Origin of the sequence: Umezawaea tangerina (genome assembly GCF_003002815.1) — a bacterium.
In the GTDB taxonomy this organism is placed as follows: Bacteria; Actinomycetota; Actinomycetes; order Mycobacteriales; family Pseudonocardiaceae; genus Umezawaea; species Umezawaea tangerina.
The window spans coordinates 566,677-624,347 of sequence record NZ_PVTF01000001.1; the positions used below are offsets into that span (position 1 = coordinate 566,677).

General features: G+C 70.8%; 52 protein-coding genes and 1 tRNA gene (2 of these 53 only partly in view). 20 read left to right on the plus strand and 33 right to left on the minus strand.

From position 1 onward, the window contains the following. On the minus strand, positions 1-1,298 hold the 5' portion of the coding sequence (locus CLV43_RS02720; RefSeq protein WP_106185327.1) for a M1 family metallopeptidase. 187 nt of this gene lie to the left of the window's left edge; 1,298 of the gene's 1,485 nt are visible here — the first part of the coding sequence; the start codon lies at positions 1,296-1,298; its stop codon lies off the left edge, out of view. Positions 1,299-1,315: 17 nt separating this feature from the next. Here CLV43_RS02720 and CLV43_RS02725 point away from each other — a divergent pair, with 17 nt between their 5' ends. Then, positions 1,316-2,059 carry an alpha/beta fold hydrolase gene (locus CLV43_RS02725; RefSeq protein ID WP_106185328.1) on the plus strand — a complete coding sequence of 248 codons (744 nt, stop codon included), beginning with the start codon at positions 1,316-1,318 and terminating at the stop codon, positions 2,057-2,059. On the opposite strand, the gene CLV43_RS02730 is transcribed toward CLV43_RS02725, so the two are convergent. The 4 genes from CLV43_RS02730 to CLV43_RS02745 all read right to left on the minus strand — a co-directional run bounded on the left by CLV43_RS02730 (position 2,052) and on the right by CLV43_RS02745 (position 4,695). Then, complete coding sequence (locus CLV43_RS02730) at positions 2,052-2,558, minus strand: 2'-5' RNA ligase family protein (protein ID WP_106185329.1); 507 nt, start codon at positions 2,556-2,558, stop codon at positions 2,052-2,054. The two genes, CLV43_RS02725 and CLV43_RS02730, sit on opposite strands and share 8 nt — an antisense overlap. Continuing rightward, positions 2,558-3,427 carry an HhH-GPD family protein gene (locus tag CLV43_RS02735; protein ID WP_106185330.1) on the minus strand — a complete coding sequence of 290 codons (870 nt, stop codon included), beginning with the start codon at positions 3,425-3,427 and terminating at the stop codon, positions 2,558-2,560. The genes CLV43_RS02730 and CLV43_RS02735 overlap by 1 nt, the downstream gene beginning before the upstream one ends. Then, positions 3,417-4,079, minus strand: coding sequence for a DUF998 domain-containing protein (locus tag CLV43_RS02740; protein ID WP_106185331.1), 663 nt, complete (start codon positions 4,077-4,079; stop codon positions 3,417-3,419). The genes CLV43_RS02735 and CLV43_RS02740 overlap by 11 nt, the downstream gene beginning before the upstream one ends. Positions 4,080-4,203: 124 nt before the next feature. After that, a complete protein-coding gene (locus tag CLV43_RS02745; RefSeq protein ID WP_106185332.1) occupies positions 4,204-4,695 on the minus strand; it encodes a beta-class carbonic anhydrase in 492 nt (163 codons plus the stop codon). A gap of 148 nt (positions 4,696-4,843) precedes the next feature. Between CLV43_RS02745 and CLV43_RS02750 the strand changes: the two genes are divergently transcribed. Further along, on the plus strand, positions 4,844-5,506 hold the full coding sequence (locus CLV43_RS02750) for a hypothetical protein (RefSeq protein WP_211304203.1): 663 nt from the start codon (positions 4,844-4,846) through the stop codon (positions 5,504-5,506). Positions 5,507-5,523: 17 nt separating this feature from the next. Here CLV43_RS02750 and CLV43_RS02755 read toward each other — a convergent pair whose 3' ends face one another. Continuing rightward, positions 5,524-6,627, minus strand: a complete 1,104-nt coding sequence (locus tag CLV43_RS02755; protein ID WP_106185333.1) for a LacI family DNA-binding transcriptional regulator — start codon at positions 6,625-6,627, stop codon at positions 5,524-5,526. Positions 6,628-6,745: 118 nt separating this feature from the next. Then, positions 6,746-7,795, minus strand: a complete 1,050-nt coding sequence (locus tag CLV43_RS02760; RefSeq protein WP_106185334.1) for a LacI family DNA-binding transcriptional regulator — start codon at positions 7,793-7,795, stop codon at positions 6,746-6,748. A 249-nt stretch (positions 7,796-8,044) separates the two neighbouring features. Between CLV43_RS02760 and CLV43_RS02765 the strand changes: the two genes are divergently transcribed. The 7 genes from CLV43_RS02765 (at position 8,045) to CLV43_RS02800 (ending at position 16,216) form a co-directional block, all read left to right on the plus strand. Continuing rightward, positions 8,045-9,307 carry an extracellular solute-binding protein gene (locus CLV43_RS02765; protein ID WP_106185335.1) on the plus strand — a complete coding sequence of 421 codons (1,263 nt, stop codon included), beginning with the start codon at positions 8,045-8,047 and terminating at the stop codon, positions 9,305-9,307. Between the two features lie 56 nt (positions 9,308-9,363). Beyond that, a complete protein-coding gene (locus CLV43_RS02770; RefSeq protein WP_425445716.1) occupies positions 9,364-10,284 on the plus strand; it encodes a carbohydrate ABC transporter permease in 921 nt (306 codons plus the stop codon). Further along, positions 10,284-11,180: a sugar ABC transporter permease gene (locus CLV43_RS02775; protein ID WP_106185336.1), complete on the plus strand. Its 897-nt coding sequence runs from the start codon at positions 10,284-10,286 to the stop codon at positions 11,178-11,180. Before CLV43_RS02770 ends, CLV43_RS02775 begins: the two co-directional genes overlap by 1 nt. Before the next feature lie 1,129 nt (positions 11,181-12,309). Continuing rightward, a complete protein-coding gene (locus CLV43_RS02785) occupies positions 12,310-13,416 on the plus strand; it encodes an ABC transporter ATP-binding protein (RefSeq protein WP_106185338.1) in 1,107 nt (368 codons plus the stop codon). Positions 13,417-13,567: 151 nt separating this feature from the next. Then, a complete protein-coding gene (locus CLV43_RS02790) occupies positions 13,568-14,473 on the plus strand; it encodes a metal ABC transporter solute-binding protein, Zn/Mn family (protein WP_106185339.1) in 906 nt (301 codons plus the stop codon). 43 nt (positions 14,474-14,516) lie between these two features. Further along, positions 14,517-15,353, plus strand: coding sequence for a metal ABC transporter ATP-binding protein (locus CLV43_RS02795; protein WP_211304240.1), 837 nt, complete (start codon positions 14,517-14,519; stop codon positions 15,351-15,353). Beyond that, on the plus strand, positions 15,353-16,216 hold the full coding sequence (locus CLV43_RS02800; protein ID WP_106185341.1) for a metal ABC transporter permease: 864 nt from the start codon (positions 15,353-15,355) through the stop codon (positions 16,214-16,216). The genes CLV43_RS02795 and CLV43_RS02800 overlap by 1 nt, the downstream gene beginning before the upstream one ends. Positions 16,217-16,228: 12 nt before the next feature. On the opposite strand, the gene CLV43_RS02805 is transcribed toward CLV43_RS02800, so the two are convergent. From CLV43_RS02805 to CLV43_RS02855, 11 genes are all read right to left on the minus strand, one after another. Then, entirely contained in the window at positions 16,229-17,563 is a 1,335-nt protein-coding gene (locus tag CLV43_RS02805; RefSeq protein WP_245886085.1) for a GGDEF domain-containing protein, read from the minus strand. A 408-nt stretch (positions 17,564-17,971) separates the two neighbouring features. Beyond that, positions 17,972-19,207, minus strand: coding sequence for an MFS transporter (locus CLV43_RS02810; protein WP_106185342.1), 1,236 nt, complete (start codon positions 19,205-19,207; stop codon positions 17,972-17,974). Positions 19,208-19,544: 337 nt separating this feature from the next. Continuing rightward, the gene (locus CLV43_RS02815) at positions 19,545-20,978 is read right to left on the minus strand and encodes an MBOAT family O-acyltransferase (RefSeq protein WP_106185343.1); all 1,434 of its coding nucleotides are present in this window, start codon (positions 20,976-20,978) and stop codon (positions 19,545-19,547) included. Positions 20,979-21,646: 668 nt separating this feature from the next. Beyond that, positions 21,647-22,618: a 23S rRNA (guanosine(2251)-2'-O)-methyltransferase RlmB gene (gene rlmB, locus CLV43_RS02820; protein WP_106185344.1), complete on the minus strand. Its 972-nt coding sequence runs from the start codon at positions 22,616-22,618 to the stop codon at positions 21,647-21,649. 4 nt (positions 22,619-22,622) lie between these two features. Continuing rightward, positions 22,623-24,017, minus strand: coding sequence for a cysteine--tRNA ligase (cysS, locus tag CLV43_RS02825; protein WP_106185345.1), 1,395 nt, complete (start codon positions 24,015-24,017; stop codon positions 22,623-22,625). 46 nt (positions 24,018-24,063) lie between these two features. Beyond that, positions 24,064-24,711, minus strand: coding sequence for an HAD family hydrolase (locus tag CLV43_RS02830; protein ID WP_106185346.1), 648 nt, complete (start codon positions 24,709-24,711; stop codon positions 24,064-24,066). Positions 24,712-24,832: 121 nt separating this feature from the next. Then, positions 24,833-25,228, minus strand: coding sequence for a PPOX class F420-dependent oxidoreductase (locus tag CLV43_RS02835; RefSeq protein WP_106185347.1), 396 nt, complete (start codon positions 25,226-25,228; stop codon positions 24,833-24,835). 42 nt (positions 25,229-25,270) lie between these two features. Continuing rightward, positions 25,271-25,660 carry a PPOX class F420-dependent oxidoreductase gene (locus CLV43_RS02840; protein ID WP_425445717.1) on the minus strand — a complete coding sequence of 130 codons (390 nt, stop codon included), beginning with the start codon at positions 25,658-25,660 and terminating at the stop codon, positions 25,271-25,273. Further along, complete coding sequence (gene ispF, locus CLV43_RS02845; RefSeq protein WP_106185348.1) at positions 25,657-26,121, minus strand: 2-C-methyl-D-erythritol 2,4-cyclodiphosphate synthase; 465 nt, start codon at positions 26,119-26,121, stop codon at positions 25,657-25,659. Before ispF ends, CLV43_RS02840 begins: the two co-directional genes overlap by 4 nt. Continuing rightward, on the minus strand, positions 26,118-26,810 hold the full coding sequence (ispD, locus tag CLV43_RS02850) for a 2-C-methyl-D-erythritol 4-phosphate cytidylyltransferase (protein WP_106185349.1): 693 nt from the start codon (positions 26,808-26,810) through the stop codon (positions 26,118-26,120). Before ispD ends, ispF begins: the two co-directional genes overlap by 4 nt. A 28-nt stretch (positions 26,811-26,838) precedes the next feature. Continuing rightward, positions 26,839-27,327 (minus strand): CarD family transcriptional regulator, encoded by a 489-nt coding sequence (locus CLV43_RS02855; RefSeq protein ID WP_015097852.1) that lies wholly within the window; start codon positions 27,325-27,327, stop codon positions 26,839-26,841. Between the two features lie 294 nt (positions 27,328-27,621). Between CLV43_RS02855 and CLV43_RS02860 the strand changes: the two genes are divergently transcribed. Continuing rightward, positions 27,622-28,392 carry a copper chaperone PCu(A)C domain-containing protein gene (locus tag CLV43_RS02860; RefSeq protein ID WP_106185350.1) on the plus strand — a complete coding sequence of 257 codons (771 nt, stop codon included), beginning with the start codon at positions 27,622-27,624 and terminating at the stop codon, positions 28,390-28,392. Positions 28,393-28,479: 87 nt separating this feature from the next. Continuing rightward, complete coding sequence (radA, locus tag CLV43_RS02865; RefSeq protein WP_106185351.1) at positions 28,480-29,853, plus strand: DNA repair protein RadA; 1,374 nt, start codon at positions 28,480-28,482, stop codon at positions 29,851-29,853. Positions 29,854-29,857: 4 nt separating this feature from the next. Here radA and CLV43_RS49955 read toward each other — a convergent pair whose 3' ends face one another. The 4 genes from CLV43_RS49955 to CLV43_RS02880 form a co-directional block, all read right to left on the minus strand. After that, the gene (locus CLV43_RS49955; protein WP_281262138.1) at positions 29,858-29,986 is read right to left on the minus strand and encodes a hypothetical protein; all 129 of its coding nucleotides are present in this window, start codon (positions 29,984-29,986) and stop codon (positions 29,858-29,860) included. A 147-nt stretch (positions 29,987-30,133) separates the two neighbouring features. Continuing rightward, positions 30,134-32,668 carry a trehalose-phosphatase gene (gene otsB / locus CLV43_RS02870; RefSeq protein ID WP_106185352.1) on the minus strand — a complete coding sequence of 845 codons (2,535 nt, stop codon included), beginning with the start codon at positions 32,666-32,668 and terminating at the stop codon, positions 30,134-30,136. A 48-nt stretch (positions 32,669-32,716) separates the two neighbouring features. Next, entirely contained in the window at positions 32,717-34,153 is a 1,437-nt protein-coding gene (locus tag CLV43_RS02875; protein WP_106185353.1) for an alpha,alpha-trehalose-phosphate synthase (UDP-forming), read from the minus strand. Positions 34,154-34,236: 83 nt separating this feature from the next. Further along, positions 34,237-35,640, minus strand: a complete 1,404-nt coding sequence (locus CLV43_RS02880) for a threonine/serine exporter family protein (RefSeq protein ID WP_245886086.1) — start codon at positions 35,638-35,640, stop codon at positions 34,237-34,239. Between the two features lie 304 nt (positions 35,641-35,944). Here CLV43_RS02880 and CLV43_RS02885 point away from each other — a divergent pair. After that, positions 35,945-36,020, plus strand: a tRNA-Thr gene (locus CLV43_RS02885). Between the two features lie 109 nt (positions 36,021-36,129). Here the strand turns inward: CLV43_RS02885 and CLV43_RS02890 are convergent. Then, positions 36,130-36,927, minus strand: a complete 798-nt coding sequence (locus CLV43_RS02890) for a hypothetical protein (RefSeq protein WP_106185354.1) — start codon at positions 36,925-36,927, stop codon at positions 36,130-36,132. Next, entirely contained in the window at positions 36,924-37,415 is a 492-nt protein-coding gene (locus tag CLV43_RS02895; RefSeq protein WP_106185355.1) for a SigE family RNA polymerase sigma factor, read from the minus strand. The genes CLV43_RS02890 and CLV43_RS02895 overlap by 4 nt, the downstream gene beginning before the upstream one ends. Positions 37,416-37,932: 517 nt before the next feature. Between CLV43_RS02895 and CLV43_RS02900 the strand changes: the two genes are divergently transcribed. The 3 genes from CLV43_RS02900 (at position 37,933) to mgrA (ending at position 40,541) form a co-directional block, all read left to right on the plus strand. Next, entirely contained in the window at positions 37,933-38,982 is a 1,050-nt protein-coding gene (locus tag CLV43_RS02900; protein ID WP_106185356.1) for a helix-turn-helix domain-containing protein, read from the plus strand. A 47-nt stretch (positions 38,983-39,029) separates the two neighbouring features. After that, on the plus strand, positions 39,030-39,269 hold the full coding sequence (locus CLV43_RS02905) for a helix-turn-helix domain-containing protein (RefSeq protein ID WP_245886087.1): 240 nt from the start codon (positions 39,030-39,032) through the stop codon (positions 39,267-39,269). Positions 39,270-39,515: 246 nt separating this feature from the next. Beyond that, on the plus strand, positions 39,516-40,541 hold the full coding sequence (gene mgrA, locus CLV43_RS02910) for an L-glyceraldehyde 3-phosphate reductase (RefSeq protein ID WP_106185358.1): 1,026 nt from the start codon (positions 39,516-39,518) through the stop codon (positions 40,539-40,541). A gap of 19 nt (positions 40,542-40,560) precedes the next feature. Here mgrA and CLV43_RS02915 read toward each other — a convergent pair whose 3' ends face one another. Continuing rightward, positions 40,561-41,952 carry a sensor histidine kinase gene (locus CLV43_RS02915; RefSeq protein WP_245886088.1) on the minus strand — a complete coding sequence of 464 codons (1,392 nt, stop codon included), beginning with the start codon at positions 41,950-41,952 and terminating at the stop codon, positions 40,561-40,563. Beyond that, the gene (locus CLV43_RS02920; RefSeq protein WP_106185944.1) at positions 41,949-42,647 is read right to left on the minus strand and encodes a response regulator transcription factor; all 699 of its coding nucleotides are present in this window, start codon (positions 42,645-42,647) and stop codon (positions 41,949-41,951) included. The genes CLV43_RS02915 and CLV43_RS02920 overlap by 4 nt, the downstream gene beginning before the upstream one ends. A 150-nt stretch (positions 42,648-42,797) precedes the next feature. On the opposite strand from CLV43_RS02920, the gene CLV43_RS02925 reads away from it, so the two are divergent. The 3 genes from CLV43_RS02925 to CLV43_RS02935 are packed head-to-tail and all read left to right on the plus strand — an operon-like array spanning position 42,798 to position 45,435. Further along, positions 42,798-44,162 carry a ferredoxin reductase family protein gene (locus tag CLV43_RS02925; protein WP_245886089.1) on the plus strand — a complete coding sequence of 455 codons (1,365 nt, stop codon included), beginning with the start codon at positions 42,798-42,800 and terminating at the stop codon, positions 44,160-44,162. Between the two features lie 11 nt (positions 44,163-44,173). Beyond that, a complete protein-coding gene (locus CLV43_RS02930; RefSeq protein WP_245886090.1) occupies positions 44,174-44,680 on the plus strand; it encodes an FMN-binding protein in 507 nt (168 codons plus the stop codon). Positions 44,681-44,682: 2 nt separating this feature from the next. Next, positions 44,683-45,435 (plus strand): FAD:protein FMN transferase, encoded by a 753-nt coding sequence (locus CLV43_RS02935; protein ID WP_245886091.1) that lies wholly within the window; start codon positions 44,683-44,685, stop codon positions 45,433-45,435. Positions 45,436-46,113: 678 nt separating this feature from the next. Here CLV43_RS02935 and CLV43_RS02940 read toward each other — a convergent pair. Then, positions 46,114-47,133 (minus strand): ADP-ribosylglycohydrolase family protein, encoded by a 1,020-nt coding sequence (locus CLV43_RS02940; RefSeq protein ID WP_245886092.1) that lies wholly within the window; start codon positions 47,131-47,133, stop codon positions 46,114-46,116. Between the two features lie 187 nt (positions 47,134-47,320). Between CLV43_RS02940 and CLV43_RS02945 the strand changes: the two genes are divergently transcribed. After that, entirely contained in the window at positions 47,321-50,140 is a 2,820-nt protein-coding gene (locus tag CLV43_RS02945; RefSeq protein ID WP_106185360.1) for an AfsR/SARP family transcriptional regulator, read from the plus strand. A gap of 901 nt (positions 50,141-51,041) precedes the next feature. Here the strand turns inward: CLV43_RS02945 and CLV43_RS02950 are convergent. Further along, a complete protein-coding gene (locus tag CLV43_RS02950) occupies positions 51,042-51,809 on the minus strand; it encodes an SGNH/GDSL hydrolase family protein (RefSeq protein WP_106185361.1) in 768 nt (255 codons plus the stop codon). A gap of 294 nt (positions 51,810-52,103) precedes the next feature. Between CLV43_RS02950 and CLV43_RS02955 the strand changes: the two genes are divergently transcribed. Beyond that, positions 52,104-52,538, plus strand: a complete 435-nt coding sequence (locus CLV43_RS02955) for a hypothetical protein (protein WP_146174625.1) — start codon at positions 52,104-52,106, stop codon at positions 52,536-52,538. Between the two features lie 365 nt (positions 52,539-52,903). Here CLV43_RS02955 and CLV43_RS02960 read toward each other — a convergent pair whose 3' ends face one another. The 5 genes in view from CLV43_RS02960 to CLV43_RS02980 are tightly spaced (at most 52 nt apart) and all read right to left on the minus strand, a layout consistent with a single transcriptional unit that may run on beyond the window. Next, positions 52,904-53,917, minus strand: coding sequence for an N-acetylglucosamine kinase (locus tag CLV43_RS02960; RefSeq protein WP_106185363.1), 1,014 nt, complete (start codon positions 53,915-53,917; stop codon positions 52,904-52,906). 52 nt (positions 53,918-53,969) lie between these two features. Next, on the minus strand, positions 53,970-55,238 hold the full coding sequence (locus CLV43_RS02965; protein WP_106185364.1) for a 6-phospho-beta-glucosidase: 1,269 nt from the start codon (positions 55,236-55,238) through the stop codon (positions 53,970-53,972). Beyond that, on the minus strand, positions 55,235-56,128 hold the full coding sequence (locus CLV43_RS02970) for a carbohydrate ABC transporter permease (protein ID WP_106185365.1): 894 nt from the start codon (positions 56,126-56,128) through the stop codon (positions 55,235-55,237). Before CLV43_RS02970 ends, CLV43_RS02965 begins: the two co-directional genes overlap by 4 nt. Next, on the minus strand, positions 56,128-57,126 hold the full coding sequence (locus CLV43_RS02975) for a carbohydrate ABC transporter permease (protein WP_211304204.1): 999 nt from the start codon (positions 57,124-57,126) through the stop codon (positions 56,128-56,130). Before CLV43_RS02975 ends, CLV43_RS02970 begins: the two co-directional genes overlap by 1 nt. 10 nt (positions 57,127-57,136) lie before the next feature. After that, positions 57,137-57,671, minus strand: the end of a protein-coding gene (locus CLV43_RS02980) for an ABC transporter substrate-binding protein (RefSeq protein WP_106185366.1). The gene runs 806 nt beyond the window's last position; only the last 535 of its 1,341 coding nucleotides appear in the window; its start codon lies beyond the right edge, outside the window; the stop codon is at positions 57,137-57,139.

Sequence of the window (57,671 nt, forward strand, 5' to 3'; positions counted from 1 at the left end):
TGGTCGCCGACCTGCCTGCGCAGCGCGTGCAACGCCAGGATGCCCTTGTCGTAGACGCCGCGGAACTCGTTGCCGCGCCCCATGTCGTAGAGCTTGCGCCCCCAGTACTGGGCGCTGTCCTTGCGCTTCTCGACCTCCGACCGGTAGCGGTCGTCGAGGTTCGCGCCCTCCTTGGCCTCCGCCCACAGCCACTGGGCGTAGCTGGCGAAGCACTCGTTCAGGCAGATGTCGGCCCAGTCCCGCACGGACACCGAGTCGCCGAACCACTGGTGGGCGTTCTCGTGCACCACGGTCTCCAGGTCGGCCCACTGCGCGTAGATCGGCCTGGTCTGCGTCTCCAGCGAGAACCCGATGTCGTCGGACAGGTAGATGCCGCCCGCCTCGTCGAACGGGTAGGGGCCGAACTTCTCCGACAGGAACGCCAGGATCTCCGGCAGCCGCTTCTGCTCGTTCTTCTTGCCTTCGGCGCCGGGCGCGTAGGCGTCCACGACCTTCGTGCCGTCGGGCAGCTGCGACCGCTCGAACTTCCACTTGTCGATGGCCACGGTCGCCAGGTACGTCGCCAGCGGGGTGTCCTCGGTCCACTTGAACGTGGTCCACCCGTCCGCGGTCGACGAGCCGTCCTCACGGCCGTTGGAGATCACCGACCAGCCGTTGGGCACCCGCGCGGCGACCTTGAACTTGGCCTTGTCGCGCGGGGTGTCGTTGGCCGGGAACCACGCCGTCGCCGAGTGCGGCTCGCCCGCGGCGAACGCCCCGCCGGACGCGGAGATCTGCCAGCCGCTGGTGCCCAGCGCCTTGTCCTCGAACGCCTGCGGCTCGCCCCCGTAGGTCACCACCACGGTGAACGACCGGTCCTTCGGCAGGGTCGAGGCAGGGGTGATGACCAGCTCGTGGTCACCTTCCTGGGAGAACTTCGCCGTCTGGTCGCCGACCCGCACCTCGCTCACGGTCAGCTTGTGCAGGTCCAGGTTGAACCGGCTGAGGTCCTCGGTGGCCTTCGCGGTGATCGTGGCCTTGCCGTCCAGGACCTTCTTCGCCGGGTCGTAGCTGATCGCCACGTCGTACTGGTCGACGTCGTACCCGGTGTTGCCGTCCTGCGGGTAGTAGGCGTCACCGGCCCCGTCGCCGCCGACACCCGGCACACCGGCCGGGGTGGTCGTGGCGCTCGCCTCCGGGGCCGCCTCCCCGGTGGTCCGGGCCGTTCCGCCTGGCAGCCGGGCCACCACCACGCCCGCGATCACGAGCGCGATGACGACGATCAGCAGGTACGGGCGTGCCTTTGGGCTGATTGCCATGCCGCAATGATGCACGCATGGGCACCATCGAGTTCGGGGGATCCGGTCAGGGCATCCTCCTCATGCACGGGTTGATGAGCCGCGCCACGACGTGGTGGACGGTCGCGCAGTGGCTCACCCGCTACGGCCGGGTGGTCGCGGTGGACGCCCGCGGCCACGGCCGCGAGGCCCGCGGCGGGCCGTGGCGGACCGAGGACTTCATCGCCGACGCCGCCGAGTCCGTGACCGCCCTGGGCCTCGGCCCGGCCGTCCTGGTCGGCCACTCCATGGGCGGCCTGCACGCCATGGGCCTGGCCGCCACCCACCCCGACCTGGTGCGCGCCGTCGTGGTCGAGGACGTCGTGCCGGACAACACCGGCAAGTCCGTCGACGACTGGAAGTGGTACTTCGACGCCTGGCCCGTGCCGTTCCGCTCGCTCGCCCACGTCCGGTCGGTGGTCGACGTGCCGCGGGTGGAGGAGCTCTTCGAGGAACGCGCCGACGGCTACCACCTGCTGGCCCGCCTGGAGGACCTCTACGAGATCGCGGGCGAGTGGGGCGTCCGCGACTACTGGCACCTCGTCGACGCCGTCCGCTGCCCACTGCTGGCCATCGAGGCGGGCCGCGGGGGCATGCGCCCCGGCCAGATGGCCGAGCTCGCCCGCCGCACCGGCGGCACCCACCTGCTCGTCCCCGAGTCCGGCCACGTCGTCCACGACGAGGCACCCTGGGTGTTCCGCGGCGCCGTGGAGGCGTTCCTCTCCGACGTCCTGGCTAGGTGAGGTCCTCGACCTCACCGGTCAGCGAGTCGACCACGCACACCCGCCCCACCTTCGCGCGGATCGGGCTCACGGGGTGCAGGGCGGCGAAGCCGGTGACCATCTGCTCGTCGGTCAGCCCGAGGGCGAGCGTGCAGTGGGGGACCCAGTGGCCGGGCAGGAAGTAGGCGTTGGGGTTCTTCACCTTGCGGGCCAGCACGTCGTGGATGGCGGAGTGCACCGCCAGCAGCTCGCTGTCCACGACGGCGGCCAGCACCAGGGCGTTCTCGCTCGTGGCGAACGACGACAGGTTCTCCAACGCCATGCCCGGCAACCACAGCTGCCGCAGCTCGTCCCGCAGCGCCGTCCGCGCGCCGCGCGGGATCGACCCGGCGGAGGCGTAGGACAGGTGCGGCGGGTACCCGTCCGCGGGTGGCACGCCCGCGTCGCGCAGCCGCGCCCACGACCGGCGCACGGCGGCGTCGGCCTCGTCGTCGAAGAACACCACCACGGCCTGCGCCATCAGTGCTCTCCCGGCAGCGCGAACAGCCCGCTCGCGGTCTGCTCGACCAGCCCGTCCTCCAGCAGCGAGTGCAGGCAGCGGTCGCGCTGCCCGGCGTCCGACCACACCACGTCGAGCTTCGCCTTCGGCACGGCGTCGCTGGTGCCGCGCAACACGTCCAGCAGCAGCCCGCGCACCTGCCGGTCCGTGCCCGCGAACTTCTGCGCCACCTTCACCGGCCCCGCGTACTCCGGCCGTCCGGCCAGCTGCCACGCGCACTCGCCGTAGACCGGGCAGTCCGCGCACCGCGGCGCGCGTGCCGTGCAGACCAGCGCGCCGAGCTCCATCAGCGCCGCGGAGTAGATGGCAGCGTTCTCCTCGGGCAGCAGCGCCTGGACGTCCGCCATGTCGCGGGTCGTCGACGGCGCCCCGGCGTCGGCGGCACCGTGCACCGCCCGCGCGACCACCCGCCGCACGTTCGTGTCGACCACCGGAACCCGTTGCCCGTAGGCGAAAGCCGCCACGGCCCGCGCGGTGTACGCGCCGATCCCCGGCAGACCCAGCAGGGTGTCCACATCGGACGGGACGACGTCGTCGTGCTCGGCCGCGATCACGGCGGCGGCCGCGTGCAGCCGCAGCGCCCGCCGCGGGTACCCGAGCTTCCCCCACGCCCGCACGACCTCGCCCTGCGTGGCGGCGGCCATGTCGGACGGTTTCGGCCACCGGGCCAACCACTCCCGCCAGATCGGCTCCACCCGCGCCACCGGCGTCTGCTGCAGCATGATCTCGCTGACCAGCACACCCCACGCCGTGCAGTCCGCGTGCCGCCACGGCAGGTCGCGGGCCTTCTCGTCGAACCACTCGAGGACCAGCTCGGTATCAAGGCTCATAACGGGTCGGATTCTCCCAGGCGCCCAACCGCTCCACACAACGGCTGCCCTGCCACAGCAGGAGAACCCCGCACACCAGCTCCCACGCGGTGATCGAGTACACGCTGCCCCGCTCCCACAGCCCGTCCACCACGCCCGCGCCGACCCGCCCGATCAGCAGTGCGCTCACCAGCCCCAGCACCGGCAGCACGACCAGCCACCTCCGCGTGCTCGCGGTGAGCGCCAGGAGGTTGCCGCCCACGATCGCCAGCACCGCGCCGACCACGTGGTAGGCGCCGGGCGTGGTGCTGTGGAAGAGGGCCACCAGCACGTTGCCGAGGAAGTGGCAGACCGCGAACACCACGACCAGGTACCGCCGCAGGCCGTGCAGGTGCGCGGCGAGCACCAGCGCCACCACCAGCAACCCGATGCCCTGCACCACGAACGCCGTGTTCATCACCGCGGCCAGCGGCGAGTCCAGCACCCGCCCGCCGGAGTCCGACCTCGGTCCGGGCACGCCGAGGTCGCTGATGTAGTTGAAGACGTAGTCGTAGGGCGGATCCCGCCACGCCGAGGCGGCCACCGCCTCCAGCACGAGGTACTGGACCCCGGTCACCACCGCCACGAGCCCAGCCCACCAGAGGTACCCACGACGGGATCCGACGACGTCCATGCCCCCAGGATGGCCCGTCGCCGCCCGTGCCCCGGCCCGCGACGCGGCAGGACAGGGGTCCCCGATCAGGTCGGAACCCCGGCGACGGCCTCGGCACAACGCCGAGGCCGACACCGGGACACGGTCACACGACCTCGGTCAGGACCCCCGACCGGACGTCGTAGACGAACCCGCGCACCTGCTCCTTGTACGGCAGGAAAGCGCTGTGCCGCAGCCGGTTCATCGACCCCCGCACGCTGTCCTTCACCTCTTTGAACGCCTCCACGGCCCAGGTCGGCCGCATCCCCGACTCCTGCTCAAGCTCGTCCTTGAAGCCGTCCTCGGTCACCAGCTCCAACCCGCAGTTGGTGTGGTGCACCAGCAGGACCTCCCGCGTCCCCAGCTTCCGCTGCGACAGCGCGAGCGACCTGATCATGTCGTCGGTGACGACACCGCCCGCGTTGCGCAGCACGTGCGCCTCCCCCTGCTTGAGACCGAAGATCTCGAACACCCGGATGCGCGAGTCCATGCAGGTCAGGATCGCCACGCGCAAGGACGGCTTCGGTGTGGAGCGGTCACCCGGCACCACGTTGCCGAGCTCGTCGTTGCGGCGCAGCAGCTCGTCGATAGCGGTCACGGCACACCTCCGGTCCTGGACTGTCCACACCCATAACAACCGGTGTCGGCCCAGGTGCCAAGGGGTTTCGGGCGAACGTCACCTTTCACCGCATCGGGTTACTCCAGCGTCCCGTCGATGTGGCGCCCACCCGGTTACCGTCGGTGTCGTGATCGAGCCCACAGGGCCGCGGCCGGCCTCGGTGTACTGGCGTCGTCGTGCGGTAGCGCTCGGCGTGTCGATCCTCGCCCTGCTCCTGGCGATCTGGCTGATCGGCAGCCTGATCGGCCGCACGGACCCGCAGCCGCAGCTCCAAGCCGTCACGTCGACCCCGCCGTCGACCCCGCCGAGCACCGCACCGGCCAGCTCCAGCACCTCGCCGCCGCCACCCCCACCCGCCCCGCCCGCGCCGCCGAGCCCCACGGCCCCGCCCGGCCCGCCCGCGGCGTGCGAGGACGCCCAGGTCAACGTCGTCGCCGAGGTGCCGAAGCCGAGCTACGAGATCGGCCAGCAGCCCGAGTTCAAGATCCACGTCTCGAACGTCGGCCAGCTCCCGTGCACCAAGGACATCGGCCGCGCGGTCCGCGAACTGGTCGTGACCAGCGCGGACGGCGCCACCCAGCTGTGGTCGAGCAACCACTGCTTCGCCACCGAGGGCACCGAGGTGCGCGTGATGCAGCCGCGCGAGGTCTTCACCTACGGCCTGAGCTGGGCGGGCAGCACCTCCGACGAGGGCTGCCGCACCCACACCAGGGTCGGCCCCGGCGACTACCTGCTCATCGCCAAGGTCGCGGGCAAGGCCAGCAACCCCGTCGTCTTCCGGCTCACCTGATCACGGCCGACCCGGCCTCACGGCCCGAACCAGCGCTCCTCGGTGATCGTGCGGGGAGCCGACGCGGTCCGACCGGTGATCAGCTCCGTGCTCAGGTTCACCGACCGCGGCCGGGTCCGCTCACCGACGTCGAGCAGCAGCTTGCCCGCCGCCCGCCCCTTCTCCAGCACCGGCTGCCGCACCGTGGTGAGACCCGCCCGCTCGGCCTCGTGGATGCCGTCGAACCCGGTGACCGTCAGGTCCTCCGGGACGCGCAGACCGCGCCGCTTGGCCTCGTTCATCGCGCCGAGGGCCAGTATGTCCGAGGTGCAGATCAGGGCCGTGATGGTCGGGTCGCGGTCGAGGACCTGCGCCGCCGCGGACTCGCCGGACGCCGTGTTGTGGTCGAACCGCTCGACCACGGGCACCCGCGACCAGTCCACCCCGGCCTCGCTGAACGCCATCGCCAACCCCGCCAGCCGCGACCGCTGCACGTGGAAGTGCGCGGCGTGCTGCCGGTCGACGGACACGTACCCGTCGTTGCGGTCGCGTGCCAGGCGCATGCAGACCACGCCGATGCGCCGGTGGCCCATCGCGATCAGGTGCCGGGCCAGCTCGTTCATCGCGGACCGGTCGTCGATGCCGACCCGGTCGACGTTGGTGAGGTCCGGCTGGTCGCACACGACCGTCGGCACCGGCCGTTCGAGGACCGCGGCGAGGTGCGGGTCGTCGTCCGGCACGGAGTAGACGACGAAGCCGTCGACCCCCGCGCGGTGCACCGCCGCCACGTCCTCGCGCTCCGGGCTCGCCGGGATCAGCATCAGCCCGGTGCCCGCGTCCTCGCACGCCAGCGCGAGGCCCTCCAGGAACCCGAGCGCCGCCGGGTCGCGGAACGCGTACGAGAGGTTCTCGGTCAGCAGCAGCCCGACCGCGCCCGCTTTGCGGGTCCGCAGTGACCGGGCCACCGGGTCCGGGCCCGGATAACCGAGCCGCCTTGCCGTCTCCAACACCCGTCGACGCAGCTCTGGCGAGAGCTGGTCGGGCCGGTTGTACGCGTTGGACACCGTTGTCCGGGAAACGCCCAGCTCAGCGGCCAAGGAGGCCAGCGTCGCAGGACGTCGCACATGCATAGACCGCGCCATGGAGTGACCGTAACGGTTCAGAACCAATTACAGAAGCAAGTCGGGACGCGCGTCACCAGGTTGCTGTGTTTGCGCAGGTAGTACCGTCTTGCATGACGAGAATTTGGTCCAGACCAATCTAGGGACGTCGAGGGGGCGCCGTGGACTCGCGAACCACCAGTCTCGGCCGGAACACCCTGGTGTAGTTGCCCGATCCACGCCTTTTCCTGTCCGGATCGAGTCTGTTCACGAGCTCGTCGACCGCCGCGGCCGCCATCTCCTCGATCGGCTGCGCCAACGTCGTCAACGCGGGCGAGCAGAACGACGCCAACGGGATGTCGTCGAACCCGACGATCGACAGGTCCTCCGGCACCGAAAGCCCACGCAGACGGGCCTCCCGCAACACCCCGAACGCCATGTGGTCCGACGAGCAGATCACCGCCGTCGGCCGCACGGAGTCCAGCAGCACCCCCGCCGCGGCCGCCCCGCCCTGCGGCCCGAACGGGCCGTGCGCCACGAACTCCGACTCCGCGGGCAACGACGCCTCCTCCAACGCGGCCGCCCACCCGGCCCGCTTCAACCGCGACGGCAACGACCGCGACGGCCCCGACACGAACCCCACCCGCCGATGCCCCAGCTCGACCAGGTGCCTGGTCGCGGTGTACCCGGCCAACTGCTCGTCCACGGTCACGTCCGGCACGTCCAACGCGGGCGTCGCACCGTTGAGGAACACCATGTGCACACCATCGGCGAGCAGCTTCGCGTAGTAGCTCGGCCGCGGCGCCTGCCCCAACGGCACCTCCACGTTGGTGATCTCCGGCGACACGAACACCATGCCCTCGACACCCCTGGCGAGCAGCATCCGCACGTACTCCTCCTCACCCATCGCCGCCGTGCCGATCGCACGGGTGTTGCACAGCAACGACGAGTACCCGAGCCGCGCCGCCCGCGTCTCCAACGCCTCGGCGAACGCCGGGAACACCGGGTTCGACAACTCCGGCACGAGCAGACCGATCACACCGGTCCGTTGCAGCGCACCGAGCCCGCGCGGGGTGTAGGGCATCTCGGTGAGCACCGCCAGCACGCGCTGCCGGGTCTCCTCGTTGACGCCCGCCCGGCGGTTCAGCACCCTGCTGACCGTCGAGATGCTCACCCCCGCCGCCCTGGCGATCTCGGACAGACCTGACAACGTTCTCCTCCTCGCACCGGCGCCGCGCCCCCGAAGCGTGCGCTTCGTCGGCAAGTTTTTGCAACGGCAACACCCCATCGAGCCGGGCTTAACACTCATGGCGGCGTCCGTTAAGGCGTGACTACGGGATAAGTCTTGACCTCCCCCCGTTCACGGGTATGAAATCCGCGTCAACCTTGATGCAAAAACTTGCAACAACCTCCGCCGGAACACGTCGGCCGAGGCAAGCAGGAGGGAACGACAGCAACGATGCGACGTACAACCCTCGTGACCGCCACGGCGGCCTGTCTATCCGGCGCGCTGGTGCTCACCGCGTGCGGCGGAGGCGGCTCGACCGGTGCGGCCTCGGACTCCGGAGAGGTCACCTTCTGGGACACCAGCGGCCCCAACGAGAGCCCGGTGTTCACCAAGATCGCCCAGGACTGCGCCACCAAGGGCGGCTACAAGGTCAAGACCGAGACGGTCGCCTTCGACGCCGCCCTCAACAACTACAAGACCGCCGCCCAAGGCGGACAGGGCCCGGACGTGTTCCGCGCCGAAGTCGCCTGGGTCCCCCAGCTCGCCAAGAACGGCCTGGTCGTCGACATCAGCGACACCGACCTCGCCAAGGACACCGGCGACTTCCTGGACACCCCGCTCGGCTCCACCAAGTTCGAGGGCAAGTCCTACGGCGTCCCCCAGGTCACCGACTCCCTCGCCCTGTTCTACAACAAGAAGCTGCTCGCCGACGCGGGCGTGCAACCCCCGAAGACCTGGGCCGAGCTCAAGGACGCCGCCGCCAAGCTCGGCGGCGAGAAGTCGTTCTTCCTCAACAACGACGCCTACTACGCCCTCCCGTTCATCTACGGCGCGGGCGGCGACCTGGTCGACGCCGACGCCAAGAAGATCGTGGTCAACTCCGCCGCCAACGTGAAGGCGCTGGAAACCGCGAAGGGCCTGCTGGACGCGAAGACGGCGTCGACCGCGCTCGACCCGACCAACTCCTACAGCAACATGCAGGCCGCCTTCTCCTCCGGCGAGGTCGCCATGGTCGTCAACGGACCCTGGTCCGTCGCCGACTACCTCAAGGGCGCCGCCTTCACCGACAAGGCCAACCTCGGCATCGCCCCCGTCCCCGGCGACACCGCGGGCAAGGGCAGCGCACCGGTCGGCGGCCACGACTACACGATCCGCCAGGGCACCAAGGCCAAGGCGTCGGCCATCAAGTTCATCCAGTGCATGAGCGGCACCGACGCCCAGGTCCAGGTCGCCAAGGAACTCGGCCTCCTGCCCACCCGCAAGTCCGCCTACGACAACGCCGACGTGAAGGCCCAACCCGTCGTCGCCGCCTTCGAACCCGTCGCGAAAGCCGCCCACGCCCGCCCGTGGATCCCCGAAGGCGGCCAGCTCTTCGACCCCCTGAAGATCGCCTACGCGGACTTCCTCGCGGGCAAGAAGGACGCCAAGACCGCGCTCGACGAGGTCGCCAAGGCCTACAAGGACCAGGTCGTCACCGAGTACTCGATCGGCTGACGGGACGGCCGCGGGCGACCACGCCCGCGGCCCTCCCTCGCAGGAAGGGGTTTTCGGTGCGCAAGTTCCTCGACCGCCACTGGTACGCCTACGCGATGGTGCTGCCGGTCGTCGTGGTCATCGCCGTGCTGGTGCTCTACCCGTTGGCACAAGGCGTCTTCTTCACCTTCACCGACATCAACGAGGCCAACATCGCCAACCCGGTCCTCGACCGGGCGGCCACCTACGTCGGCGTCGGCCTCCGCAACTACCTCAACGTGCTCTCCGGCGACAGCAGCTACGGCTCGTTCTGGTCCACGCTCGTCCGCACCCTCATCTGGACGTTCTCCTGCGTGTTCTTCCACTACACGATCGGCCTCGGCCTGGCGCTGCTGCTCAACCGCGAGGTCCGCGGCCGCGCCGTCTACCGCGTGCTGCTGATCCTCCCGTGGGCGGTGCCCGCGTTCATCAGCGCGTTCACCTGGAAGTACATGTTCAACGCCCAGTACGGGATCATCAACCAGGGCCTGCGCGCCATCGGCTTCGACGACCCGCCGGTCTGGCTCGGCCAGAACGACTGGGCCCTCGTCGCCGTCATCGTCGTCAACGTCTGGCTCGGCGTCCCGTTCATGATGGTCGCCCTCCTCGGCGGCCTCCAAGCCATCCCCGCCGACCTCTACGAAGCCGCCGAGGTCGACGGCGCGACCCCGTGGCAGCGCTTCCGCCACATCACGCTCCCCGGCCTCCAGTCGGTGTCGAGCACGGTGGTGCTGCTCGGCATCATCTGGACGTTCAACATGTTCGCGATCATCTACCTGATCACCGGACCCAACCCCAACACCAGGATCCTGGTGACCTACGCGTTCGAGCGCTTCTTCTCCGGCGCCTCCCGCGACTACGCCATCGCGTCCACCTACGGCGTCCTGATCCTCTCGGTGCTGCTGGTCTTCGCGGGCGTCTACCGGCGCGCACTGCGCAAGCAAGGCGAGGTGTGGTGATGACGCTCGACGCCAGCTCACTCCAGGTCGTCCAACCCGACCGCAAACCCCAACGCCGCAAGTCCCGCTCGCTCGGCGCCAGCATCGGCCTGCACGGCGCACTGGCGATCGCCTCCCTGATCGCCGTCTTCCCGGTGTTCTGGGTCCTCGTCACGTCCTTCAAACCGGACGCCCGCGCCGTCGAGACGACACCGAAGCTGTTCAACGAGTCCTCTGTGGACAACTACGTCGACGTGCTCTCCGGCGACAAGGGCAGCTTCCTGTCGTGGTTCGGCAACTCGGTGCTGATCGCCCTGATGACCACGGTCATCGCGGTGTTCCTCTCCGCCACGACCGGCTACGCCGCGAGCCGCTTCCGCTTCCCCGGCAAACGCCCGCTCCTGCTGTCGTTCCTCGTCGTGCAGATGTTCCCGTTCGCGGTCCTCATCGTCCCCCTCTACAACATCCTGCTGACCCTGGGTCTGCAAGGCCAGCAGTTCGGCCTGGTGCTCGTCTACTGCACCACCGCCGTCCCCTTCTGCACCTACATGCTCAAGGGCTACTTCGACACCATCCCCAACGACATCGACGAAGCAGGCCGAGTCGACGGCCTCTCCCCGTTCGGCGTCTTCTGGCGCCTGGTTCTCCCCCTGGCCCGCCCCGGCCTGGCCGTCACCGCCTTCTACGCCTTCCTGACCGCCTGGGGCGAAGTCGCCTTCGCCTCCGCCTTCCTCTCCGCCGCCGACGAATCCAAAACCCTCGCCGTCGGCCTGCAGGTGTTCGTGCAGCAGAACCGCACCGAATGGGGCCACCTCGCCGCCGCCTCCATCCTCGTCGCAATCCCCGCCATCGCCGTCTTCTACCTCGTCCAACGCTTCCTCGTCACCGGCCTGGCCTCCGGCGCCGTGAAGGGCTGACACCTCGTGGGGGACGCTCCGGCGTCCCCCACGGGTTGCTCCTGTCCCCCGCGGGTTTTGCTCCCGTCCCCGCAGGTTGCCCCCCGTCCCCATGGGGCGCCCCGGTCCCCACGGATCGCCCCCGTCCCTACGGGGTCGCGTGTCCTCCGCGGGGTGGCCAGTCCTCTGCGGGGCGGCCGTCGCCGTGGGGTGCCCGTCGCCATGGGCTGGTTGTCCACGGGCCGTCTGCTGCCCACGGGGTGCCCGATCTCCGTGTGTCGCCCGTTCCCCACGGGCCCGTCCCCCACGGCGCCGGTCCTCCCACGAGTGGCGGTTGCTCACGGGGCGCTCGATTCCTGCGGCCCATCCGATTCGCGGGACTACCCGATCCCGCGGGCTGCCTGATCCCCGCGGGCTGCCCGATCTCGCCGCTCGCTACGGGCCACCCGCCGCCGAGCATCGAGCAGGCTGGCCCGCCGAACCGCACTGGCCCCGCCCGCTCACCCGCCGAACAGCACTGGCCCCAGCTGCTCGCCCTCCGCACCGCGTCGGACCAGGTCGGCTGCTCGCCGGACCGCGTCGCGCCCCAGCCGCCGACCCGCCGGACCGCCGCCACTGAGCCCACGACGCCATCGCTGATCACCGATGCGACTGCCGCTCCAGTGTCGCCACCGCGACCGCCACCGCCACCGCGACTGCCGCGCCAGTGTCGCGACCGCCGCCGCCGCCGTCACCGCCGCCGCCGCCGATGGCGACTGCCGCCCCAGTGTCGCCACCGCGACCGATGGCGACCGCCAGAGCCGACCGTCGGAGCCGATGGCGACCGTCTCTTAGGCCCCGACCGCCGCCACCGACGGCGACCCCCACCCCCGGTGTCGACTGTCGGTGGTGGGTGGGGACCGATCTATTTCCCACAACGCTGAGAGCGCTTCCACGCCCCTACTCCCACCACCCACCCCAACGCCCAACTCCAAGCCGAACCCAGTATCCACCCTCCCCCGACCAGCCCAAATACCTCACCATTCACCCAATAGGCGGAACCTCTCACACCACCGCAGAACCCGCCGAAAACTAGACCAATCCCCCTGTTCCCGTAAGCGCTTGCAATCAATACCTTGGCGCCAACGCTTGGATTGGAAAGGTGCGTCACATGGCTGAGGTCGCCTACGTCAAGGCTTCGCGGATCTTCACCGGCAACCCGCCGGTCCGTGCGGTGGACGAGTTGTCGTTGGACGTCGCGGACGGCGAGTTCCTGGTGCTGGTCGGGCCGTCGGGGTCGGGGAAGTCGACTGCTCTGCGGATGCTGGCGGGGTTGGAGGACATCGACGAGGGGGCCATCGAGATCGGTGGGAAGGACGTCACGAACGTTCCGCCGAAGGGCCGTGACATCGCGATGGTGTTCCAGTCCTACGCGCTCTACCCGCACATGACGGTGGCCGAGAACATGGGGTTCGCCCTCAAGCTGCGCGGCGTGAACAAGGCCGAGATCAAGGAGAAGGTGGGGGAGGCGGCGAAGCTGCTTGACCTCACCAAGTACCTGGACCGCAAGCCGAAGGCGCTGTCCGGTGGTCAGCGCCAGCGCGTCGCGATGGGGCGCGCGATCGTGCGCGAGCCCGCCGTGTTCCTCATGGACGAGCCGCTGTCCAACCTGGACGCGAAGCTGCGCGTGGAGACCCGTGCGAACATCGCGGCGCTGCAGCAGCGCCTCGGCACGACGACGATCTACGTGACGCACGACCAGGTCGAGGCCATGACGATGGGGCACCGGGTGGCGGTCCTCAAGGACGGCCTGCTGCAGCAGTGCGACACCCCGCGCGCGCTGTACGACAAGCCCGCCAACGCGTTCGTGGCCGGGTTCATCGGTTCGCCCGCGATGAACCTCAAGACCGTCCCGCTGACGTCCGAGGGCGCGAAGCTCGACGGCATCGTGGTGCCGCTGCCGCGCGCCGCCCTGGACGCGGCGTCCGGGTCGAGCCTGTCGGAGATCACGTTCGGCATCCGCCCGGAGGCGCTGGGCATCATCCCGTCCACGTCCACCGAGGACGGTCTGGACATGACGGTGGAGCTGGTCGAGGAGCTCGGCGCCGACGCGCTCGTGCACGGCGCGGTCCGCATCGGCGACTCGTCCGAGCGCTTCGTGGTCCGCGTCGACGGCCGCACGCCGCCCACGCTGGGCCAGCAGGTCAAGGTCGCTGTGCGTGACGCCAGCGAGATCCACCTGTTCCACCCGGAGAGCGGCGACCGCCTCACCGACTGACCCACCCGCACCACCGACGAGGGCCACCCGTTCGAGGACGGGTGGCCCTCGTCGCATGTGGGCCGCTGGACAGAACGGTGGCGGTGCGTTCTAAGATGAACTCGACAACGGTTTCCATCACCAAAGTTTCACCCTGTCGAGGAGTGCACTGATGACGCTGCGTCACCTCCGAGCGGGCGCGGCCGTCGCCGCCGCGCTGCTGGCCCTGACCGCCTGCGGTGGCGGCGGCGCGGAGACGGCCTCCGCCGACGGCAAGGTCGCCGTCGTCGCCTCCACGAACGTCTGGGGCAGCGTCGTCGAGGCCGTCGGCGGCGACGCGGTGACCGTCCACTCGATCATCGACGACCCGTCGGCCGACCCGCACTCCTACGAGAGCAAGCCCGCCGACGTGGCCGCGCTGGGCAAGGCGAAGGTGGTCGTCTTCAACGGCGGCGGCTACGACGACTTCTTCACCAAGCTCATCGGCGACTCCGGCGCCGGCGGCGCGAAGCAGGTCGACGCGTTCGCGCTGTCCGGCAAGCCGGAGGGCACCAACGAGCACGTCTGGTACGACCTGCCGACGGTGCGCGGGGTCGCGGGCAAGGTCGCCGAGGAGCTGTCGGCCGCCGCGCCCGACAAGAAGGACGCCTTCACCGCCAACGTCGACGCGTTCAACGCGAAGCTCGACGGGCTGTCCGCCGCCATCGCGAAGATCGGCACCGACCACCCCGGCAGCAAGGTCGTCGTCACCGAGCCGGTGCCGCACTACCTGCTGGAGGCCGCCGGTGTCGCCGACGCCACCCCGGCGGAGTTCACCGAGGCCATCGAGAACGAGACCGACGTGCCCGTGGCCGCGCTGGCCGCCACGAACGACCTGATCACCGGCAAGCAGGTCACCGCGCTGGTGAACAACACCCAGACCGAGAACAGCGTCACCCAGCAGCTCGTCGCGAAGGCGGGGACGGCGGGCGTGCCCGTCGTCGGGGTGACCGAGACGCTGCCCGAGGGCGTCGCCGGATACCTTGACTGGATGACGAAGCAGGTGGACGCGCTGTCCGGCGCGCTCGGCAAGAAGTGACGACGCTGAAGACATGACGACCGCACCGTCGACCACCACCGACATGAACCCGGCGGACCACCCCGCGCAGCCGCGCGGGGCGGTCTCGCTGCGTGGTGCCGCCCTCGCCTACGGCAGGCGCGTCCTCTGGGACGGGCTCGACCTCGAGGTCCAGCCCGGCGAGTTCCTCGCCGTCCTCGGCCCGAACGGCTCCGGCAAGACCAGCCTGATGCGCGTGCTGCTCGGCCTGCAGCCGCTGTCGGCGGGCGTCGTGGAGGTCGCGGGCAGCCCACCGGGCCGCGGCAACCGCCGCATCGGCTACATCCCGCAGCAGCGCTCGCTCGACCCGACGCTGACCCTGCGCGGCCGCGACCTCGTCGGCCTCGGCCTCGACGGGCACGGCTGGGGCCTGGGCCTGCGCGGCCGCAAGGAGCGCAGGGCCCGCGTGGACGAGGTCCTCGCCGCGGTCGGCGCGACGGACTACGCGGACGCCCCCATCGGCCTGCTCTCCGGCGGCGAGCAGCAACGCCTCCGCGTCGCCCAGGCGCTGGTCGGCGACCCGCGCGTGCTGCTGTGCGACGAGCCGCTGCTGTCGCTGGACCTCGCGCACCAGCGCGTGGTGAGCGACCTGATCGACACCCGCCGCAAGGCCGCCGACACCGCGGTCCTCTTCGTCACCCACGAGATCAACCCGGTGCTGCCCCTGGTGGACCGGGTCCTGTACCTCGTGGACGGTCGCTTCCGGATCGGTCCGCCCGCCGAGGTCATGACCTCGGAGACGCTGTCGGAGCTGTACGGCACCACGGTCGACGTCGTGCGGGTGCGCGACCAGATCCTGGTCGTCGGCGCCACCGGCAAGCTCTGCGAGGACCAGCCGCACCACGTCGTGGATGAGAGCTGATGGACAACTTCTTCGACCTCGGCCAGACGTTCGAGCTGCTGTCGCTCGACATCGTCCACCGCGCACTGGTCGCCGGTGCCGTGCTCGGCCTGCTCGCGGGCGTGCTCGGCCCCCTCGTCGTGACGCGCAAGATGTCCTTCGCCGTCCACGGCACGAGCGAGCTGGCGTTCACCGGCGGCGCCGCGGCGCTGCTGCTCGGCGTCAGCGTCGGCTACGGCGCCGTCGGCGGTGCCGTGCTGGCCGCGCTGCTGCTGGGCCTGCTGAGCCAACGGGACTCCGAACGGGACTCGGTGATCGGCGCCGTGCTCGCGTTCGGACTCGGCCTCGGCGTGCTGTTCCTCGCCCTCTACGACGGCCGCGCCACGACCAAGTTCGGCCTCCTGGTCGGCCAGCCGTTCGGCGTGGCGGCGGACAACGTGTGGCAGCTCGTCGGCACGGCGGCCGTGGTCCTGGTCGTGCTCGCGTTCCTCTACCGGCCGCTGCTGTTCGCCAGCGTCGACCCCGACGTGGCCGCCGCCCGCGGCGTGCCGGTGCGCGTGCTGACGCCGGTGTTCGCGGTGCTCGTCGGCATCGCCACGGCGCTGAGCGTCCAGATCGTCGGCGCGCTGCTGGTGCTGGCCCTGATGATCACGCCCGCCGCGGCCGCGTGCCGCGTCACGTCCAGCCCCGGCCGGGCCACGCTGCTGTCGATCCTGTTCGCGGAGGTGGCCGTCCTGGGCGGGATCGTCCTGTCCCTGGCACCCGGCCTGCCGGTCAGCGCGTTCGTCACCGCGATCTCGTTCGCGATCTACGTCGGCTGCCGCGTCGTCGGCCGCGTCCGCGTCCGCCGCATCGGGAACCGCAGGGTCGCCGCGCAGGTGTGACCCGGCCGGGACTCAGGCGGAGCGGCTGACCTCGGCCCCGTTGTTCGACGGCAGGTGGTCCACCCGTGGACTGGGCAGCGGCAGCGCCGTCGCCGCCGGGAGGCGGGTCGCGCCGATGTCCACACCGGCCACCTGCACCTGGTTGCGGCCGTTCTCCTTGGCCACGTACAGCGCCGCGTCCGCGCTGTGCTGGGCGAGAGCGAGGCTGTCGCCGTCCTCGGCCATGACCGCGACCCCGATCGACGCCGAGATCGCCCGCACGTCCGGACCGTCCTCGTCGCCCGGTGGCAGGGCGCGACCGCGCAACGTCACCGTGTTGCGGTGCTTGTCCGTCGTGGACACCGTCACCTCGGCGATGGCCTCGCGGATGCGCTCCGCGATGGTGACCCCCTGCGCGAGCCCCGTGTCGGCCAGCACGACGAGGAACTCCTCCCCGCCATCCCGTCCGGCCACATCGCCCGGTCGGAGCTTCTCGCGCAGGATGCGGCCCACTTCCGCGAGCACGGCGTTGCCCGCCGGGTGCCCCCACGTGTCGTTGATCCGCTTGAAGAAGTCGAGGTCGATCGCCAGCACCGTCACCGGCTCGCCGTCGTGCCGCGACCGCTCGGCCAGCCGACCGGCGTACTCGGCCAGCCCGTTGGTGTTGAGCAGGCCCGTCCGGTAGTCGGTGTGCGCGTCCTCGGCGAGCTGCTGGTGCAGCTGCTCCTGCTCGCTGAGCAGCCGTTCGAGGTGCGCCCGCCGTTCGGCGGCGTTGTTCAGCAGTGCGTTGACCAGGATGACCGGCGCGACGAGCAACAGAGGACCGACCCAGTGCGATGTGATCAGCATGCCGAGCATCGCGCCAGCGCCCAGCGTGGTCACCTCGAGCATGTTGTCGACCTTGGAGCCGAGGAACTCGACGAGGCGGGTGTGCGGCGTGACGATCTTCAGCGCCACGGCGATCGTGGCCACCTGGGCGAACCAGTTGAGCGCCGCGGCGACGGCGAGAACCAGGACGAGACCGAGGTCGGTGACGATGACGCCCGTGGCGGCGAGCGAGAAGCCGGACAGGTGCACCACGGCCCACGCGAGCATCGTGCTGCCCAGGATGCTGGAGGAGCTGAACACGAACCGGTACGGCTGGCGGCGGGCGATGGGTTGGATGAGAATTCTCATCCAGAGGGTGACGATGACGGCCAGTCCGCCCGGCAGCGCGATGGCCGCGGCGAACGTCCACACCGACGTGAGGTCGATGTGCGGACCGGACGACTCGTTGCGGCGCGATTCCTCGGCGCGACGGACCATCGTCAGGTGAATCGTGATCGCCACGGTGATCGCGCCGAACCGCAGCCAATCAGTAGCCGACACGGAACCGAGGGTGGTGAGCAGCCAGATGGCGGCTCCCGCTACCGCCGATTCGACCAGGATAAAGAACGCCAGTGCCGCCGGACGCAGGTTCCAGAGGTCCCAGTTCCGGATCGGAACCCAACGGGTTGCCCTGGAGGGCTGGTCGTCAGTCAAACTGTTTGTCACCACGTCCCCCCAACCTTACGACGGTCGCCGCGCGCGGTAGCGCTGCTGCTGCGGTGCCCGCCGCCCGCGTCAGCCGCTGCCCGAGAACTCCGCGAAGGAGGGTTTGCCATGCGCAACCGCGACATGTGAGACCGCCCTCCCTTCAGTTTGGGGCCGAATTCTCACCGTACGTATCCGAATCCTCGCTGGAAGCGCACGAAGGGGCTGTCATGATTGACAATCGCGATATGTGATGAGTCCGTTTCAGCTGACCACCACCTTCTGGTCGCCGCGCGCCCTCGCCCGGTGCCAGGAAACCGTGGCCTGTGCTGCCAGGAGCAGACCGATGCCCCCCGCACCGGCGATGGTCGCCGTGATGGAGCCCACAGCGTGGGCGACCACTCCGGCCAGCGCCATGCCACCTCCCTGGCTCGACCGCAGGGCGGCCCGGCCGATCCCGTACGCCCGGCCGCGGTACGCGTCGGGCAGCATCCGCATCCAGGCCGACCGCGCGGGCGTGTGGTACGCGCCCGCCATGCCCGCGATGACCAGCAGGACGATGGTCCAGGTGAGGTTCGGGTCCAGCGCGAACAGCACCAGCGGTGCCAACGACAGGATAGCCAGCGGACCTACGAGGCGCTCGCGTTTGGCGGGTTCCCGAACCCAGCGGAACAGCACCGCGACGCCCAGGACGTTCGCCGCGGGCTCGATGGCGAGGATGAGACCGACGGCCCACACCGCGTCGAGGCTGGCGGCCAGCGGCACGGCCAGCCCCTCCGGCACCATCGCGAGCCCGGCGAGCAGGCGCATGCCCATCAGGCTGCGCAGCCGCGGCTCCGTGACGAGCAGCGCGAACACGCCCTGCCGGGGCGGCTCGTCCGACGTGTCGACCCTGCGGTGCCTGCGCGGGTCGGCGGCGGGCCGGAACTCCACCGACGTGTGGACCAGGATCGCGACGAGGACGAACGTGACGGCGTCGATCGCGAGCGCGGCGCTGGGGCTGGCGGCGGTGACGATGAAGCCCGCGGCGGCCAGCCCGGCCATCTGCGCCACGTCCACCGAGGTGCCGAACAGCGCGACCCCGTCGTCGTAGCGCTTGTCGGGCAGCACCGACGGCAGGCTGGCCTCCTGGGCCGCCAGGAACGGCGACGCCGCGAACTGCACGGCCACCAGCAGCCCGATCATCAGCCACAACGGCATCGAGGGCAGCGCCATCAGCCCGACGATCCCGGCCTGCAACCAGGCGCAGATGATCATCACGGTGCGGCGCGGGTACCGGTCGGCGAGCCAGCCGAGCAGCGGTCCGGCGACCAGCGGCGGGAAGAGCGTCAGCGACCACGTGAGGGCGGTCCAGAGCGGGGAGCCCGTGCGTTCGAACACCAGGAGTGACAGGGCGACGGCCGCGAGCTGGTCGCCCGCCGTGGACACCGTCGAGCCGATCCACAGCCCGCGGAACTCGCGGTCGCCTACGAGCGCGCGCAACGTCCCCTTGGAGGTCACAACCCCTCCAGGTCGTTCGGCCCCGAAGAGCGAGTCACGTTACCCCCACCCGAAGTAACCTATTTCTCCGTTAGCACGGTAGAAGCTGTCGGTTGTACAAACTCTGTCCTACCACAGTGTGTACCTGAACGGAGTAGGTCGGTTACATAAGGTAGTTATGATTCAAAATCGGCCCCGGTTAATATTGACAGTTGACGTTGTCTACCCGTGAGTAGGCCGTCTGTGCTCACACTGCGTGAAAGTTTGCGCGGCGCGCGCCCAACGGGTTGCGCCGAGTGGGTCAGCCCGCTTCGTGCTTATCGCCCAATGTACTGCGGTGCGTCGTTATCCGCTCAGGTCAGAACTGGTAGTAGAGGAACGGGCTGAACGTCCCCCCGGCGACCAGGATTGCCGCGTACGCCAGGCCAACGGTCATCAGGGAGATCCTGGCCACGTTCGCGATCTTGTCCCTCGAGGACTCCAGATACGGGCCGCTCACGGGGGATGTGGGCAATACGACAATGACCAGGGCGACGACCAGGATGGCGAAACGCTGATTCGTTGTGGCGGCGCTCACAGCATCGGATACGCCGGAGAAATCCGGCAGCAGCAGATGCCCGAGCATCACCAACGCCTTGCCCAGGTCGGCCGAGCGGAAGAACACCCAGCCGACCACCACGAGCAACATCGTCAATGCCCGCCGGGCGAGCCGCGCGTTTTTCCGCTCAGGCGCGGAATCCCATCCGAAACCGCGTTCCATAACCAGCAGCGCCCCGTGGAACAAACCCCACACGAGGAACGTCCAGTTGGCCCCGTGCCAGAAACCGGTGAGCACGAACACGATCCCGAGGTTCCGGTACGTCTTGCCCACGCCGTGCCGATTGCCGCCCAGCGGGATGTACACGTAGTCGCGGAACCAGCGCGACAACGACATGTGCCAGCGCCGCCAGAACTCCGTGATGGTCACCGACGAGTACGGGCGCGCGAAGTTCTCCGGCAGCCGGAACCCCAGCATCCGGCCCAGCCCGATGGCCATGTCGGAGTAGCCGGAGAAGTCGAAGTACAGCTGGAGCGTGTAGCCGACCGCCCCGAGCCAGGCGATGCCGAACGTCATCTCGTGCGACGGGGTGGCGAAGCACGCGTCGACCAACGGCGCCAACGAGTCGGCGATGATCACCTTCTTGCACAGCCCCAGCGCGAACCGCGGGAAACCCGCCGCGATGTCGTCCAGGCGGTGCGTGCGCTGCTGCGGGAGCTGGTCGGAGATCTCCCGGTACCGCACGATCGGGCCCGCGACCAGCTGCGGGAACATCGCGATGTAGGTGATGAACGAGACCGGGTCGCGCAACGCGGTGCGCTCGCCCCGGTAGATGTCCACCACGTAGGAGATGTGGTGGAACGTGTAGAACGAGATGCCGATCGGCAGCGCCAGGTGCACCACCGGCAGGTCTGCGCCGACCACGCCCGCGATGGCCGCCAGCTGCTCCGTGGCGAAGCCCAGGTACTTCCAGACGACCAGCACGGCCAGGTCGAACCCGATCACGCCGAGCAGGATCTTCTTGCGCAGCGCGGGATCCACGTCCTCCCGCCCCGCCTCCAACCGCGGCCCCGCGAGGTAGTTCACCACCATGCAGGCCAGCAGCAGCACCGTCGTGCCGCCCGCTCCGCTGGCGTAGAAGACCAGGCTGGCGACCGCCACCACACCGTTGCGCCAAGTCCTGGGCGTGGCCAGCAGTGCCGCTAGGAGGAGCGGCATGAAGAACCACAGGAAGAGGGGGCTGGCGAATGACATCGCCGGGAACGATAGCGGGCGGTGTCGGGCGTTCGCTCGCGGTCCTGGGGTTTCAGGGGTACCGCTCCGGGCGGGGTGCGGGCGGGCACGGGGCGGCCGACGCCAAGCAGGGGTACCCCGGTCGTGCAGCCCCCCCGAAGACCCAGGGTACGAAGGGGGTCCGACAGTTTCCGCGGACCGGGCTCAGGGGCGGCCGGAGAGCGGAGGTGGCGTTGAGCGGTTCCGGCAGGCGCTTGCCGGGCGGTCTCGGCGCGATGGTGGTTGTCCGGCCGTGTTCGACACCGCGGGCGGTCGACGACGACCAGGGGTACTCCCGTCGTGAGGGTCCCCCGAAGACCCAGGGTACGAAGGGGGTACGACAGTTTCCGCGAGTCGAGGCCGGTCGTGCTCGGGAAGGCCGGTGAGCCGCAGTGGTGTCGGGTCTCGGTAGGCGCTTACCGGGTGGCTCGGTGTGACGGCGGTTGTCCGGCGATGCTCGACACCGCGGCTTGTCCGCGCCGACCAGAGGTCCCCCCGTCGTGAAGGCCCCCCGAAGACCCAGGGTACGAGCGGGGTACGACAGTTTCGGGGTTCGGGCAGGTTGGTGGGGGCGGGGTGCGGGCGGGACGGTGCCCGGACATGCCGACGGCCGGTCCGCGCGGGTGCGGGACCGGCCGTCGGGAGGTGGGTCAGGCCTTGGCGGCGACGCGGCGGCGGCGGGCGACCTCGGCGAGCACGACGCCGGCGGCGACGGAGGCGTTGAGGGACTCGACGCCGGCGGCCATCGGGATGGAGACGGTCTGGTCGCAGGTCTCGCGCACGAGGCGGGAGAGGCCGCGGCCCTCGGAGCCGACGACGACCACGAGCGGGCCGGTGGCGAGCTCGAGGCCGTCCACGTCGACGTCGCCGTCCGCGTCGAGGCCGACGACCATGAGGCCTTCGTCGGCCCAGTCGCGGAGGGTGCGGGTCAGGTTCGTCGCCATGGCGATCGGCACCTTCGCCGCCGTGCCCGCGCTGGAGCGCCAGGCGACCGCGGTGATGCTGGCCGAGCGGCGCTGCGGCAGCAGCACGCCCTGAGCGCCGAACGCGGCCGCGGAGCGCACCACGGCGCCGAGGTTGCGGGGGTCGGTGACGCCGTCGAGCGCGACCAGCAGCGGCTGGTGGCGGGTCTGGCGGGTCATCTCCAGCAGCTCGTCCGGGTGCGCGTAGTTGAACGGCGGCACCTGCAGGCCGAGGCCCTGGTGCAGCGCGCCACCGGTGATCCGGTCCAGCTCGCCGCGGGTCACCTCGAGCACGGTGATGCCGCGGTCGGCCGCCAGCCGCACCGACTCGGCCACGCGGTCGTCCGCGTCGATGCCGAGCGCCACGTACAGCGCCGTCGCGGGGATGCCCGCGCGCAGGCACTCGACGACCGGGTTGCGGCCCGCGACCGTCTCGGCCTGGCCCTCGTTCTTGCGGCGCGCGCGGGCCTTCTCGCTGTTGGCCGTCTTGGCCGCGTTCGTCGCCCGGCGGTAGGCCGGGTGGTTGGGGCGCTCTACCGCCTTCGGGGTCGGGCCACGACCTTGCAGGCCCTTGGACTTCTGCCCGCCGGAACCGACGACCGCACCCTTCTTCGTACCGGGGTTGCGCATCGCGCCCTTGCGCTTGGAGTTACCAGCCACGAGCTCAGTCGTCCCTCAATGTCCACTGCGAACCGTCGGGGTTGTCCTCGACGGCGATGCCTGCGGCCTTCAGGCGGTCGCGCAACGCGTCCGCCTTGGCGAAGTCCCGGTCCTTGCGGGCCCGCAGGCGTTCTTCCAAGACGTGCTCCACCAGCGCGACGAGCGCCTGGCGGGCACCGGTGTCCGTGCTCGTGGACTCGTTCCACTTCGGCGACAACGGGTCGAGGCCGAGCAGGTCGGCCATCCCGCGCACGCAGGCCGCGGCCTCGCGCGCGGCGATGTCGTCGCCCGCGTCGAGCGCGGTGTTGCCCTCGCGGACCTTGTTGTGCAGCGCGCCCGTCGCCTGCGGGGTGCTCAGGTCGTCGTCCATGGCGGTGACGAACTCGGGGCACAGGTCGGTGCCCAGCGGCACGACACCCGTCCGCTGCACCACGCGGCGCAGGAACGACTCGACGCGGCGGTACGCCGACACCGACTCCTCCAGCGCGCCCTCGGAGTACTCGATGGTCGACCGGTAGTGCGGCGTCACGAGGTAGTAGCGCAGCTCGGGCGCGCGCACCCGGTTCAGCATCTCCGGGATCGACACCACGTTGCCGAGCGACTTCGACATCTTCTCGCCGCTCATGGTGACCCAGGCGTTGTGCATCCAGTACCGCGAGAAACCGTCGCCCGCCGCCCGCGACTGCGCCTGCTCGTTCTCGTGGTGCGGGAAGATCAGGTCGATGCCGCCGCCGTGGATGTCGAACTCGCGCCCGAGGTACTCCGTCGCCATCGCCGAGCACTCCAGGTGCCAGCCGGGACGGCCCGCGCCCCACGGCGTCGGCCACGACGGCTCACCGGGCTTCGCGCCCTTCCACAGCGTGAAGTCGCGCGCGTCCCGCTTGCCCGTCGCCGCCGACTCGCCCTGGAACACCTCGTCCAGCTTCTGGCCCGACAGCGCCCCGTACTCGTCGAAGGACCGCACCGCGAAGTAGACGTCGCCGTCCGCCGCGTACGCGTGCCCCTTGTCGATGAGCCGGTGCATCAGCTCGACCATCTGCGTCACGTGGCCGGTCGCCCTCGGCGCGTACGACGCGGGCAGGCAGCCCAGCGAGTCGTACGCGTCCTCGAACGCCCTCTCGTGCGTGTACGCCCACTCCCACCACGGCCTGCCGTGCTCGGCGGCCTTGGTGAGGATCTTGTCGTCGATGTCCGTGACGTTGCGCACCAACCGCACGTCAGCGCCGTCGCGCGCCAGCCAGCGCCGCAGCACGTCGAAGTTGAGGCCGCTCCGGACGTGGCCGATGTGGGGCACGCCCTGCACGGTCGCCCCACACACGTAGATCGACGCCGTACCGTTGACCAGCGGGTGGAACTCCCGCATGCTCCGGGTCGCGGTGTCGTACAGGTGAAGGCTCACCTCACTAATGGTACGGCCGCGGGCCCTGGCGGGGTGAATCGACCGCTCAAACGGGGATGATCCCGTGCTTCTGGAGCACCGCCAACAGCGCACCCGGCCGAGCCGCCGTCTCCAACGGCTCGACGATCGCCACCTTGCTCCCGACCGCCTCCGCGCCGCCGTCGGCCTCCTCGCTGTCCCCGACCATCAGCACCTCGGCCGGGTCCACCCTGAGCCGCTCGCAGGCCAGCAGGAAGATCTTCGGATCGGGCTTGATCATCCCCACCTCGAAGGACAGCACGACCTCGTCCACCAGGTGGTCGACCCCGTACCGCCGCAGCACCGCCCGGATGTCCCAGCCCGTGTTGCTCAGCACCGCCACCCGCAGACCCGCCTCGGACACCTTCCGCAACGCCTGGAACGTGTCCGGGTACGCCCGCCAGTACGCCGCGCTCACCAGGCGTTCGTAGAACGCCAACGCCGCACCCGGCTCGGTCAGCCCCGCCGCTTCCAACGCGACCACGTGCACGTCCCGGTGCAGCTCCGGGTCCAGGTCCCGGCGCAGCCAGGCGTCCTCCATCTCCGGCGACAGCCCCTCGTGCACCCCGACCGGCGCGGTCAACGCGCGCATGAGGTCCCCGTGCGCGTCCAACGCCTCGTGCTCGAGGCGGAAGAGGGTCCCGGAGAAGTCGAAGAGCACCGCGCGGATGGCCATGGGGTCAACCTATGTTGGTCTGGACCAACGTGGGGAGCGTTTGTGACCGCTTCGGCATCCGGGTGGGGTCACCCTCCCGTGCCCGCCCGTGCTGCCACGGGCGGCGCGCGGTGGTGGAGGGCTACGAGGCGTAGCCGGTGACCTTCTCGGGGGTCAGGCGGATGACGACGCGGACGGCGTCGGGGCCGTCGGCGGTGTAGTCCTCGCCGCGGTACTTGCGGGAGAGCTCGTCGATGAGCTCGCGGCCGCCCTCGGTGGTGAGGGTGGCGGTGCCGCGGACCTCGATGTAGCTGTAGGGCTGCTGGAGGTCGAAGACGCTGACGCTGACGCGGGGGTCGCGGCGCAGGTTCTTGTCCTTCTTGCGGCCCTCGACGGTGGACATGAGGAGGTCGTCGCCGTCGCGCTTGACCCACACGACGGAGGTCTGGGGGCTGCCGTCGGGGTTGATGGTGGCGATGGTGGCGAAGTTCTTGTCGTCGAGCAGTGCCCGGCCGGTGTCGCTGAGTGGGGTAGCCATCCGTCCAGGCTAGGCAAGATCGGCGCGGTGCACCGGTCGAGCTCAGGCGACGTGGCCGGTGACCTTCGTCGGCGTGACGCGCAGCACGACCCGCACCTGGCCCTCGGCGGGCAGCGCGTGGTCCTGGCCGGTGTACTTCCGGGAGAGCCGGTGGCCGACGACGAGCCCGACGTCCTCGGTGATGGTGGTGGTGCCGCGGATCTCGGCGTAGGACTCGGGGTCGGCCAGGTCGAACACGGTGACGCTGGCGCGCGGGTCGCGGCGGAGGTTGAGCTCCTTGCGGCGGTCGCGCAGCGTGGAGAACAGCAGGTCGTCACCGTCGCGGGCCACCCAGAGCACCGACGACTGGGGGCTGCCGTCCGGGTTCGTGGTGCACAGGACGGCGTAGTTGCGGGCGTCCAGCAGGGCGCGGACGGCGTCGTTGAGGATCACGCGACGACGAGCAGGGCGGTGGCCATGGCGGCGATGCCCTCGCCGCGCCCGGTGAGACCGAGGCCGTCCGTGGTGGTGCCGGACACCGACACCGGGCCGCCCACGGCCTCGGACAGGGCCAGCTCGGCCTCGGCGCGGCGCTTGCCGATCTTCGGGGCGTTGCCGATGACCTGCACGGCGGCGTTGCCGACCTGGTAGCCGGCCTCCTCGATCAACCGGCGGACCTCCTTGAGCAGCACGACGCCGCGCGCGCCGGACCAGCGCGGGTCGCCGGTGCCGAACACCGCGCCCAGGTCGCCGAGGCCCGCGGCGGACAGCAGCGCGTCGCACAGGGCGTGCGCGGCCACGTCGCCGTCGGAGTGGCCGTCGCAGCCGTCGACGCCCTCCCACAGCAGGCCCGCCACCCAGCAGTCGCGGCCCGCCGCGATCGGGTGGACGTCCGTGCCGATGCCGACCCTCAAGCTGATCCTCCTGCGAGCAGTGCCTCGGCTACCGCGAGGTCGAACGGAGTCGTGATCTTCATCGCGTTGGCGTGGCCTGCGACAGTCGTCACAGGGAGGCCGAGCAGTTCCACGAGGCCCGCGTCGTCGGTCGCCTGCACGCCGGACGCGTGCGCCCGGAGCAGGACGTCCGCGGCGAAGCCCTGCGGGGTCTGCACCACCCGCAGCGCGGCTCGGTCGGGGGTCGCGACGACGCGCCCGTCGGCGTCGACCTGCTTCACGGTGTCCGCCATCGGCAGCACCGGGATGACGGCGGGCTCACCCGACTCGACGGCCTCGACCACGCGGCGGATGACCTCGGCCGGGGTGAAGGCGCGCGCGGCGTCGTGCACGAGCACGATCCGGGTGTCGGGGATCTCGCGGAGGGCGTACTCCAACGCGAGGCGAACGGAGTCGGTGCGCTCGGCACCGCCCGCAAGCACGTGCACCGCCCCGCCGGCCGAAGCCAGCGAGGCGGTCACGGTGCACATTGTGTCCACATCGGACGGTGGGGCAGCGACTACGACGTGTTGCACGCATCCCGCGTCGAGCAGGCCGCGCACGGCACGAACCAGAAGCGGAACCCCGTTGACCGGTACGAGCGCCTTGGCCATGCCGTAGCCGAGACGCTCACCCCGACCCGCCGCGGGCACCAGCGCGACAACGCTCATGTCCGTGGTCCGAGTGGAGGTCGTGCGGTCAGGACGCGGTAGCGAGGACCTCGTCGAGGAGCACTTCTGCCTTGTCCTCGTCGGTGCCCTCGGCCAGCGCCAGTTCGCTAACCAGTATCTGCCGAGCCTTCGCCAGCATCCGCTTCTCGCCCGCGGACAACCCGCGATCCTTCTCGCGCCGCCAGAGATCGCGCACCACTTCGGCTACCTTGTTCACGTCGCCAGACGCGAGCTTCTCAAGATTGGCCTTGTACCGCCGCGACCAGTTGGTCGGCTCCTCGGTGTGGGGAGCACGCAAGACCTCGAAGACTTTGTCGAGACCCTCTTGGCCGACAACGTCGCGCACGCCCACGATCTCGGCGTTGTCAGCGGGCACGCGGACCGTAAGATCGCCTTGTGCGACCTTCAGGACGAGGTACTTCTTCTCCTCGCCCTTGATCAGCCGGGTCTCGATTGCTTCGATGAGAGCGGCACCGTGGTGCGGGTAGACGACGGTCTCTCCGACCTTGAAAACCATGTGTCCTCTGCCCCTTTCGCTACCCCCATCCTAACACGTCGAGCAATCCCCTCACCGGTCTCCGGAGTTGGGTAATGGCTGGTCAGGGCCATGCGGGGGGTTGACAAACCATGTGTCCACGTGCAACACCTATGGTCGGACGCGCTCCGTGCGCATGGCAGATGAGGCCGAACGCGCCCTCCGGGGCACCACGTGCCGCCCCCCGACGGCGTGCCGGTTAGGCTCCTGCACTGGTGGTCGGCCCTGTTCCTGGGCGGGCCCTATCGCCGGTACACCAGGAAGGATCCTGCAACCGTGGGTCGCGCAGAGCAGAAGTCCCGCCTCGCCGTCGTGGTCGCGCTCGCTACGGGCCTCGGGCTCGCCGCGGCCGGGTGCAGCGCCGGGCAGATCACGCAGACCGACACCCAGGTCGCCGCGGTCAACGGCTCCTCGGGCCAGGTCGGCTCCATCGCGGTGCGCGACGCGCAGTTCGCCTTCCCGACCTCCGGCAAGTGGTACGAGTCGGGCGACGACGCCGGGATCGTGGTGGTGGTCGTGAACAACGGCACCACCGCCGACAAGCTCCTCTCGGTCACCAGCGAGATCGCCTCCGCGCCCGCAGAGGTGACCGGCGACGTGGACCTGGAGCCGCAGACGTCGATCGCCTCGCTGTTCGCCGACCTCGACCGGTCGAGCACGCGCGCCAACCCGTCGGTCACGACGACCTCGACGCCGTCCGGCTCCTCGTCGTCGTCGCCGACCGGCTCCTCGTCGGCCTCGTCCTCGTCGTCGGCCGCCTCGTCGTCCACGGCGGAGTCGTCGTCGAGCAGCACCTCGGTCACCGGCACCAGCACGCCGGGCGCGTCCTCGTCGGCCGCCAGCGCGTCGTCTGCGGCCCCGTCGTCCTCGAAGGCGCCCTCCGAGCCCGGCAAGGTGACGATCACCCTGAAGAAGCTCTCCAAGGAGCTCCGCCCCGGCCACACCACCAAGGTGACCTTCCTCTTCGAGAAGGCGGGCCCGCTCACGTTGGAGCTGCCCATCGGCGCCGACCCCGAGCCGCGCGCCGAAGGCAAGTCCGAGCACTGACAAGTTCTCCAGGAGGGGCCTCGCCGACCACCGGCGGGGCCCCTTCTGCTTTCCGGACTGTCGGTGGGGTCCTCTACGGTCTGCGGCGTGCCAAACAAGGTTCGTGCGCCGCGTCCCCAGTACCGCTGCGCGGAGTGCGGGTTCGAGTTCGCGAAGTGGGTCGGCCGGTGCTCGGAGTGCCAGGCCTGGGGCAGCGTGGAGGAGCGCGGCGCGTCGACCCCGCTGGCCCGGATCGTGGCGGGTGCGCCGACGTCGCGGGCGCGGCCGATCGGCGAGGTCGACATCGAGTCGGCGCGGGCGACGAAGACCGGTGTGGACGAGCTGGACCGGGTGCTCGGCGGTGGGCTGGTGCCGGGCGCGGTGGTGCTGATGGCGGGCGAGCCGGGTGTCGGCAAGTCGACGCTGCTGCTGGAGGTGGCCTACCAGTGGTCGTCGAAGGTGGGCCGCAGCCTCTACCTGACCGGTGAGGAGTCGGCGGGCCAGGTGCGGCTGCGGGCCGAGCGCACGGGCAACCTGCACGGCGAGATGTACCTGGCGGCCGAGAGCGACCTGTCGGCCGTGCTCGGGCAGGTCGACGAGGTCAAGCCCAGCCTGCTGATCATCGACTCGGTGCAGACCATGTCGTCGATGAACGTCGACGGCGTCTCCGGCGGCGTGAGCCAGGTGCGCGCGGTCGCGGCGGGCCTGATCGCGCTGGCCAAGGAGCGCAACCTGCCGGTCGTGCTGGTCGGCCACGTGACCAAGGACGGCTCCGTGGCCGGTCCGCGGGTGCTGGAGCACCTGGTGGACGTGGTGCTGCAGTTCGAGGGCGACCGGCACTCCACGCTGCGGCTGCTGCGCGGCATCAAGAACCGCTACGGCGCCGCGGACGAGGTGGGCTGCTTCGAGCTGCGCGACGACGGCATCGTCGGCGTCCCCGACCCGTCGGGCCTGTTCCTGAGCAGGCGCGACCAGGCCGTCGAGGGCACGGCCGTCACGGTCATCGTCGAGGGCAAGCGCCCCATGCTCGGCGAGGTCCAGGCGCTCGTCACCAAGACCAACCTGCCCGCGCCGCGCCGTGCGGTGAGCGGCCTGGACTCCGCGCGGATCGCCATGGCGCTGGCCGTGCTGGAGAAGCGCGGCAAGGTCAACCTGTTCCAGAAGGACGTGTTCACCGCCACCGTCGGCGGCATGAAGCTCACCGAGCCCGCCGCCGACCTCGCCGTCGTCCTCGCCGTGGCCTCCGCCGAACGCGAGATCGCCCTGCCCGCCGACCTGGTCGTGCTCGGCGAGGTCGGTCTGGCGGGTGAGATCCGCCGCGTCAACGGCGTCGGCAAACGCCTCGCCGAAGCCCTCCGCCTCGGCTTCACCAAGGCACTCGTGCCCCCGGACGCGGGCCCGCTGCCCGACGGCGTGCGGGCTCTCGTGGCACCGGACCTGTTCACGGCGCTGGACGTGCTGGGGCTCAACAAGGGCAGGTGACCGTTCAGCGGCTCCGCGTGGCGTCCGCCCGTCCCTTGGGCGAGGTCCCCCGACCCGTCGACCGGCCGGTGGCCGACCGCGACGCCCGTGCGACCCGGAGCACGCGGACCTGGTGGCGGTTGTCGTCGTTCATGGCGTGTCCTCCGCTGGCGTCCGGCACGGCTGGGCACCCCCAACACGGCGCTGGGCGCGGAACGGTTCACCGGAGGTGCCCGGACATGCCCAAGGCCCCCTCAGCGGCGCTGAGAGGGCCTCAGGTGCAAGCGTTTGCCGTTCGGGACTACTCGGCCGCGGACAGCAGCTGGGCGCAGCGGATCAGGCCCAGGTGGCTGTAGGCCTGCGGGTGGTTGCCCAGCGAGCGCTCCGCGATCGGGTCGTACTCCTCGGGCAGCAGGCCGGTGGGGCCCGCCGCGTCGACCATCTGCGCGAACAGCTCCTCGGCCTCGGTGCGCCTGCCGGTGAGCAGGTAGGACTCGATCATCCACGCCGCGCACAGGTGGAAGCCGCCCTCGTCGCCGGGCAGGCCGTCGTCGCGGCGGTAGCGGTACACGGTCGAGCCGCTGCGCAGCTCGGCCTCGATCGCCGTCACCGTGGACTGGAACCGCTCGTCGGCCGGGTCGATCAGCCCGGACAGGCCCACGTGCAGCGAGGCCGCGTCGAGGTCGTAGTCGTCGTAGGCGGTGGTGAAGGACTGGGCCTCGTCCTTCCACCCGTTCTTCAGCACGTCGGTGGAGATCGTGTCGCGCAGCACCGGCCACGACGGGTCGACGGGGCGGCCGTACATCTCGCCCAGCCGGACCGCGCGGTCGATGGTGACCCAGCACATGACCTTCGAGTACACGTGGTGGCGCGGCGCGTGCCGCTCCTCCCAGATGCCGTGGTCGGGCTCGTGCCAGCGGCGGGCGACGGCCTCGGCCATGGCCTGCACCATCAGCCAGTCCTGGTCGGTCACCTCGCCGCGGGCCTCGGCCAGCTTCACGACGAGGTCGACCACGGGGCCGAAGACGTCGAGCTGGACCTGCTGGTTCGCGAGGTTGCCCACGCGGACCGGGCGGGAACCGGCGTAGCCGGGCAGCGTGTCGATCACGGCTTCCGCGCCGAGCATGGTGCCCTGCAACGTGTACAGCGGGTGCAGCCGCTCCGGGCCGGGCAGCGTGGCCAGGACGCCGTGCACCCAGCCCAGGAACGCCTCGGCCTCGGTGGTCGAGCCCACCGACACCAGCGCCTGCGCGGTCAGCGCCGCGTCGCGCAGCCAGCAGTAGCGGTAGTCCCAGTTGCGGATGCCGCCGAGCTCCTCGGGCAGCGACGTGGTCGCCGCGGCCATGATCGCGCCGGAGTCGGCGTGCACCAGGCCCTTGAGCGTCAACGCCGACCGCATGACCAGGTCGGTCTCCAGCGGCGGCAGCTTCAGCGTCTTGGCCCAGTCCGACCAGTACGCGCCCGCCCGCTCACGGCGGTCGGACTCGCTGATCGTGGCGTCCGACAGGTCGTCGGTGCCGCAGCGCAGCTCAAGCAGGATCGGGGCGCCCTCGCGCGGCCGGACGACCGCGCGCGCGGTCTCCTGGAGGCCGTCGGAGGTGATCTCCCAGTCCACGCCGGGGGAGCGCAGCACCATCGGGTCGGACGTGCCGACCACGCGCAGGCCCTCGCGCTCGCGCAGCAGCCGCACGGGCACCTGGCCGAACTCCGGCCGCGGCGCGAACGTGATCACGGCGTTGGTGGAGCCGCTGATCCGCCGGATCACGTCGGTGCGGTGCGAGGCGCTGAAGTGGTCCAGGTAGTCCGACACGAGCAGTCGGGACCACCGGGTCTCCACGATCATGGTGCCGGGCACGTAGCGCTGGCCCAGCGGCAGCGAGCCGTGCTCGGGCTTGATCGAGAAGTGGCCCGCCTCCGGGCCGCCGAGCAGGTCCGCGAACACCGCGGCCGAGTCGGGCTCCGGGTGGCACAGCCAGTTGATCCTGGCGTCCGGGGTGACCAGCGCGACGGACCGCTCGTTGGCGAGCATGGTCAGCCGCTCGATCGGCACCGCCTGGTCGCCGTGCAGCCAGTTGCGGCGCTCCTCCAGGAGGAACGCGAGCACCGTCGCGACGTCGGTGGTGTCCTGGATCGTGTACTCGGCCAGGGACTCGCCCTCGCCGACCTTGATGCCGACGTCCGGCCCGGACAGCCGGGCGAACGCCTTCTCGTCGGTCACGTCGTCGCCGACGAACACCGCGGCGGTCGCGCTGACCCGGTGCCGCAGCACGTCGAGCGCGTGGCCCTTGTCGGTCTGCACGACGGCGAGCTCGACGACGGCCTTGCCCTCGGTGACGTGGACGCCGTCCCAGGTGCACGGGCCGGAGCGGACCGCTTCGAGCACGGCCTCCCCGACCGCGGCGTCGGCGCGGCGGACGTGCACCGCGATGCTGGCGGGCTTCACCTCGAGCCCGACGCCCTCGTTGCCGTCGACCAGCTGCTCCAGCTCGGCCTCGAGCCTGCGGTGCAGGGCCTTGGCGTCGGCGTCGAGCGCGTGCACGAAGCCGACGTCGAACTCGGAGCCGTGGGATCCGACCAGGTGCACCTCGGACGGGAGTCGCGAGAGCGTCGCGAGGTCCCGCAGGGCGCGGCCGGAGATGACGGTTGTGGTGGTCTCGTGGAGTCCGGCCAGCGAGCGCAGCGCGCCCACCGACTCGGTCAGCGGGCGGGCCTGTTCGGGGTCGGCGACGATCGGTGCAAGTGTCCCGTCGTAGTCGCACGCCACCAGCAGTCGTGGGGTGCGAGCCAGCTGCACGATCGCTCGGCGCAGGTCCGCGGGGAGGGCCTCGGCGGTCAACGCCCCTCCTCTTTTTTAGATGGGACAGGTCAGGGGGTCTGAAATGATTCAGATCGCGGTCTGCGTGCCTAGGGCTTCAAGGAACGACCGCGCCCAGCGGTCGACGTCGTGCGTGAGGACTTGGCGCCGCAGGGCGCGCATCCTACGGCGACCTTCGGCGGGGTCGATGGTGAGGGCGGACTCCAAAGCGTTCTTGACACCGTCCAGGTCGTGGGGGTTCACCAGGTAGGCGCTGGTCAGCTCCGAGGCCGCTCCCGCGAACTCGCTGAGCACCAGCGCGCCACCGAGGTCGTACCTGGTTGCCACGTACTCCTTGCACACCAGGTTCATGCCGTCGCGGACCGGCGTCACCACCATGACGTCCGCGGCGCTCATGAACGCGGCCAGCTCCTCCCGGTTCACCGACTGGTGCAGGTAGTGCACGACCGGGCGGCCGACCCGCGCGAACTCGCCGTTGATCCGGCCCACGATCTGCTCGATGTCGCCGCGCATCGTCTTGTAGTGCTCGACCCGCTCGCGGCTCGGCGTGGCCAGCTGCACCATCGCCACGTCCTCCGGGTCGATCCGGCCGTCCTCCAGCAGCTCGTGCAGCGCCTTCAGCCGGACGTCGATGCCCTTGGTGTAGTCGAGCCGGTCCACGCCCAGCAGGATCTTCTTCGGGTTCCCGAGGTCTTCGCGGAGCTGCTTGGCGCGCGCCTGCACGTCCTTGCGCCGCGCGAGCGCGTCCAGGCCCGCCGAGTCGATCGAGATCGGGAACGCGCCCACGCGGACCGTGCGGTCGCCGACCTGCACGACACCGGGCCGGGTGCGCACGCCGACCGCGCCGCGGCTGGGCTCCAGGCCGACCAGGCGGCGGGCCAGCCAGAGGAAGTTCTGCGCGCCGCCGGGCCGGTGGAAGCCGACCAGGTCCGCGCCCAGCAGCCCGCGGATGATCTCCGTGCGCCACGGGAGCTGCATGAACAGCTCGACCGGCGGGAACGGGATGTGCAGGAAGAAGCCGATCTTCAGGTCGGGCCGCTGCTCGCGCAGCATCGCCGGGACCAGCTGCAGCTGGTAGTCCTGCACCCACACCGTCGCGCCCTGCGCGGCGACCTTCGCGGTCGCGTCGGCGAAGCGCTGGTTGACCCGCGTGTAGGCGTTCCACCAGTGCCGGTGGAACGCCGGGGGCGCCACCACGTCGTGGTAGAGCGGCCAGAGGGTGCCGTTGGAGAAGCCCTCGTAGTAGTCCTGGACCTCGTCGGCGCTGAGCCGGACCGGGTGCAGCTGGAGGCCGCCCTCCTCGAACGCGTCGACCTCCGCGTCGGCCACGCCGGGCCAGCCGATCCACGCCCCGCTGTGCGTCCGCAGGAACGGTTCGAGCGCGCTGACCAGGCCACCGGGGCTGTGCTTCCAGCGTTCGGTGCCGTCGGGCATCCGTTCCAGGTCTACCGGCAGGCGGTTCGCGACGACCAGGAAGTCCGCACCGTTCTCGCCAATGCTGCTCACCGGAAAAGCGCCTCCTGTATTCGGTTCGCCCAGCTTGAGGGTAGAGGGCTGGTACCTCGGGGAATGCCCCCGCGTAGCACCTGTCACACCGAGTTCACCCGAGTCGACGAAGTGCGGGTCGTCACGAACCGGCGTTCGAGGCGGCTCAGCCCGCTGCGGACCGGACGGGCGAGGTGCTCGCCGAGGACCACGCCGCCCGCCAGCGCGAGCGCGATGCCGGTCGCCAGCACGAGCGTGGACAGACCGGCGGAGTCGCCGTCGGCGGTGAGCTGGTAGAGGCCGCGGTAGATCGTCCAGCCGGGCAGCAGCGGCCCTATCCCCGCGACGGACACGACCAGCGTCGGGATCCGCAGCCGCCGGGACAGGACCGCGCCGCCGAAGCCGACCAGCGCGGCCGCGACCGCGGAGCTGGTGATCGCGTTCGTCCCGGTGACCGCCAGCAGCCCGTACGACGTCGTGCCGACCGCGCCCGCGACGGCCGCGACCAGCAGCGCCCTGGGCTGCGCGTAGCTCGCCATCGCGAAGCAGAACGAGGTCGCGGCGCCCGCGGCGAACTGCACCGGCACGTCGGTGATCAGCGCGGGCAGCGGCTCCGCGATCGACGTCTGGATCCCGAACTGCACACCGGCCCGCAGCGCCAGCGCGATGCCGGAGATCAGGCCCGCCGTGAGCAGCCCGATCTCCACCGTCCGGCCCGCCGCGGTCACGTTGTAGCCGCTGATCGCGTCCTGCACCGTGCTCACCAGCGACAGCCCGGACAGCAGCACCACGATCCCGACCGCGACCAGCATCGACGGCCGCACGCTCGGCAGCAGGTCCGTGGCGTACATGACCAGCGCGGCACCGGTGGCCAGCCCGCCGCCGACCACCTGCTGGAAGAAGAACGGCAGGTTCCGCCGGTTCAGCACCCGGCCGACCCGGTCCAGCACGGCCGTCACGAACGCCGCCGTCAACGCCAGCAGCAGCCCGCCGCCGACCAGCACAGCGACCCCCGCCGCCATCCCCGCCCACGCCGCCGTGGCGACCCAGCGCGGGTACGGGTGCGGCGCTGTGGTGATCCGGTCCAGCTCCCCGTAGGCGTCGCGCGGCGTGATCGTGCCGCCCTTCATCCGGCCGATCAGCAGCTCCAGCTCGGCCAGTCGCGTGAAGTCCAGGCTGCGCGACCGCACCACCCGCAACGTGGTGATCGGCGCCGCCTCGGTACCCCGGTGGCAGCAGACCGTGATCGCGGTGAACGTCACGTCCACCTCGGTGTGGGGAAGGCCATACGCGGCCGTCACGTCGATGATCGTGGCCGTCACGTCGGCCGCCCCCACCCCGCTCGCCAGCTGCGCCTCGCCCACCCGCAGCGCCAGGTCGAGCACCAGGTGCACGGTCGGCTCGTCCAACGGCGCGGGACCGAACACCGCCGCCGGTGGTTTCCGCTGGTCGATGCCGGTCTTCGGACTGCGGCGCAGCCAAGACGGCCGTGCGCGACCCAGGCTCACCCGGAGCCACCTCCTCTGGTTGTCATCCCGACCCAACAGGCCGCCACGCCGACCGGCGCACACTTCCGCTTGTGTTGTCCGCCACCCCTGAACGGGTTACCCAGGCAGGGGGAACCGGTCACGCAGAGTTGATCATGTAGTGGTCTTGGTCAGGTGCTCTGTGCAGCGGTTTCACGTTTGCCGCCCACTGCTCCGGACGGGACGAAGGCTCCATTCGGACCAGTCGACACGCACTTGGACCACACCGTTCGCCGCAGGTGGCACCCACTGCGGGCGCTTAGGATGTCCCAGGTCTCCAGGCCAAGCCGGTGTAGCTCAATTGGCAGAGCACTCGCCTTGTAAGCGAAAGGTTAGGGGTTCAAGTCCCCTCACCGGCTCCACCCCTGACCAGCGGGTTCGCTGGCCAGGGACGGATCGGTGATCCGGACGGGTCTCAGTCCGGGTCTCATGCGTCCTGGTGGCACCGCGTGCGGGCCACCGCGGACCTCGTCACCACTTGTCGGAAGTGACGATCGCCTTCAGCTGGTCGAGGGTCAGCGGCGGCCGCGGCGCGTAGACCTCACCGCCCGGCGAGTTGATCTCAGCACCCGAGGGGTCCCCCTGGTTGCTGATCTGGATGACGACCACCGTCCCGTCGGTCCGCTGGAGGGACGCCAGGTACGACGCCGCGCCGGGAGCCCGCTGCGCGGTCCCGGTCGCCAGCCGGGAGCCGTCGGGCAGCGTGCTGACGTCGCAGTCGATGCGGGGAAAGCCGCACCACATGCCGGACGCGGAATCGCCGGGGCGGATCATCAGGACGAAGCTCCCGGTGACGCCCGCGGAGGTCAGGGTCCCGCTGACCGCCGCGTGGGTGGTGTCGTCCGCGACCTCCGGCGACAGCGGCGAGAGCGACACGACCGATCCTGGCTCCGGCGGCGGTTCCGGGCGGTTGTCCGAGGGCGCGGGAGTGTTCGCCAAGATGTCCTTCCGGGTCACCTCGAACGTCGCGGTGTCGCCGAGCACCACCCTGAACCGGGCGATCAGGTCATCCGGCGAGTGGGGGACCGGACTGCGCGTCGTGGTCGTCGACGAGGCGCTCGGCGGGCCGGCGACGTGCGTGCCGGAGTCGCCCGGCGCCAGCCACACCGCACCCGCGACCAGGCCCGCCACCGCGACGACGGAGGCCGCGACGGGGACCAGCCGCATGGCCCGCCACGGCCGCACGACCGGAGCCGTGCCCCTGGCCGCGGCGTCGGCGCGCCGCTCCAGCTCGGCGAAGGCGTCGTGGAGGGTGCGCAGGTCGTTCATGAGGTCTCCTGGAAGTCGGGGGCGCTGGCGGTGAGGTCGACGCGCAGAACTTTGAGCGCGCGGTGGATCTGGCTGCGCACCGTCGGTTCCCGGCAGCCCAGCTGTGCGGCGATCTCCCTGTCGGACAGGCCCGCGTAGTAGCGCAGGACCACGGCCGCGCGCTGCTTCCTGGGCAGGCCTGCCAGGCGGCGGACCATCGCGTCCCGCTCGGCCCGCTCGTCCGCGCCGTCGGAGACGACCACCGGCTCGATCGCGGCGCGCAGGGACGTGCGGCTCAGCCTTCTGCGCCACGACAGGTACTCGTTGACGACCATCCGCCGCACGTAGGCGTTCGGCTCGGCCATCCCCGAGATCCGTTCCCAGCGCTCGAACGCCCGGCCCAGCACGTCGCTCACCAGGTCCTCGGCCAGCCATGTCCGGCAGGTCAGGACCGTGGCGAACCGCATCAGCGCGGGACGCTGCCTTGCCACGTATTCAGCGAACTCCATCGGCCACTCCCGATCGTCGACCCGACCTCGATTGCGCACCCCTAATGCGGAAGTGACCCCGTTCGTTGCATCCAGCCTCCCAACGGCTGGGGACGGGGTTCGCGGAAGTCGGTCGCCCCGTGCCCCGCACTAGTGCCTCGGCGGTGCCGCGACAACCCGTTGGACGCCGTGGGATCGGCTCCGAGCTGGGAAGACGTTCCCTGTCCTGCTGTCCGAGGCGCCGGAGCGCCCGCCGCGGTCTTCGCGTGCGCGAGTGCACTGGGACGGTGTGGGACGGGGCCGTTGGACGGCCGTCCGAGCCGTGGGACGCCGCTCCGACCAGCGACGATCGCCGATCACCGTGGAACAGGTGGGAGAACGGTGGTATGGATGAGTCCCGCGTGAGCAGGGCCGACTGCGAGCGCACAGGCGCCGCTGGTCGGTGACTGGAACGCGGTGGCGCCCCCACCGGAGAGGTGCCGACGGGGGCTCGCCGCACGGGGGGTCCGACCCGAGCATTCAGGGGGGTGTGACGGCCATGACGTCACCGCGTCCGGTCGACGGCGAGCGGCGGTTACCCGCCGAGGTCTTCCTCGGGGCCGTGCGCTCCCGGATCAGGCGGTCCGGCCTCGCCGTCACGGAGGTCGCGAGGGACTGCGGGCAGCCCGCGCACGTGGTGCGCGACGCGGTGCAGGGGCGGGTGGGCGAGTGGGCGCTCTACCGGCGGATCCTCGAGGTGTGCGGCGCGGACAAGGCGGCGGTCGCCCAGCTGCACGGCGAGTGGCGGCGCGCGAGGTCCGGGACACCGGCGTCGAACGTCGTGCCGATCTCGTCCAGGACCCACGAGCAGGCGGACGGGGAACCGCCCGCGATGCCGGTGGAGGACCGCGAACTGCGCGCCACCACACCGCGGGAATTCATCTCCGTGCTCCGGCTCGTCCAACTCCGGTCGGGTTTCTCGCCCGCGCAGATAGCCATCCGGTCGAACATCCCGCGCAGCACCGCCTACCGGTTCGTCGACAACAAGAAGAACACCGCCCTGCCGACGAAGGTCGAACAGGTGAAAGCGTTCCTCGTCGGTTGTCGGCTACCCGAGAACCAGGTGCGGAAGGTCGTTCTGCTGTGGACGGACCTGCGCGAGGTCGAATCGGAGAACCGGTCGTCGGCCGATACCGGGGTTGACCACCCGACCGTCCTGGAAAGCGCGGACGGAAAAGCCGACCGGCCCGAGACCGCGGATTCGCTGCGGTGGCTGGCCGACGAGATCGTCGAGAGGTCGGGCGGTCCGGCGGGCTCGCCCGCCGAGCTCCTGCGGTGGGTACTGGCCGTGGTCTACGTCCTGGTGACCACCGCCCTGGCCGCCGTGCTGGTGATCGCCACGAGCGGGTGGGCGGCCGGGACGCAGGTGCTGGCGATCATGCTCGTCTGCGCGTTGTCGGCCGGGCTCGCCGCGTCTTGGTGCACGAACGTCGGTCGCTGGACCGCGAGGGCGCCCCGCACCGGGCGGCCGCCGTCGGACGGCGGGCTGGTCGTCGAGAGCCAGGGGGCCGCGCCCGCCGTGATCGGCCTGGAGAAGTGGTCGGAGTGACCCGACCCGCGTCTTGGGTCCGCGGCAACGGCCTGTGAGGGGGAGTGGTGCACATCTTCGAGTCGCTCAGCAAACGCGAACACGAAGTGCTCGCGGTTGTCGCCAAGGACAAGACCGACCGCGAGATAGCCAATGAGCTAGGAATACGCGAGCGCACCGTCCGGGCCCACGTGAGCCGGATAATCCTGAAACTCGGCGTCGCTTCCAGAGTGGGTGCCGCGGTGGCGCACGTGGAGTGGAAAATGCGCTCTGAGTTCGACACGCGGACGGGCGGGTCGGCCGGTTAGTCGACAATCGCCGATCCGCCAGTGGCGATAACGCCAATGGAAGTGGTCCAGTGGAGGTGCCACGATGGTGCGGGGGGACGGACGGGCCGGTTCCGGTGGCGGGAAAGATGGGGGAATTCCGCACACCGGCCTGGCAGGTCCGGAATGGGGGGATGGCGGGGCCCGGACGCGATCGCGTCCGGGCCCCGCCGCCGTCGCACCCCCCGCCGGACTGCCCTGGTCGGGTGGACGTGACATCGTGGGGGCATGGCTTACCTGGCGGAAGAGTCGCGTTACGAGCGGATGAGCTACCGCAGGTCCGGGCGCAGCGGGTTGAAGCTGCCCGCGATCTCCTTGGGTCTGTGGCACAACTTCGGGGACGACCGGCCCTACGAGCTCGGGCGGGCGATCGTGCGGCGGGCGTTCGACCTGGGCATCACGCACTTCGACCTGGCGAACAACTACGGGCCGCCCTACGGCTCGGCGGAGACGAACTTCGGGCGGCTGGTGGTCGACGACCTGAAGCCGTACCGGGACGAGCTGGTGATCTCGACGAAGGCGGGCTACGACATGTGGCCCGGCCCGTACGGGGACCACGGGTCGCGCAAGTACCTGCTGGCGTCGTTGGACCAGTCGCTCGGGCGGATGGGGCTCGACTACGTCGACATCTTCTACTCGCACCGGTTCGACCCGGAGACGCCGCTGGAGGAGACCGTCGGCGCTCTGGTGAGCGCGGTGCAGCAGGGCAAGGCGCTCTACGTCGGGATCTCGTCGTACTCGGCGACCAAGACCCGCGAGGCGGCCGAGCTGCTGCGCCAGGCGGGTGTGCCGCTGCTGATCCACCAGCCGTCGTACTCGATGCTGAACCGCTGGATCGAGCCGGACCTGCTGGACGCGCTGGAGGAGGTCGGCGCGGGCTGCATCGCGTTCTCGCCGCTGGGCCAGGGCATGCTGACGGACAAGTACCTCGACGGCGTGCCGGAGGGCTCGCGGGCGACGCAGGGCAAGTCGCTGTCGACGGACCTGCTGTCCGACGAGAACCTGGCCCGCGTGCGCGCGCTCAACGGGATCGCGTCCTCACGGGGCCAGTCGCTCGCCCAGCTCGCGCTCACGTGGGCGCTGCGCGACCCGCGGGTCACGTCGGCGCTGATCGGGGCCAGCTCGGTGAAGCAGCTGGAGGACAACGTGGCCGCGCTGGACGCGCCGCCGCTGACCGAGGACGAGGTCGCCGAGATCGACAAGCACGCCGTCGAGTCCGGCATCGACCTCTGGGCGCCCTCGCACGCGGTCTAGCGACGCCCAGTCCGCCGGTCTACGCCGGCAGCCGGATCGTGAACGCGGTGCGGCCGGGCTCGCTGTCGACCTCGACGGTCCCGCCGTGGGCGGTGACCAGGGACTGCACGACGGCGAGCCCGAGCCCGCTGCCGCCCCGGTTGCGGGCGCGGGAGTTGTCCACCCGGTAGAACCGGTCGAAGATCCGCCCCCGGTCGCCTTCGGGGATGCCCGGCCCGGAGTCGGTCACCGCCACACCGGTGGGGAACACGCGCAGCCCCACCTCCGTCCCCGCGGGGGTGTGCACGGCGGCGTTGGTGAGCAGGTTGTCGATCACCTGCCGCAGCCGCATCGGGTCCGCCCGCAGCCGCACCGGCCCCGCGCCGAGGTCCTTCGTCAGCGGGTGGTCCGGGTAGGCGGCGGCGAACGCGCTGGCGGCGTCCTCGGCCAGCTCGACGAGGTCGACCTCGCGCACCCGCAGCGGTGCCTCCACCTCGGCGGAGTCCAGCCGGGCGAGCAGCAGCAGGTCGTCGAGCAGCACGCTCATCCTGGCCGCCTCGTCGCGCATCCGCTCCAGGTGCGCCTCCCGTTCGGCGGGCTCGTTCGCGGCCGCGTAGCGGAACAGGTCGGCGTACCCGCGCAGCGACGTGAGCGGGGTGCGCAGCTCGTGCGAGGCGTCCGCGACGAACCGGCGCAGCCGCTGCTCGGCGGCGGTGCGAGCGGCCAGCGACGAGTCGATGTGGTCCAGCATCGTGTTGAACGCCGTCCGCAGCTCCTCGACCTCCACGCCGCCGCCCTCGCCGGACGCGCGCACGGGCAGCCGCCCGGTGTCGGTCAGGTCGCGGGTGGAGATGGTGTGCGCGGTGTCGGCCATGTCGCTCAACGGCCGCAGCCCGCGCCGCAGCACACCCCGTCCGATCAGCACGAACGCCACCAGCGCAGCCAGGAAGACCACGACCTCCAGGCTGATCAGCTGGCGCAGGATGCTGTCGCGGTCACCGGTGGGGGCGGCGCTGACCAGCACGAGGTCGTCGACGACGGCGCAGGCGCGGACCCGGTAGGTGCCCTCGCCGTCGAGGTGCACGGTCCGGTAGAGCTCGCCGCCGTTGACGTCCCGCGCGACCTCGCTCACGTCCTCCAGGTCCTTGGGCTGGTCGCCGTTCTTCACGTCGACGGCCTCGCCGTGCACCGTGAAGACCATCGAGTACCAGCCCTGCGGCACCTTCTTCACGTTGCCGTAGGCCTTGACCGTCTCGGTCTCGGCGAGCTGGGTGGCCCGCATCTGCTCGTCGAGCTTGCCGTCCAGGTAGCTCCGCATGCTGGTGGCCATGACCGTGCCCACGGCGGCGAACACGACCAGCGCCAGCGCGCCGAGGCCGAGCACCAGCCGGGTGCCGAGGCGGAGCCTGCCGAGGCGGAACCGGTCTCTCACGAAGAGGCCTGCCGGAGCACGTAGCCGACGCCGCGGATGGTGTGGATCAACGGCTCCTCGCCGTCGTCGAGCTTGCGCCGCAGGTGCGACACGACCAGCTCCACCACGTTGGAGCGGCCGCCGAAGTCGTACTCCCACACGTGGTCGAGGATCTGCGCCTTGGTCAGCACCGCGGGGGAGCGGCGCATCAGGTAGCGCAGCAGCTCGTACTCGGTGGGCGTGAGCGTGATCAGCCTGGTGCCGCGGCGCACCTCGCGGGTGTCCTCGTCCAGCGCCAGGTCCGCGACCTTCAGCACCGACCGCTGCCACGCGGGACCGGTGCTGCGGCGCAGGACGGCGCGCAGCCTGGCCATCAGCTCCTCGACCGAGAACGGTTTCACCAGGTAGTCGTCGCCGCCCCTGGTGAGGCCCGCGACCCGGTCGGCGGTGCCGTCGCGCGCGGTGAGGAAGACCACGGGGACCATCGTGCCGGCCTCCCGGAGCCGGTCGAGGACGGAGAACCCGTCGAGGTCCGGGAGCATCAGGTCGAGCACCACGATGTCGGGGTGGAAGTCGGCCGCTTCCTTGAGCGCGGCCTCGCCGCTGCCCGCGGTAACGGCGTTCCACCCCTCGTAGCGGGCGACCGTCGCGACCAGGTCTGCGATGTGCGGCTCGTCGTCGACGACGAGCAATCGAACCGAATCGGCCTTGTCCACGTGCACATGGTGAGGCACCGCTCCACCGGGAGCGAGGCGATCGGACACCTCCACGCCGATCAACAGCTAGTCGACAGCGTTCGCTCAGTCGGCGCTCAGCTGGGCCACGGAAGCTACGGACCAGACGAACGGCCAAGAGGAGACCGCCCCGTGACCACCGTCCAGATCCCCGTCGACCGGGCGCCCGCCCAAGCGGGCGGTGCGAGTCCGAAGGTCGTCGCCCGCACCGGCCTGTACGCGCTGATGGCCGCGAACGTCGCCGTGGTCACCTACTTCTTCGGCCAGAGCGGCTTCGGCACCAACGCGCTGATCCTCATGGGCCGGGTCACCGGCCTGTACGGCACGCTGGTGATGGCGTTCCAGTTCATCCTGGTCGCCCGGCTGCCCTGGTTCGACCGGCGGCTCGGCATGGACCGGCTGACCACCTGGCACCGCTGGACCGGGTTCACCCTGCTCTGGCTGCTGCTCTCGCACGCGGTGTTCATCACGCTGGGCCACGCGCAGCTCGCCGACCTGCCCCCGGTGACCGAGCTCGTGGACCTGGCCACCACCGTCGAGGGCGTGCTGCGGGCGGTCGTGGCGCTGTTCCTGATCATCGTGATCGGCGGCGTGTCCGCCCGGTACGCGCGGCGCCGGATGGCCTACGAGACCTGGCACTTCATCCACTTCTACGCCTACGTCGCGGTGGTGCTGGCGTTCACCCACCAGATCGCCGCGGGCTCGACGTTCAACACCTCCGAGCCCGCCACGGCGTACTGGTGGGGCCTGTGGACGTTCGCGCTCGGCTCCGTCGTGGTCGGCCGGTTCGGGCTGCCGCTCTACCGCAACCTGCGCCACCAGCTGCGGGTCGCCGCCGTCGTGCCGGAGGCGGACAACGTGGTGTCGATCTACATCACCGGCCGCGACCTGCACCGGATGCCCGCACGGGCGGGCCAGTTCTTCCTGTGGCGCTTCCTGACCCGCGACCGCTGGTACAAGGCCAACCCGTTCTCGCTGTCCGCCGCCCCGGACGGGCGTTCGCTGCGGTTGACCGCGAAGGCCGCCGGTGAGGGCAGCGCGAGCCTGCGGTACCTCAAGGTCGGCACCCGCGTGTTCGCCGAAGGTCCCTACGGCGCGTTCACCGCGATGCACCGCACCAAGCCCAACGCGGTGCTGGTCGCGGGTGGTGTCGGCGTCACGCCGATCCGGGCGCTGCTGGAGGAGCTGCACGGCCACGCGGTCGTGCTCTACCGGGTCCGCGACCCGCGCGACGCCGTGCTCCTGAACGAGCTGCGGCACCTCGCGCTCGTCCGCGGCGCGGTCCTGCACCTGCTCACCGGCCCGTCCGCCGCCCCCACGCCCCGCGGGCCCCTGCTCGCCCCGCACAGCCTCGCCGCGATGGTGCCCGACATCCGCGACCGCGACGTGTTCGTCTGCGGCCCGCCCGCCATGACCGACGCGGTGATGACCAGCCTCCGCGAGTTGAAGGTCCCCAAGCAGCAGGTGCACGCCGAACGCTTCAGCATGGCCGGTTGAGGAAGGACGACATGAGGATCCACAGGGCCATCCCGCTCGTCGTGCTGTCGATCGCCGGGCTCGTCCCGCTCTGGCTGTACGACCCGACGGCGACGGAGACCACCGAGGTCGCCGCCGACGTCGGCATCGTGCCGGAGGCGCAGACGCAGACCAGTACCGAACCGCCCACGACCACCACGTCCAAGCCCGCCGACTCCGGTTACGGCACCACGGCTCCGCCCACCACGACGACCAGGAAGCCGACCACGAGCGCCGCCGTGAAGACGGTCAACGGTCCGGTGGTCAAGACCGTCCACGGCGACGTCCAGGTGCAGGTCACCTTCACCGGCGACAAGATCACCGCCGTCAAGTTCCTGAAGCAGCCCAACACCGGCCCCACCAAGATGGCCGCCCCGCTGCTGATCCAGGAGACCCTCAAGGCGGGCAGCGCCGACATCGACAGCGTGTCCGGCGCGACCCAGACCAGCGAGGGCTACGTGAAGTCGCTCCAGGCCGCCATCGACGCCAAGGGGAACTAGCCGTGCTCACCGGTCTGCGCAGGGTCGAACAGGTCATGGGGCTGCCCGTCTCGGTGGACCTGCGCGACGGCGACGAGCGGACCCGCCACGCGGTCGACCGCGCGTTCGCCTGGCTCCAGGAGGTCGACCTCCGCTTCAGCCCGTTCCGCTTCGACAGCGAGGTCTCCCGCCACGGCCGCGCGGAACTGGCGCCCGAGGAGTTGAGCGACGAGCTCGCCCACGTCATCGACCTCTGCGACCACTACGAGCGCAGCACCGGCGGCGCCTTCACCACCCGCCTACCCGACCACGCCTTCGACCCCTGCGCCATCGTCAAGGGCTGGGCCGTCCAAGGCGCCGCCACCATCCTCCAGGACGCGGGCGCCCGCCGCTTCTGCGTCAACGCCGGCGGCGACGTCGTCACCTCAGGCGAACCCGAACCCGGCCTCCCCTGGCGGGTCGGCGTCCGCCACCCCGACCACGCCGACCAGCTCTGCGCGGTACTGGCCCTCCGCAACGGCGCCGTGGCCACCACGGCGAACTACGAACGAGGCAACCACATCATCGACGGCCGCACCGGCCAACCAGCCCGCGACCTCCTCAGCATCACCATCACCGCCAACGACCTCATCACCGCCGACGCCGTCGCCACCGCCGCCTTCGCCATGGGCACCGAAGGCATCACCTGGGCCGCCACCCAACCGAACTGCGAAGTCTTCGCCATCAACTCATCCCGCCACGTCTTCCGCACCCCAGGCCTACCCATCGCCACCTAATCCCCCCGATGCGAAGCGAGCAGCCACCCCACCCCCGTTGGGCGCAGCCCGCCAGCGCGCATCCGGCGCGGAGCGCCTGGGGCCTCGTCGGCGCCAGCCGATGCCTTGTCCGCCGCGAAGCGCGGATGCCTTGTCCGACGGCGAAGCCGAGGATGCAGTGTCGAGCGCAGCTCGATGCTGGCGAAGCCAGACTCCCCCTCTGCCCCCGATCCACAGCGCCCTCCTGCCCGACCTTCGTTGTCAAGACAGCTTTATCGTCTTGACAACGAAGGTCGGGCATTGAGACAATCGCGCGCCGGGGGCCGGGCTTCGCGCGGTTGCCCACAACCCACCGGCTTCCCTCTTCCCCTTGCCCCCCACCACTCCCAAGCCTCCAAACCGGACACCCCTCACATCGGAGCGTCGACCGGGGGTGACGGTACGCACATGCCTCTGCTATCTTGCTGTGCAAGGGAGTTCTGCTCCCCTCCACGGATGTTGATCAAGAGCAAGTCGGGTTTCGCGCTCGGGGTGAGACCCGAACTGCTGTGGACCAACCCGTGGAAGGCCGGCCCCGCGCACTCGTATTCGGGAACTTGTGCGCGGGGCCGTCCTCCTATCCGGACGCCTTTCCAGACCTCCGAACCGGACACCGAACCGGACACGGAACCAGTCACCGGACCAGACGCCCGGACCCCCTCACAAGTACCGCGACTCGTCGAACTCCTCCCCCGACGCCGACCTCCCCAGGTCCCGCCCCAGCTCCGTCAACTCATCCACCAGCTCCAGCCCGACGAGCCAATCCCTTGGCAGCACAGCGGTTCCGTGCAGAGCTCCCAGGATGTTCCCGGTCAACGCCGCCGTCGCGTCACTGCCGCCGGAGTGGTTCGCCGCGGCTCGCAGCGCGTCCACGAACTCGGACTTGCGCGGGTAGACCAGGACTGTGTGGACGGCTATCGCCAGCGCCTCGGGCCCGGTCCACCCGCTGCCGAGCCGGTCGACCCGCACCGAGTCCAGGCCCAGTTCGCGGTGTTCCTCGGCGAACACGACGGCCCGGTTCAGCGCGTTCGCGGTGTACGGGTCGTCGCGCAGCACCCGGCCGATCACCTGGTCCACCGCTTCGCGCACCGGGCGGCCGCGCACCGCGAGCAGGTGGATCAGCAGCGCCATAGCGCCGCCGGACACCCACCCGCCGGTGCCGCCGTGGGTCAGCGCGGCGAACCGGCAGCCCAGGTCGTAGGCGATGGCCGCGCTCGGCGCGAACCCGGCGGGCGCGGTGCGGGTGACCCCGTTGCAGCCCGACGACTCGTTGTGCGGTGCCTCAGGTGTCGGCGGCACGTCCGCGGCCAGCGCCCGCAGGCACGTCAGGCCGGGGGAGCGGCTGGAGTACAGCCGCTCGTTGGCCAGCAGCCCGACCGCTCCGGGTTCGGGCGCGGCGATCTGCTGGGTGACCAGCCACCGCCGGTAGCTGTGCCAGACGGTCTCGATGGGCTCCCAGGCGCCGGTCTTGCGACCGTGCACGTACGCCCGCAGGTACCCGTCCGCGGTGAACAGGGTGAGCTGCGTGTCGTCGGTGACCAGGGCGGGCCGGGGTGGCGCGATCACGCCCTCCGGGCCGTGGTCGCGCTGGATGTCGGCCCAGCCCAGGTACTGCACCGGTGCGCCCAACGCGTCGCCGAGCGCACCTCCGAGCAGGCACGCGGCTCCACGGTCGACCACCGCCAAAGGGTCGCGCGGCACATGCCCTCCTGCTTTGCCGGTCGTGAGTCCAGAACCCTAGTCGTCCCGGCGCCGATCGTTGATCGCGACGGGCGTTCCCGAACCAAGTTCGTCCGGCAGGTATCTGACGCAGGCGTGGCGACACCTGACCCAGTGACCGGTCGAACACGGAACGCGGGAGGTGGGCATGGCTGAGGGCGACCACGGCGCACCCGGCGCCCGCGGCCGGACCGGTCTGGAGTTCGGCGTGCTCGGCCCGCTGCAGGTGCTCGCCGACGGTCGTCCCGTGGTCCTCGGGCGCAAGGGGATGCGCGGGCTGCTCGCCATGCTCGTGCTGGACGCGAACCGGGTCGTGCCCATCGACGAGATCGTCGACCGGATCTGGGCCGAGGACCCGCCCGCGACCGCCCGCACGATCGTGCACGGGTACGTGTCGAAGCTCCGCAAGCTGCTGGAGGAGGCCGACCCGACCGGGTCCGCCTCGATCCTGACCAGCCCGCCCGGCTACCAGCTGGAGATCGACCCGTGGCGCCTGGACCTGCACCGGGCCCGTCAGCTGATCTCCTCGGCGCGGGGCAAGCCCGCCGCGATGCGGGCCGGTCTGCTGCGCGAGGCCCTGGGCCTGTGGCGCGGCCAGGTGCTCGCCGACGTGCCCGGCAACCCGATCACCACCGACCTCGACGAGCTGCGCATGTCGGCGTTGGAGGAGCGCATCGAGGCCGAGCTGGAGCTCGGCCGCCACCTGGAGCTGGTCGGCGAGCTGCGCCAGCTGGTCACCGAGTACCCGTTCCGCGAACGGCTCGTCGCCCACTCCATGCGCGCCCTCTACCGGTCCGGCCAGCGCGCCGACGCCCTGGAGGCCTACCAGCGGTTCCACCGGCGGGCCGTCGAGGAGCTCGGCATCGACCCCGGCCCCGACCTGCGGCTGCTGCACGAACGGGTGCTGCGCGACGACCCGGTGCTCAGCGACCCCGGCGCCGCCGACCGCCGCTCCCAGGAGCCGCGCCCCGGCGTGGTCGTCCCGCAGCAGCTGCCCGCCGCGGCCAGCGGGTTCATCGGTCGCGGCGCCGAGCTGGCCTGGCTGGACCGGCTGTGCGAGCAGCGCGACCTCATGGCGACCACCATCGCGCTGATCGACGGCGCGCCCGGCATCGGCAAGACCGAGCTGGCCGTCACCTGGGGGCACCGGCGCGCCGAGCTGTTCCCCGGCGGTCTGCTGTTCGCCCCGCTGCACGGCTTCGAGGGCGACCGCAGGCCCGTCGAGCCCACCGAGGTGCTGGCCAGGTTCCTGCACGCCCTCGGCGTGCCCTCCGACGCCGTGCCCGACGACCTGCCCGACCGGGTCGGCCTCTACCGCTCGCTGCTGGCCCGCCGCCGGGTGCTGGTCGTGCTCGACGACGCGTGGGACCCCGACCACGTCCGGCTGCTGCTGCCGCCCGGCGCCGGGTCGGTGGTGCTGATCACCAGCAGGCGCAAGCTCGAGGGCCTGGTCGTGAGCAACAGCGCCCGGCTGCTCACCCTGGGCAGGCTCAGCGAGGCCGAGTCGATCGACCTGGTCGACGAGGTCGTCGGCGAACCGATCTCGAAGTACGACCCGGTGTCCGCCGGGATGCTCGTCGAGCTGTGCGGGTACCTGCCGCTGGCGCTGCGCATCGCCGCGGCCCGGCTCGCGATGAGTCCGGAGTGGACGATCGACGAGCTGGTAGCCGAGCTGTCCGACGACAGCAACCGGCTCCGGACGCTGGAGCTGCCCGAGATCGGCGTCCGCCGGGCGCTGGAGGTCTCCTACCGGTCGCTGGCGCCGGAGCTGGCGGGCGCGCTGCGCGCCGCGGGACTCGTGCCGGGGCGCTGGGTCAGCCCGCACGCCGTGGCCGCGATCTGCGACACCGACGTGCCCACCGCGGGCTCCCGGCTGTCCGACCTGGCCGACGCGCACCTGCTGGAACAGCCGTGGTCGGGCGGGTTCGTGCTGCACGACCTCGTCCGGCTGTTCGTGCGCGAGGTGACCGGAGACCCGGCCGCGCGCACGGCGGCGCTCCAGGCGTTGATGGAGCACTACCTGGCCGCGTGCGACCACGCCCGGAGGTTGATCAGACCGAGCAAGGACGGCCTGTCCTTCCCGGCGCCGTACTCCTACGACCGGCCCGCCACGTCCGCGGAAGCGCTTTCCTGGTTCGACCGGGAGTGGCCGAACATAGTGGCCCTGGTGCACGCGGGAGCGGAAACGGGGCTGCACAAGCAAGTCTGGCAGCTGGTGCGGCTGGTCCACACCTACTGCCTGGCCAGGACGGTCGTGCGCGAATGGGTCGCGCTCGCCGGGTTCGGGCTGGCGTCCGCGCGGGTGAGCGGCGACGAGCTGGGCGAGCTGTTGCTGCTGCACGCGGTGAACGCGACCAGCGTCCGGTTCGGCATGCTGGCCTCGTCGCTGGCGGACGCGCGCCGAGCGCACCGGATCGCGGTGGGCCTCGGGGACCCGCGGTACCAGGTGCTGACGCTGGGACAGCTGGCGAACGCACTGGCGGCGGTGGGCGACCACGAGGAAGCGCTGCTGCGGCACTGGGCGTCGATCGACCTGGCCAAACGCGAAGGGGACGTCCTGGGGCAGGCGACCGGGCTGAACAACATCGCCCAGGTCGAACAAGCGCTGGGACGACGGGAAATCGCCGCGGCACACCAGTTCCAGGCGATGGAGATCTACCACCGCAGCGGGGACGAACGGGCCTACGTGCTCGCGGTGAACAACCTCGCGGAGCTGTACGTGGAACTCGGGCGCCTCGGCGAAGCCGAGGACTACGCCCGCCAAGGCGTCGACCTGGCCCACGCGGGGGCGATGCCGTTCGAAGAGGCGTTCGGGCGGCAGGTACTCGGTTCGGTGCTGGCGCGGAGAGCGGAAATGGTAGCCGCGCAAGCGGAACTCACCGAATCGCTGAGGCTGTTCGAACAGGTGGGATCACCTCGGGCGGTGCTGGTGAGAACGGCCCTGGAGGTCTTGACCTCCGAGGTTTAGCGGGTGTTTAGCGCGACGGGGGCCGGGTCTGGCAACTTGGAGTCGGGCGCTGATCACCTGAGCTGATCAGGGTCCGGGGTGGCACTTGAGGGGGGAACTCAAGGGGGGAGCCACCCGCGGTGGCCGGCCGGCATTCGGGGGAGAGTGCCGGCCGGTCATCTTTTTTGTGGTTCGGGTCTTGGTGGGGTTCGGTTCCGGCTTGGCTCGGCCTTCGGTGAGGCTGGTTCCCGGTGGGCCTTGGGTCCGGTGGAGTCTGGCTCCTGGTTGCGTGGTTCCCGCCTCCGCGAAGCTCGGCTCTGGCTTAGGTCGGCCTTCGGTGAAGGTTGCTCCCGGTGGGCCTTGGGTCCGGTGGAGTCTGGCTCCCGGTTGAGTCGTTCTCACCCCCGCGAAGACCGGTCCTCTTAGTCCGGCCTTCGGTGAAGCTTGCTCCTGGTGGGTCCTGGGCCCGGTGGAGTCTGGCTCCCGGTCCCGTTGTTCCCGCCCCTGGTGAAGCCCGGCCCCCGGCGCGCGATTGTCTCAATGCTCCACCCTGCTTTGTCAAGACGGTGAAGCTGTCTTGACAAAGCAGGGTGGAGCAGGAGGGCGCTGTGTATCGGGGGCAGGGGTAGGTCTGGCTTCGCCAGCATCGAGCTGCGCTCGACAAGGCATCCTCGGCTTCGCCGTCGGACAGGGCATCCTCGGCTCCGCCGTCGGACAAGGCATCCTTGGCTTCGCCGTCGGACGGGGCATCCGCGCTTCGCGGCGGACAGGGCATCGGCTGGCGCCGACGAGGCCCCAGGCGCTTCGCGCCGGATGCGCGTTGGCGGGCTGCGCCCGTCGGGGGTGTTGTGCTTGCTTTGTGTGGTGTGTTGGTAAAAGGATCTTGTTGCTGCTGTTGGTGTTGCCGTTGGTGTTGCTTGTATTAGTCGCGGCTGATGGGTAGCAATTCCGGGCGCTTGGGGGCTAGGCCGTCGCCGGTGGATTCGCCGCGTACCAGGCGGCCGACCCAGGGCATGACGTGTTCGCGGGCCCATTTGAGGTCGCGGCGGCGTTGGGTCATCCAGTCGGATTCCTGGGCGGGGGGCCAGGGGGTGTTCCAGGGTTCCGGTGTTGGGAAGCCGAGGACTTCGGCTGCCCGTAGGGCTACGCGGTGGTGGCCTTCGGGGGAGAGGTGGAGTCTGTCCTCGCTCCAGGCTCGCTTGTCCTGGAGGATCGACATGGCCCAGAGGTCGATCATGTGGCAGTGGTAGCGGTCGGCGACTGACCACAGGTGGGTGTTGTAGATGGCGATCTTGCCGCGCAGCGAGCGCAGGAGCGGGGTGCTCTTGGTGTCGAAGCCGGTGAAGACGATGACCTCGCTGCCCGCGGCGCGGAGGTCGGCGACGCCGATCTCGTAGACCTCGGCGAGCGCGTCGGGGTCGGTGCCGGGGGTGAGGATGTCGTTGCCGCCGCCGCAGAAGGCGACGAGCTGGGGTTTCAGGGCGACCGCCAGTGGAAGCTGCTCTTCGACGATCTCGTGGAGGGTCTTGCCGCGGATCGCGAGGTTGGCGTAGCGGAAACCGTCGCGCTGGGTGGAGATCATCGCGGCCAGGCGGTCGGCCCAGCCCATGAAGTTGCCGTCCGGACCGGGGTCGTCCATGCCCTCGGTGAAGCTGTCCCCGATCGCCACGAAGCTGTCCAAGTCCTGCACCTGCGATCCCCTCCCTCTGCGCGGCCCGTGCCCATCCCCTCAGGGGCCGCGCGAACAGCATGCCTCCAGGTCGTTCGCCGTCGCCACCGAAGGTGATGGAACCGTAGACGCGGGACGACGTCGAGGTAAACCGAATTGGCGACGAATGGATTCCCGAACCCCTAGAACTCGTTATCCGCCCGTGTCTTTCCATCACTCTTTCGAGGGACGAGATGTGTGCATTGGGCGGTTTATCGCAATTCGGCCCCTACCCTTTGCGGTTTCGCAGACCAGTCGATCGCGCCTGGAGAGGCCGTGCACTTTCGTACACCCCTGCCCGTCATCTCCGTCGGGGCCGTCGCCGTGATCATGGGCCTCGCGCTCGGGATCGGGTTGGGCGGTTCGGCGGAGCAGCCGCAAGGCGGGAGCGGGAACGCCGACCCGCGCGGCAGCAACGACCCGGAACGCGGGCAGAGCGGCGGTGACCTGCCGCCGATGGACTTCGAGGGCAGGGTGAGCGGGTCGGCTTCGGCCTCGGCGCGGGTGTCGAGGACGTCCACGACCACGGGGTCCGCGTCGGCGGGGGCCAAGGAGTCGTCGGTGGCGTCCGAGCCGCGGCGCACCGAGGAGACGACCAGCGCGGTGGGGCTCACGTCGACGCCGGAGCTGCCCGCGCTGCCGTCGGTGCCGTCGGTCGCGGCGAGCTCGATCGTCGAGACGCCGTCGTCGGCCGCGCCCAGCAGCTCCTGAGCACCGGCACGGGGAAGCCCCCGCGGCCCGTCCCAAGTCGGGGGCGAGGGCGAGCCGCGAGGGCTGGTCGGGCCCGGTGCGGAGGAGCGCCGCCGCCGATCGACTCCTCCGCACCGGGGTCTTCCACCGGTACCCGGTGACCGGTAGCCCTAACCCGCGTCACCACCGCACCGGGAGCTTTGCCTGCGGTATTCCCGGAAACCCGAAGCGGCGGAGAACCGGTCGACCCGGCGGTGCGCGCACCGGGACCGGGCCCGGTGCGGGGTGGCGCCGCCGCCGATCGACCACCCCGCACCGGGGTCTTGGACCGGCGCGGGGGAGCGCCGCCGCCGATGACTCCCCCGCACCGGTGTCCGTGGGGCCGGTCAGCCGCCCGACGCGAGGTCGAGTGCCTGCTCGGCGGGCTGTTCGGCGTAGGCGGAGCGCAGCCGCAGCTCGGCACCGGGACCGCCGCCGATGGCGTCCAGGCCCAGCAGGGCCGCGCCGACCACCGGGGGCAGGTCGACGACGCGGATCCGCGCCATCGGAGCCGTGGCGGACAGGCGGTCGCGCACGGCGCCGACGACGATGTCGCCGGTGCCGGTCAGCACCCCGCCGCCCAGCACCACGTCCACCGGCTCCTCCAGCAGGTCCAGCCGCCCGAGCGACACCTCGGCCAGCACGATGACCTCCTCGACCAGCCGGTCCACGACGTCGAGCGCGACCCGGTCACCGGTCGCCGCCACCTCGAACAGCACCCGGCACAGCTCGTGCTCGTCCGCCTCGGCCTCGCCGAAGTGGATCCGCTCCACGGCGTCCGCCGCGGTCGCGGTGCCGAAGTGCGCGATGACGGCGGGCAGCAGGGCGGTGGGCGTGCCGCGGCCGTCCTCGGCGCGCACGGCCAGCCACAGCGCCTCGCTGCCGATGTGCCCGCCGCCGCCCCAGTCGCCGGAGATCCGGCCCAGCGCGGGGAAGCGGTGGGTGCGGCCGTCCGCGGCGACGGCGACGCAGTTGATGCCCGCGCCGCACACCACCGCGACCCCGATGCCGTCCGTCGTGCCCGCGCGGAGCAGCGCGAACGTGTCGTTGCCGACGACCGAGGTCCCCGACCAGCCGTGCCGCTCGATCTCCGCCTGGAGCTCCAGCTCCTCGCGGGGCAGGTCGGCGCCCGCGAGGTAGGCGGCCGTGTGCCTCGCTATCGGCTCGTCCGGGGACAGCCCAGCCTGCCGGGCCGCCTCGCGGACGAGCCCGTCGAACACCTCCAGGCTGCGCGCCAGGCCGACGTTCTGCGGTGACGCGCCGGGCCCGCGCACCTGCGCGAGCACCTGCCCGTCCGCGTCGACCAGCAACACGGCTGTCTTGCTGTTCCCGCCGTCGATGGCGAGCACCCGGTCGGTCATGCTTGCGAGCTCCTCGTGGGCCGGTGGCTGATCAAGGACGAGCGGACCCCGGTCAGGAGTCCTTCGCCCACGGCAGGAAATCCTCGTTCCGCGCGACGAGCTCGTCGGCGAGCCGCTCCGCGGTGGCGTACTGCCCGATCAGCGGGTGGGCGAGCAGCGCGGTCGCCACCCGGTCCCGACCGCCGTGCACGGCGGCCTCCAGCGCGAGGTCCTCGTACCCCGTCACGTTCGCGATCAGCCCGGAGAACAACGGCTCCACCGGTTCCACCGGCAACGGGACCGCGCCCTCGGAGGTGACCGCGGCGGGCACCTCGACCACGGCGTCGTCCGGCAGGAACGGCAGCGTGCCGTCGTTGCGCACGTTCACGACGTGCCGCTCGGCACCCGTGCCGCCGGTCAGCGAGTGCACCAGCTGCACCGCCGCCTCCGAGTAGAAGGCGCCGCCGCGCTGGGCGAGCTGCTCGGGCTTGGTCACCACGGCGGGGTCCGCGTAGATGGCCATCAGCTCCTCCTCGACCGCCGCGACGGTCTCCGCGCGCGGCGCCTCGACCTTCTGCTTCGCCACGACCTCGTCGTGGTTGTAGAAGTAGTTGAGGTAGTAGGAGGGCACCGCGCCGATCCGCCGCATCAGGGGCAGCGGCAGCCGCATGTGCTCGGCCAGCGCGTCCCCGTGCTCGCCGAGCAGCTCGGGCAGCCGGTCGACGCCGTCGACGACCACCCCGCGCTCCCACGTGAGGTGGTTGAGCCCCACGTGGTCGAGCCGGACGTCGTCCGCCCCGACCCCGAGCTGGGCCGCGGCCCAGCGCTGGAAGCCGATCGCCACGTTGCACAGCCCCACCGCGCGGTGCCCGGCCTGCAGCAGCGCGCGGGTCACGATGCCGACGGGGTTGGTGAAGTTCACGATCCACGTGTCCGGCCCGGCGACCGACCGCACCCGGTCGGCGATGTCCAGCACCACCGGCACCGTCCGCAACGCCTTCGCCAGCCCGCCCGCGCCGGTCGTCTCCTGACCGACGCACCCGCAGTCCAGCGGGAACGTCTCGTCCGTCCGCCGCGCCGCCTGGCCGCCGACGCGCAGCTGCAGCAGCACCGCCGACGCCCCCTCGACACCCTCCTCCAGGCTCGCGGTGGTCGTGATCCTGGCCGGGTGGTCCGCGTGCGCCAGCAGCCGCCGGGAGAACGGCCCGATGACCGACAGCCGGTGCGCGTCCGGGTCCACCAGCACGATCTCGTCCACGTCGAGACTGGTCCGGCGGCCCGCGATGCCGTCGATCAGCTCCGGCGTGTAGGTCGACCCGCCTCCGACAACGGTGAGCTTCATCCCTTGACTCCTGTGAACGTGATTCCCCGGACGAAGGACTTCTGCGCGAACAGGAACAGGACCAGGACCGGGATCAGGACCAGGGTGGTCGCGGCCATGGTGAGGTTCCACTGCGTCGCCCGGTGCATGCCGCGGAACGAGGCGAGCGCGATGGACAGCGGCCAGCTGTCCTGCCGTTCGCCGACGTAGAGCAGCGGGCCGAAGTAGTCGTTCCAGGTGTAGAGGAAGGTGAACAGCGACGCCGCCGCGATGCCGGGCCTGGTCATCGGCAGCAGGACGCGGTAGAGGATCTGGAACTCGTTGCAGCCGTCGATGCGGGCCGCGTCGAGGTAGTCCTCGGGGATGGTCAGGAAGAACTGGCGCAGCAGGAAGATGCTGAACGCGTCGCCGAGCAGGTACGGCACGATCAGCGGCCACAGCGTGCCGGTGAGGCCGGCACTGGCCCACATGCTGTACAGCGGCACGGCGACCACCTGCGGCGGCAGCATCATGGCGGCGATCAGGAGCATGAACGCGGCGTTGCTGCCGCGGAACCTGAAGCGCGCCAACGCGTACGCGGCGGGCACGCTGGACAGCAGCATGCCGGCGGTCGCGACCACCGAGTACAGCAGCGAGTTGCCGAGGTACGTCAGCATCGGCGCCTTCTCGAACACCAGCGCGAAGTTCTCGAAGTGCCACTCGGTCGGCCACATGTTCGACGTGAGCGCCTGGCGGTCGGACATCACCGAGGTGAGGAACACGAACACCAGCGGCACGGTGAAGATCACGCCCATGGCGAGCGCGACGCTGTGCACCGCGATCCAGTCGAGCAGCTGCCGCTTGTTCCTGGGGCGCCTGGGAACCGCCGTGGCCGGTGCGACCTTGGGCGGTTCGCTGAGCAGAGCGGTCATCAGCTCCTCGCCTCCTCGGAGTCGCCCGCCCGCAGCTGTCGGATCAGGATCGCGGTGAAGGCGAACGACACGATGAACAGGACCACGGCCATCGCCGAGGCGTAGCCCATGTGGTAGGCCCGGAAGCCCTGCTGGTAGAGCCAGACCGGGAAGGTGAGCGTGGAGTTGTTGGGGTAGCCCATGATCTGGCTGTTGCCGACCATGTCGGCCGACCCCGACGCGACCGAGCCCGCCACGATCGCCTGGGTGAAGTACTGCAGGGCGAAGATGACCGAGTTGACGACGCCGAACAGCAGCACCGGCGCGATCGTCGGCAGCGTGATCTTGCGGAACTGCATGACGGGACCGGCGCCGTCGAGCTGGGCGGCCTCGTACAGGTCCTTGGGCACGTCCAGGATCGCGGCCAGGATGATGATCATGATCTCGCCGGAGCCCCACAGCGTGAGCAGGGTCAGCGCGGGCTTGGACAGGCTGGGGTCGTTGAACCACAGCGGTCCGTCGATCCCGAACCAGCCGAGCACCGAGTTCACCGGGCCCGTGCCGGGGTTGAACACGAACACGAACGTCAGCGTCGCCGCGACCGGCGGGACCAGCGACGGCAGGTAGCACAGGGTGCGGAGCAGGCTGTTGCCCGTCGTCACGCGCGCCAGGACCGACGCGACGCCGAGGCCGAACGCCACCCGCAGCACCGTGAGCACGACGACCAGCCACAGCGTGTTGTACGCCGCGGTCCTGACCACCGGGTCGCCGGTGAACAGGTAGACGAAGTTGCGCAGGCCGACGAAGTCCGCGGTGTCGAGCCCGTTGTAGTTGGTGAAGGAGAAGTACACCGTCGCGAGCAGCGGGTAGACGAAGAACACCGCCATCCCGACCGCCCACGGCGCCAGGAACAGGATCACCCATCGGCGGTTGCGGCCGCGCACCCCGCCCCGCCTCTTCACGAGGGCGGGGCGGGTGGTCGCGGGCTCCGCTGCCAGGGTCGGCAGGGTCGTGGTCACGGGGTCGACCTCACTTGCCGAGCGCCTTGGCGTCGTCGATCTGCTTGTCCAGGTCCGCCAGGCCCTTGCCGAGGTCGGGCACCGTGCCGGTCTGCCACGAGACGCCGAAGTCGGACACGATCTTGAGGTACTGGTCGCCGATGGTGCTGGCCGGGTTCGACGTCAGGTTCTTGTTGGCGAACGCGTCGAGGAACGGCTTGAAGTTGTCGCCCAGCTTCAGGTCCGGGCTGCTCAGCGAGGTCTTGGTGCTGGGCACGTTGTGCAGGCCGTTGGCCAGGCCGACCAGGGCGTCGGTGTCCGACGTGAGGTACTTGATCAGATCCCAGGCCGCGCCGGGGTTCTTGGCGCCCTTGGGGATGCCGATGATCGTGCCGGTCGTGTAGCCGCCGCCGTGGTTCTCCGGCTTCGACGTCGGCAGCGTCGCGGTGCCGTAGTTCAGGCCGGGGGTCTGGTCGGCGAGGAACGCCGTGCGGTACTCGCCGTCGATCGCCATGGCGACCTTGCCCGCGTGGAAGCCGTTGTCGGCGGAGTACTCCTGGCCGAGG

Coding starts and splice junctions, on each gene's coding strand:
- CLV43_RS02775 (WP_106185336.1), top strand. CDS start 10,284: ATGACGCTCGACGCCAGCTCACTCCAGGTCGTCCAACCCGACCGCAAA.
- CLV43_RS02735 (WP_106185330.1), bottom strand. CDS start 3,427: ATGAGCCTTGATACCGAGCTGGTCCTCGAGTGGTTCGACGAGAAGGCC.
- CLV43_RS02830 (WP_106185346.1), bottom strand. CDS start 24,711: ATGGCCATCCGCGCGGTGCTCTTCGACTTCTCCGGGACCCTCTTCCGC.
- ispD (WP_106185349.1), bottom strand. CDS start 26,810: ATGAGCGTTGTCGCGCTGGTGCCCGCGGCGGGTCGGGGTGAGCGTCTC.
- CLV43_RS02930 (WP_245886090.1), top strand. CDS start 44,174: ATGAGGATCCACAGGGCCATCCCGCTCGTCGTGCTGTCGATCGCCGGG.
- CLV43_RS02755 (WP_106185333.1), bottom strand. CDS start 6,627: ATGGCGCGGTCTATGCATGTGCGACGTCCTGCGACGCTGGCCTCCTTG.
- mgrA (WP_106185358.1), top strand. CDS start 39,516: ATGGCTTACCTGGCGGAAGAGTCGCGTTACGAGCGGATGAGCTACCGC.
- CLV43_RS02895 (WP_106185355.1), bottom strand. CDS start 37,415: ATGGAGTTCGCTGAATACGTGGCAAGGCAGCGTCCCGCGCTGATGCGG.
- CLV43_RS02890 (WP_106185354.1), bottom strand. CDS start 36,927: ATGAACGACCTGCGCACCCTCCACGACGCCTTCGCCGAGCTGGAGCGG.
- CLV43_RS02965 (WP_106185364.1), bottom strand. CDS start 55,238: ATGAAGCTCACCGTTGTCGGAGGCGGGTCGACCTACACGCCGGAGCTG.
- CLV43_RS02815 (WP_106185343.1), bottom strand. CDS start 20,978: ATGTCATTCGCCAGCCCCCTCTTCCTGTGGTTCTTCATGCCGCTCCTC.
- CLV43_RS02835 (WP_106185347.1), bottom strand. CDS start 25,228: ATGGCTACCCCACTCAGCGACACCGGCCGGGCACTGCTCGACGACAAG.
- CLV43_RS02970 (WP_106185365.1), bottom strand. CDS start 56,128: ATGACCGCTCTGCTCAGCGAACCGCCCAAGGTCGCACCGGCCACGGCG.
- CLV43_RS02945 (WP_106185360.1), top strand. CDS start 47,321: ATGGCTGAGGGCGACCACGGCGCACCCGGCGCCCGCGGCCGGACCGGT.
- CLV43_RS49955 (WP_281262138.1), bottom strand. CDS start 29,986: ATGAACGACGACAACCGCCACCAGGTCCGCGTGCTCCGGGTCGCACGG.
- CLV43_RS02790 (WP_106185339.1), top strand. CDS start 13,568: ATGACGCTGCGTCACCTCCGAGCGGGCGCGGCCGTCGCCGCCGCGCTG.
- CLV43_RS02800 (WP_106185341.1), top strand. CDS start 15,353: ATGGACAACTTCTTCGACCTCGGCCAGACGTTCGAGCTGCTGTCGCTC.
- CLV43_RS02795 (WP_211304240.1), top strand. CDS start 14,517: ATGAACCCGGCGGACCACCCCGCGCAGCCGCGCGGGGCGGTCTCGCTG.
- CLV43_RS02730 (WP_106185329.1), bottom strand. CDS start 2,558: ATGGCGCAGGCCGTGGTGGTGTTCTTCGACGACGAGGCCGACGCCGCC.
- CLV43_RS02785 (WP_106185338.1), top strand. CDS start 12,310: ATGGCTGAGGTCGCCTACGTCAAGGCTTCGCGGATCTTCACCGGCAAC.
- CLV43_RS02765 (WP_106185335.1), top strand. CDS start 8,045: ATGCGACGTACAACCCTCGTGACCGCCACGGCGGCCTGTCTATCCGGC.
- CLV43_RS02725 (WP_106185328.1), top strand. CDS start 1,316: ATGGGCACCATCGAGTTCGGGGGATCCGGTCAGGGCATCCTCCTCATG.
- CLV43_RS02960 (WP_106185363.1), bottom strand. CDS start 53,917: ATGACCGACCGGGTGCTCGCCATCGACGGCGGGAACAGCAAGACAGCC.
- CLV43_RS02740 (WP_106185331.1), bottom strand. CDS start 4,079: ATGGACGTCGTCGGATCCCGTCGTGGGTACCTCTGGTGGGCTGGGCTC.
- CLV43_RS02855 (WP_015097852.1), bottom strand. CDS start 27,327: ATGGTTTTCAAGGTCGGAGAGACCGTCGTCTACCCGCACCACGGTGCC.
- CLV43_RS02900 (WP_106185356.1), top strand. CDS start 37,933: ATGACGTCACCGCGTCCGGTCGACGGCGAGCGGCGGTTACCCGCCGAG.